43 protein-coding genes (1 of these 43 cut by a window edge) are annotated in these 57,671 nt (G+C 70.1%); 28 read left to right on the top strand and 15 right to left on the bottom strand.

Features of this window, described 5'->3' with window-relative positions; all coding sequences use genetic code 11:
* Positions 1-220 precede the first annotated feature (220 nt).
* From LZ198_RS15750 to LZ198_RS15720, 7 genes are all read left to right on the top strand, one after another.
* Positions 221-1,027 carry a hypothetical protein gene (locus tag LZ198_RS15750; protein ID WP_253972779.1) on the top strand — a complete coding sequence of 269 codons (807 nt, stop codon included), beginning with the start codon at positions 221-223 and terminating at the stop codon, positions 1,025-1,027.
* A 43-nt stretch (positions 1,028-1,070) separates the two neighbouring features.
* Positions 1,071-1,973, top strand: coding sequence for a hypothetical protein (locus tag LZ198_RS15745; RefSeq protein ID WP_253972778.1), 903 nt, complete (start codon positions 1,071-1,073; stop codon positions 1,971-1,973).
* Entirely contained in the window at positions 1,970-3,238 is a 1,269-nt protein-coding gene (locus tag LZ198_RS15740) for a Kelch repeat-containing protein (protein ID WP_253972777.1), read from the top strand. Before LZ198_RS15745 ends, LZ198_RS15740 begins: the two co-directional genes overlap by 4 nt.
* Positions 3,239-3,763: 525 nt before the next feature.
* Positions 3,764-7,156, top strand: coding sequence for a DUF4082 domain-containing protein (locus LZ198_RS15735; RefSeq protein ID WP_253972776.1), 3,393 nt, complete (start codon positions 3,764-3,766; stop codon positions 7,154-7,156).
* Between the two features lie 197 nt (positions 7,157-7,353).
* The gene (locus LZ198_RS15730; protein ID WP_253972775.1) at positions 7,354-8,028 is read left to right on the top strand and encodes an SRPBCC family protein; all 675 of its coding nucleotides are present in this window, start codon (positions 7,354-7,356) and stop codon (positions 8,026-8,028) included.
* A gap of 243 nt (positions 8,029-8,271) precedes the next feature.
* Positions 8,272-10,416: a catalase gene (locus LZ198_RS15725; protein WP_253972774.1), complete on the top strand. Its 2,145-nt coding sequence runs from the start codon at positions 8,272-8,274 to the stop codon at positions 10,414-10,416.
* A 159-nt stretch (positions 10,417-10,575) separates the two neighbouring features.
* Entirely contained in the window at positions 10,576-11,676 is a 1,101-nt protein-coding gene (locus tag LZ198_RS15720; protein WP_253972773.1) for an alkene reductase, read from the top strand.
* Between the two features lie 91 nt (positions 11,677-11,767).
* Here LZ198_RS15720 and LZ198_RS15715 read toward each other — a convergent pair whose 3' ends face one another.
* The 12 genes from LZ198_RS15715 to LZ198_RS15655 form a co-directional block, all read right to left on the bottom strand.
* Positions 11,768-12,853, bottom strand: coding sequence for a hypothetical protein (locus LZ198_RS15715; RefSeq protein ID WP_253972772.1), 1,086 nt, complete (start codon positions 12,851-12,853; stop codon positions 11,768-11,770).
* A 46-nt stretch (positions 12,854-12,899) separates the two neighbouring features.
* Positions 12,900-15,212 (bottom strand): penicillin-binding protein 1C, encoded by a 2,313-nt coding sequence (gene pbpC / locus LZ198_RS15710; protein ID WP_253972771.1) that lies wholly within the window; start codon positions 15,210-15,212, stop codon positions 12,900-12,902.
* Positions 15,209-21,118 (bottom strand): alpha-2-macroglobulin, encoded by a 5,910-nt coding sequence (locus tag LZ198_RS15705; protein ID WP_253972770.1) that lies wholly within the window; start codon positions 21,116-21,118, stop codon positions 15,209-15,211. The genes pbpC and LZ198_RS15705 overlap by 4 nt, the downstream gene beginning before the upstream one ends.
* Positions 21,119-21,347: 229 nt before the next feature.
* Positions 21,348-22,661, bottom strand: a complete 1,314-nt coding sequence (locus LZ198_RS15700) for a serine/threonine-protein kinase (protein WP_253972769.1) — start codon at positions 22,659-22,661, stop codon at positions 21,348-21,350.
* 48 nt (positions 22,662-22,709) lie between these two features.
* Positions 22,710-23,189: a GNAT family N-acetyltransferase gene (locus tag LZ198_RS15695; RefSeq protein ID WP_253972768.1), complete on the bottom strand. Its 480-nt coding sequence runs from the start codon at positions 23,187-23,189 to the stop codon at positions 22,710-22,712.
* Positions 23,186-24,136: a hypothetical protein gene (locus LZ198_RS15690; protein ID WP_253972767.1), complete on the bottom strand. Its 951-nt coding sequence runs from the start codon at positions 24,134-24,136 to the stop codon at positions 23,186-23,188. The genes LZ198_RS15695 and LZ198_RS15690 overlap by 4 nt, the downstream gene beginning before the upstream one ends.
* Positions 24,137-24,196: 60 nt before the next feature.
* Entirely contained in the window at positions 24,197-28,246 is a 4,050-nt protein-coding gene (locus tag LZ198_RS15685; protein ID WP_267145471.1) for an annexin, read from the bottom strand.
* A gap of 159 nt (positions 28,247-28,405) precedes the next feature.
* On the bottom strand, positions 28,406-29,227 hold the full coding sequence (locus LZ198_RS15675; RefSeq protein ID WP_253972766.1) for a hypothetical protein: 822 nt from the start codon (positions 29,225-29,227) through the stop codon (positions 28,406-28,408).
* Positions 29,228-29,380: 153 nt separating this feature from the next.
* Positions 29,381-30,238: an alpha/beta fold hydrolase gene (locus LZ198_RS15670; protein WP_253972765.1), complete on the bottom strand. Its 858-nt coding sequence runs from the start codon at positions 30,236-30,238 to the stop codon at positions 29,381-29,383.
* Positions 30,239-30,408: 170 nt separating this feature from the next.
* Positions 30,409-32,121 carry a sodium:solute symporter gene (locus tag LZ198_RS15665; RefSeq protein ID WP_253972764.1) on the bottom strand — a complete coding sequence of 571 codons (1,713 nt, stop codon included), beginning with the start codon at positions 32,119-32,121 and terminating at the stop codon, positions 30,409-30,411.
* Positions 32,118-32,306 (bottom strand): hypothetical protein, encoded by a 189-nt coding sequence (locus LZ198_RS15660; protein ID WP_253972763.1) that lies wholly within the window; start codon positions 32,304-32,306, stop codon positions 32,118-32,120. Before LZ198_RS15660 ends, LZ198_RS15665 begins: the two co-directional genes overlap by 4 nt.
* The gene (locus LZ198_RS15655; RefSeq protein ID WP_323382645.1) at positions 32,303-34,789 is read right to left on the bottom strand and encodes a PIG-L family deacetylase; all 2,487 of its coding nucleotides are present in this window, start codon (positions 34,787-34,789) and stop codon (positions 32,303-32,305) included. The genes LZ198_RS15660 and LZ198_RS15655 overlap by 4 nt, the downstream gene beginning before the upstream one ends.
* Positions 34,790-34,910: 121 nt before the next feature.
* Here LZ198_RS15655 and bshC point away from each other — a divergent pair, with 121 nt between their 5' ends.
* The 6 genes from bshC (at position 34,911) to LZ198_RS15625 (ending at position 41,288) form a co-directional block, all read left to right on the top strand.
* Entirely contained in the window at positions 34,911-36,599 is a 1,689-nt protein-coding gene (bshC, locus tag LZ198_RS15650; protein WP_253972790.1) for a bacillithiol biosynthesis cysteine-adding enzyme BshC, read from the top strand.
* The gene (gene bshB1, locus LZ198_RS15645; protein WP_253972761.1) at positions 36,596-37,402 is read left to right on the top strand and encodes a bacillithiol biosynthesis deacetylase BshB1; all 807 of its coding nucleotides are present in this window, start codon (positions 36,596-36,598) and stop codon (positions 37,400-37,402) included. Before bshC ends, bshB1 begins: the two co-directional genes overlap by 4 nt.
* On the top strand, positions 37,399-38,550 hold the full coding sequence (gene bshA, locus LZ198_RS15640; RefSeq protein ID WP_253972760.1) for an N-acetyl-alpha-D-glucosaminyl L-malate synthase BshA: 1,152 nt from the start codon (positions 37,399-37,401) through the stop codon (positions 38,548-38,550). The genes bshB1 and bshA overlap by 4 nt, the downstream gene beginning before the upstream one ends.
* Before the next feature lie 180 nt (positions 38,551-38,730).
* Positions 38,731-39,495, top strand: coding sequence for a hypothetical protein (locus LZ198_RS15635; protein WP_253972759.1), 765 nt, complete (start codon positions 38,731-38,733; stop codon positions 39,493-39,495).
* On the top strand, positions 39,492-40,298 hold the full coding sequence (locus tag LZ198_RS15630) for a hypothetical protein (protein ID WP_253972758.1): 807 nt from the start codon (positions 39,492-39,494) through the stop codon (positions 40,296-40,298). Before LZ198_RS15635 ends, LZ198_RS15630 begins: the two co-directional genes overlap by 4 nt.
* Before the next feature lie 108 nt (positions 40,299-40,406).
* On the top strand, positions 40,407-41,288 hold the full coding sequence (locus LZ198_RS15625; RefSeq protein WP_253972757.1) for a LysR family transcriptional regulator: 882 nt from the start codon (positions 40,407-40,409) through the stop codon (positions 41,286-41,288).
* Positions 41,289-41,353: 65 nt separating this feature from the next.
* Here the strand turns inward: LZ198_RS15625 and LZ198_RS15620 are convergent, their stop codons facing one another.
* The gene (locus tag LZ198_RS15620; protein WP_253972756.1) at positions 41,354-42,199 is read right to left on the bottom strand and encodes a DUF2911 domain-containing protein; all 846 of its coding nucleotides are present in this window, start codon (positions 42,197-42,199) and stop codon (positions 41,354-41,356) included.
* A gap of 195 nt (positions 42,200-42,394) precedes the next feature.
* Here LZ198_RS15620 and LZ198_RS15615 point away from each other — a divergent pair, with 195 nt between their 5' ends.
* From LZ198_RS15615 to LZ198_RS15605, 3 genes are all read left to right on the top strand, one after another.
* Positions 42,395-43,684, top strand: a complete 1,290-nt coding sequence (locus LZ198_RS15615; RefSeq protein WP_253972755.1) for an AAA family ATPase — start codon at positions 42,395-42,397, stop codon at positions 43,682-43,684.
* A gap of 138 nt (positions 43,685-43,822) precedes the next feature.
* Complete coding sequence (locus LZ198_RS15610) at positions 43,823-44,536, top strand: DUF1775 domain-containing protein (RefSeq protein ID WP_253972754.1); 714 nt, start codon at positions 43,823-43,825, stop codon at positions 44,534-44,536.
* Positions 44,537-44,550: 14 nt separating this feature from the next.
* Entirely contained in the window at positions 44,551-44,730 is a 180-nt protein-coding gene (locus tag LZ198_RS15605; protein ID WP_253972753.1) for a hypothetical protein, read from the top strand.
* A gap of 36 nt (positions 44,731-44,766) precedes the next feature.
* On the opposite strand, the gene LZ198_RS15600 is transcribed toward LZ198_RS15605, so the two are convergent.
* Both LZ198_RS15600 and LZ198_RS15595 read right to left on the bottom strand, forming a co-directional pair.
* On the bottom strand, positions 44,767-45,714 hold the full coding sequence (locus tag LZ198_RS15600; protein WP_253972752.1) for a hypothetical protein: 948 nt from the start codon (positions 45,712-45,714) through the stop codon (positions 44,767-44,769).
* A 181-nt stretch (positions 45,715-45,895) separates the two neighbouring features.
* A complete protein-coding gene (locus LZ198_RS15595) occupies positions 45,896-46,351 on the bottom strand; it encodes a hypothetical protein (RefSeq protein WP_253972751.1) in 456 nt (151 codons plus the stop codon).
* Between the two features lie 326 nt (positions 46,352-46,677).
* Between LZ198_RS15595 and LZ198_RS15590 the strand changes: the two genes are divergently transcribed.
* The 12 genes from LZ198_RS15590 to LZ198_RS15535 form a co-directional block, all read left to right on the top strand.
* Positions 46,678-47,562, top strand: coding sequence for an RNA polymerase factor sigma-32 (locus LZ198_RS15590; protein WP_253972750.1), 885 nt, complete (start codon positions 46,678-46,680; stop codon positions 47,560-47,562).
* A gap of 559 nt (positions 47,563-48,121) precedes the next feature.
* The gene (locus LZ198_RS15585) at positions 48,122-48,724 is read left to right on the top strand and encodes a DUF4255 domain-containing protein (RefSeq protein ID WP_253972749.1); all 603 of its coding nucleotides are present in this window, start codon (positions 48,122-48,124) and stop codon (positions 48,722-48,724) included.
* Positions 48,721-50,178: a hypothetical protein gene (locus tag LZ198_RS15580; protein ID WP_253972748.1), complete on the top strand. Its 1,458-nt coding sequence runs from the start codon at positions 48,721-48,723 to the stop codon at positions 50,176-50,178. Before LZ198_RS15585 ends, LZ198_RS15580 begins: the two co-directional genes overlap by 4 nt.
* A gap of 32 nt (positions 50,179-50,210) precedes the next feature.
* Positions 50,211-51,761, top strand: a complete 1,551-nt coding sequence (locus LZ198_RS15575) for a phage tail sheath family protein (protein ID WP_253972747.1) — start codon at positions 50,211-50,213, stop codon at positions 51,759-51,761.
* A 59-nt stretch (positions 51,762-51,820) separates the two neighbouring features.
* On the top strand, positions 51,821-52,273 hold the full coding sequence (locus tag LZ198_RS15570) for a phage tail protein (RefSeq protein WP_253972746.1): 453 nt from the start codon (positions 51,821-51,823) through the stop codon (positions 52,271-52,273).
* A 24-nt stretch (positions 52,274-52,297) separates the two neighbouring features.
* Positions 52,298-52,828, top strand: coding sequence for a phage tail protein (locus LZ198_RS15565; protein WP_253972745.1), 531 nt, complete (start codon positions 52,298-52,300; stop codon positions 52,826-52,828).
* A 12-nt stretch (positions 52,829-52,840) separates the two neighbouring features.
* Complete coding sequence (locus LZ198_RS15560; RefSeq protein ID WP_253972744.1) at positions 52,841-53,032, top strand: DUF5908 family protein; 192 nt, start codon at positions 52,841-52,843, stop codon at positions 53,030-53,032.
* A gap of 2 nt (positions 53,033-53,034) precedes the next feature.
* Positions 53,035-53,736, top strand: coding sequence for a CIS tube protein (locus LZ198_RS15555; RefSeq protein ID WP_253972743.1), 702 nt, complete (start codon positions 53,035-53,037; stop codon positions 53,734-53,736).
* Entirely contained in the window at positions 53,733-55,532 is a 1,800-nt protein-coding gene (gene vgrG / locus LZ198_RS15550; RefSeq protein ID WP_253972742.1) for a type VI secretion system tip protein VgrG, read from the top strand. The genes LZ198_RS15555 and vgrG overlap by 4 nt, the downstream gene beginning before the upstream one ends.
* A 25-nt stretch (positions 55,533-55,557) precedes the next feature.
* Positions 55,558-55,860 (top strand): PAAR domain-containing protein, encoded by a 303-nt coding sequence (locus LZ198_RS15545; RefSeq protein WP_253972741.1) that lies wholly within the window; start codon positions 55,558-55,560, stop codon positions 55,858-55,860.
* A gap of 5 nt (positions 55,861-55,865) precedes the next feature.
* Positions 55,866-56,291: a GPW/gp25 family protein gene (locus LZ198_RS15540; protein WP_253972740.1), complete on the top strand. Its 426-nt coding sequence runs from the start codon at positions 55,866-55,868 to the stop codon at positions 56,289-56,291.
* 3 nt (positions 56,292-56,294) lie between these two features.
* Positions 56,295-57,671 carry the 5' end (the start) of a baseplate J/gp47 family protein gene (locus LZ198_RS15535; protein WP_253972739.1) on the top strand. The gene runs 2,391 nt beyond the window's last position, so only the first 1,377 of its 3,768 coding nucleotides appear in the window; the start codon lies at positions 56,295-56,297; the stop codon falls past the right edge of the window.

Here is a 57,671-nt window from a genome sequence, read left to right as displayed (position 1 = left end):
CGGAGCCACCACCTCCCCCAGCCGTTCAACGCCTCTTCCAGACTTTTGTGGGACGCCGGCCGGCATCCTCCCTCTTTCTCCTCGATTGCAGGGGCAAACACGAATCGACTCGAGCCGGCCGTACCGCGCCTCGGAGCCGCGCTGTGTTGGCGCCTCCAATCACATGCATCGCGCCTGCCTCGTTCCTGACACGAGGCATTCTCGACAGGAGGAGATACTCATGGGCTCAGTGACAACGGTCGGTCGGTCTGGAGCGGCCAAAGTGGACCCCGCGGAGGCGCAACGCCGCGCAGAGGAGGCCCGACAGAAGGCGGAAGCGGCGCGGCTCGCGGCCGAGGCCAAGCGCAAGGCGGCGGAGGCGGCTCGGGACAACTTGACACAGACCAAGCGCGACGCCGATTCCGCGCGGAGACAGAAGGAAGCAGCGGAGAAGGCTGTCGCCGACGCGCGCAAGGCGGCGGAGAGACCCGGGCAGTCGCCTGCGGAGGCGAAGAAGTCGAAGGAGGCCCTTGGCGCCGCGGAGAAGAAGCTCAAGGAAGCCACCGAAGCCTCCAGGAGGGCTGCCCAGAGGCTCCAGGCGGCGGAGGAAACAGCAGCCCTCACCGCGAAGAGCGCCGAGGAGGCCATGCGCAAAGCGAACGCGCTGGCCCTCGAGGAATCCAAGAAGCCCCCCTACAGCCAGAAGGACATCGACAAGGTCAAGCCCACGAAGAATGAACTCGACTCCGCCTTCGAGGGCACGAGCCGGAAGGCGGAGTTGGAGAAGTTGCTGGGTTTGACGCCCCCGCCGCAGGAAGTCATCCAGACGGCGGGGAGCGGCGAAGCGCCAGGGGTCCCATTCACCGAGGGCGGTGTGAATGGCATGCAGGACCGCCCTCCAGCGCGCTTCGGTCAGCCATTCATGCCCTCGTCCGCTGATGCCTTGTTCCCTGAGCCGCAGGCGGCCAGCCCTGGAGCGGTGTCTCCCATCCCGGTCCCCGACAACTCGGTCCCCCCCCAGCCGGAGGGTGGTCCCTCGCTCTCGTGACATCGCAACGGCAGGCGAACCCAAGCGTCATTCGTGTGAGGACATGATGTCTTCTTCCAGCGACATCAAGGGCAATTCCATCGTGTCGGGCGTCCTATCTCGGAGTGGCGCCTGTGTCTGGAGCCTCCTCCTCGGACTCTGTATCCTCCCTGGAGGAGCCCGAGGCGCAGTCTCCCCCGACGTGCGACGTTACCTGGTGTCCATCCACCAACTCATCGAAGACCTCGCATACGAGCGAGCACTGGAGCAGGTTGCCCGAGGCAAGAAGGTGTCCAGGGGGCCCGAGGATGATGTGGCGATCTCGCTCTATGAGGGCATCCTCTTGGCCGAGCTGAGCGCTGAGAGGCTGGACGACTCCAATGCCGCCTTCAAAGCAGCCCTCTTTCTCGCTCCCGACGCCCAGCTCCCGTTGAGCGTCTCCCCAAAGTTGAAGCGGCGCTTCGAAGCCATGCGAGAGGAGGTTCTAGGCGAGCTGGCCCTGCGAGGGGAGGACCGGGGGCCGCTGAAAACGGATGCGCCGACGCTCCAGCGGGGTCCTGCATCACGAGGGCCGCTCCCCGACGAGGCCCCGAGACGCCCAGAGCCTTCGTCCTCTCCCCTCTCAGAGGAAATCCCCTCTCTCCCAACCACGAGAGAGCGAGCCATCATCCCTGCCATCGCGGGAGGCGCCCTCGTCGTCACAGCAGGCGTCTTCTGGAAATTGGCGGAGGGAAGGAAGTCACGGCTGATGCACAGGCCTCAGGAACTCCGAACGGAGGCTGACGCCAGAACCCTGGCGCAGAGCGCGCGCGGGATGCAGACGGTCTCCGTGGGACTGCTCGTCGGAGGACTGATGGGGCTGGGAGTCGCCACGGGAATGTATCTGCTGGGAGCACCTGATGCGCCGGCGCCCGTTCAAGTCGGGCTGGACGGAACGTCCGTGTCGATTTCGGGGAAGCTGCCATGAAGGTCCTTCATTTCTCGACGGCGCTTGGACTGCTCGTGATGGGCACGCATGTCGCAGCCTGCCTCGACGTCGATGACGCGGTACTCCAGTTCTGCATCAAGAGCCCGGGTGCCTGCCGGGACGGCGGAGCCGCTGGGGATGATGGAGCCGCTGACGACGACGGCGGGTCGGATGCTGGCACGGATGGGGGACCACCAGACAGTGGGCGCGAAACACCAGGGTGGAAACCCGTGCCTTCGATGCAGCTGCGCCGCACAGGGCATACGGCCACGGACCTGAAGAACGGCAAGGTGCTCGTCGTCGGAGGGTGCACCACACGTATCAACCAAGGATGCAACCCCACGAACACCGCGGAGCTCTACACCGTCTCGTCCAACAGCTGGAGTCTTGCCACGAGTCTCGAGACGCCACGCGCGGGGCATACGGCCACCCTGCTGAACGATGGAAGAGTCTTGGTGGTCGGTGGACTGGGACCCACGGACGAGGCACTGGCCACCGTTGAAGTCTACGACGTCGATGCCAACTCATGGACGGACGCGCGCGCCCTTCCCAATGGCGCGCGGGCCTGGCATGCCGCCATTCTGTTGACGTCGGGCAAGGTGCTGGTCGCAGGTGGTGGAACATCCGAATCCACGGGACTCGATACGACCGCGCTCTTCGACCCGAACGACGACACCTGGACGGACGTCGGCAACATGAGCTTCAAGCGAAACGTCCTGACCCTCACCATGCTCAACGGAGGCAAGGTGGTTGCAATCGGTGGCTACAGTGAGACGGGCGCGGAGCGAACCGCAGAGGTCTACGACTCGAGCCAGGTGAATGCCGGCTGGCAACGCATCGAAGCGCGGATGCGCAACGGCCGCAACGGCCATACAGCCACGCTTCTGCCTTCAGGGGAAATCTTGGTCGCCGGCTCATTGCTGGGGTCGCCGGGAACGGTCCTCCGCGACGTGGACCTCTTCGCCCCAGGGAACAGGTCTTGGTCCCCTCAGCAAGAGCTGAGAGAAGCCCGCTTCGCACACTCGGCCACCCTCTTGCCCTCGGGGGCAGTCCTTGTTGCCGGTGGAAACTCCCTCTCTACCGGAGAGCCGCGCGCATCTGTGGAGCTCTTCCGTCAGAACGGCACATGGGAGCTGATTTCCCCCATGTCCTGGGCGCGTGCCTCTCACACCGCCACGTGGCTCGATTCAGGAAGCGTGCTCATCATCGGAGGAACTGCGAGCAGCGGCGAAATACTCAACACCGTTGAGCGATTCGTCCCTTGATGCCTGGCCGCCCTCAATCCGGTCGCTGCCTCACGAGTGCGCCGACGGTGACATGCACGGTGCATCAAGGCGAGTGTGAGCATCGCTCATGCCATCCTGGCGCGACGTGCTTCAGGTAGACGCGGCGTTGGCCCCGGGAGGCATAGACCAGGAAGTTTGGTGCAATGGCAAATCCGCCCGAGCCAAGCGAGCCGAGTCGATGCGGCCCATGAAGTGCCAATCCACTTCCGACCTCATGCGTCACGTTTGCGTTTGCAACGCAATTCACGGAACATGCCGTCGCGCTCGGAGCGCCATGTCCCTGTGACAGGCGCCTCTCGACGCGCGAGGAAAGTTCGCGTGGCATGGCAACGACATCAGGCCCTCCGTGCCACGTCGTTGTCGGGGTCCGGTGCGGGCAGCAAGATTCCGCCGCCTTCGGTGCTCCCTCACCGAGGACGCCAGGCCTGGAGTCCTGTGCGGCTCGCGACAAGGGCCGCCGTCCTCCTCGCCGTTCGTCGTGCCACACCCCAAGGAGACGTCCGGATGACACCCCAGAAGCCACGACCCGCCTGGGTCCCCCCACCCCTGCGCGCTCACGCGGTGACGCTGCTCTTGGCCGCGCTGCTGCTCCTCCCCTCGAGCGAGGCATGGGCCCAGCCCACCTTCACCCTGTTCGCCCCCACCGCCACGCCCGCCGTCGCGTCCGTGACGAATGACTTCGCCGCCGTCGAGCTGGGCGTGAAGTTCCGCTCCGACGTCGACGGCGACATCCTCGGCATCCGCTTCTACAAGGGCGCCACCAACACCGGCACCCACGTGGGCAGCCTGTGGAGCGCCACCGGCCAGCGGCTGGGCTTCGCCACCTTCACCAGCGAGACGGCCAGCGGCTGGCAGCAGGTCCTCTTCACCACGCCCGTCCCCGTCACCGCCAACACGACCTACGTCGCCTCGTACCACGCGCCCGGCGGCGCCTACGCCTTCGACAACGGCGGCCTCGTCGCCGGCCAGGACACCCCGCCCCTGCACGCGCTCGCGGGCGCCTCGAATGGCGGCAACGGCGTCTTCACCTACGGCGCCGCGGGCTCCTTCCCCTCCACCGCCTTCGGCAACGCCAACTACTGGGTGGACGTCGTCTTCCGTCCGGCCGCGCCCGTCACGCTGTGGCCCTCCACCCAGACACCCACCGTCGCGTCCGTCACCAACGACCCCGCCGCCGTGGAGCTGGGCGTGAAGTTCAAGACCAACGTGAGCGGCAACGTGCTGGGCGTGCGCTTCTACAAGGGCGCCACCAACACCGGCACCCACGTGGGCAGCCTGTGGAGCGCCAATGGCAACCGCCTGGCCTTCGCCACCTTCACCAGCGAGACGGCCACCGGCTGGCAGGAGGTCCTCTTCTCGACGCCCGTCACCATCGCGGCCGACACGACCTACGTCGCCTCGTACCACGCGCCCGCAGGCGCCTACGCCTTCAACCAGGGCGGCCTCGCCACCGGCCAGGACACCCCGCCCCTGTTCGCCCTGCCCGGCGCCACCAGCGGCGGCAACGGCGTCTTCACCTACGGCGCGGCGGGCTCCTTCCCCGTCAACAGCTTCGAGAACTCCAACTACTGGGTGGACGTCGTCTTCCAGGCCACCGGCGCGCAGCCGCCCACGCAGCCGCCGGACAACCACTTCCGGCTCTTCGCCCCCACCGCCGTGCCGGCCAACGCCACCGCCAACGAGACCGCGCCCGTCGAGCTGGGCGTGAAGTTCCGCTCGGACGTGGACGGCCTCATCCGGGGCGTGCGCTTCTACAAGGGCAGCGGCAACACCGGCACGCATGTCGGCAACTTGTGGAGCGCCACCGGCCAGTCGCTCGCCTCCGCCACCTTCACCAACGAGACGGCCGTCGGCTGGCAGGAGGTGACGTTCGCCACGCCCGTGCCCATCACCGCGGGAGCCGCCTACGTGGCGTCGTACTTCGCGCCGGCGGGTGGCTACTCGTACAACACCAGCGGGCTCGCCACCGGCGTGGACGCGCCGCCGCTGCACGCCCTGCCCGGCTCCACCACCGCGGGGGGCAACGGCGTCTACGCCTACAACGCCACGCCCACCTTCCCGAGCGGCAGCTACCAGAACTCCAACTACTGGGTGGACGTCGTCTTCGAGTCCTACGGCCCGCCGCCCCGCCCGGGCGTCCAGGGCGCCGGCCCCGTGCTCGTGGCCACCGCCCCGGGCAACCCCTTCACCGACTACCTGCGTGAAATCCTCGAGGCCGAGGGCATCGCCGCCTTCGCCACCACCGACGCGGGCAACCTCGGCGTCACCGTGTCCCTGAATGACTACAAGGTCCTGGTGCTGGGGGAGCAGACGCTGGGCGCCGCTCAATTGACGCTCGTCACCAACTGGGTCAACGCGGGCGGCAGCCTCATCGCCCTGCGCCCCGCCGCCAACCTGGAGTCGCTGCTCGGCCTCAATCCCTCGCAGGGCACGCTGAGCAACGGCTACCTGCTGGTGAACGCCACCCAGGCGCCCGGCACCGGCATCACCGCGGAGACGATGCAGTACCACGGCCCCGCCGACAAGCGCACGCTGACCACCGGCACGCGCGCCGTCGCCACGCTCTACTCGGACGCCACCACCGCGACGACGTTCGCCGCCGTCAGCCAGCGCACCGTGGGCAGCGGCACCGCCACCGCCTTCATGTACGACCTGGCGAAGTCCGTCATCTACACGCGCCAGGGCAACCCCGCGTGGCAGGGACAGAACCGGGACGGCTCCTCCATCGGCCCGGGCGCGCGCGCCAGCGACATGTTCTACGGCAACGCGTCGTTCGACCCGCAGCCGGACTGGGTCAACCTGGGCAAGGTCCAGATTCCCCAGGCGGACGAGCAGCAGCGACTGCTCGCCAACGTGCTGCACCAGACCAGCACCATCCCGCTGCCGCGCCTGTGGTACTTCCCCCGCTCGCACAAGGCCGTCGTGGTGATGACGGGTGACGGTCACCCGGGCGGCGCCTCCACGCAGCGCTGGAACCAGTACCTCACGGACAGCCCCACGGGCTGCAACGTGGCGGACTGGGAGTGCATCCGCGGCACCATCTACGACTACGTCGGTGGCCTCACGGCCACCCAGGCGGGCAGCTACGTGACGCAGGGCTTCGAGTACGCGCTGCACGTCAACACCGGCTGCGCGGACTACACGGCGAACAACCTGGACCCGAACTTCTTCACGCCGCAGCTCGACGGCTTCGCGCTCAACTACCCGGCCATCCCCGCGCCCGTCACCAACCGCACGCACTGCATCGCGTTCAGCGACTGGTCCACCCAGCCCAAGGTGTCGCGCCTGCACGGCATCCGCCTGGACACCAACTACTACTACTGGCCCGACTACTGGGTGCAGGACCGCCCGGGCCTCTTCACCGGCTCCGGGCTGGCCATGCGCTTCGCGGACCTCGACGGCTCACCGCTCGACGTCTACCAGCTCGCCACGCAGATGACGGACGAGTCCGGCCAGTCCTATCCCCTCCACATCGACACGCTGCTGGCCAACGCGCTGGGCACCAAGGGCTACTACGGCGCCTTCAACGCCAACATGCACGTGGACTCGCAGCCCTCCGCCGGGTCCTCCGGCTCCGCCGCCATCGTCGCTTCCGCCAGGCGCGACGGCGTCCCGGTCATCACCGCGAAGCAGTTGCTCGAGTGGCTCGACGCGCGCGAGGCCACCCAGGTCTCCGCGCTGACCTTCACCGGGGGCACGGCGCTCACCTTCAACGTGACGAACCCCGCCCGCAACCTGACGCTCATGGTGCCCAGGCGCACCAGCACCGGCCGCACGCTGACCTCCGTCACGCGCGCGGGCGCCTCCGTGACGACCACCACCCGCACCATCAAGGGCGTGGACTTCGCCTTCATCGACGGCGCGCAGGCCGGGACGTACACGGCCACCTACAACTGAGTCACCCATCACCCCACGCTCCGGGGTGACGCGAGGGGCCCTTCCGGAAAAACCGGAACGGGCCCCTTGTCGTTGCACGCGCAATGATACCTCACAGGTGGGACTCCGGACGCAGGGCGCCTTGCGTCGGGTGGTGGGCGCGCTCTATATGCGCCGCGGGCCACGCTCCCCTGGCCCTTCCCAAGGAAACACACCCCATGCTCAAGAAGATTCTCGGTGGCCTCGCCGCCGCCATCCTCCTGCTCGTCGCCGTCATCGCCACGCGTCCCGCGGAGTACACCGTGCAGCGCACCGCGACGCTCCCCGTGGCGGCGGACATCGCCTTCACGCCGGTGAACGACTTCCACCGGTGGCCCGAGTGGTCCCCGTGGGCGAAGTTGGATCCGGACATGAAGACCACGTTCGGTGGCGCGGAGTCCGGCGCCGGCGCCACCTACGCGTGGGTGGGCAACGACAAGGTGGGCGAGGGGCGGATGACCATCCTGGAGAGCCAGCCCGCCGCGCTGGTGCGCTTCGAGCTGGAGTTCATCAAGCCGTGGGCCGGGAAGTCGGAGACGAGCGTCTCGTTCAAGCCCGTGGAGGGTGGCACCGAGGTCGTGTGGGCGATGCGCGGCCTCAACGACTTCATGGGCAAGGCCATGTGCCTGGTCATGGACATGGACCAGATGATCGGCAAGGACTTCGAGGCGGGGCTCGCCAACCTGAAGACGGTGGCCGAGGCCGACGCGAAGAAGCGCGCGGAGGCCGAGGCGGCGCGCGTGGCCGCGGAGAAGGCCGCGGCCGAGGCCGCCGCCGCGGAGGCCGCCGCCGCTGAGGCCGCCGCCGCCGCCGGCACCGAAGGGCAGCCCACCGTGGCGAAGCCCACGCCGTGATTCACCGCTGAGCAGGACACGCCTTGCCAGTCCGACGCCTCCGTGTCGCGGCCGTGCCGCGCGCGGGGGCGTCGTCGCGTCGACGTGGCAGTGTCGACCGGCGGTCCAACGCCGCTGCTTCCCTGGCGAGCAGTGAACGCTCGACGGTGGGTGCCCGCGGGCATTCGCCCCGGGTCCCGCGTGGAGGCGTACACCGCTCGCGCGCCGGGGGACCGGCGTGAATTCCTCCGCCAGGGAGCAGACATGCCGCTGCGCAAGACTCCGTCGCAGAAGAACCCTCCACCGCCCTCGAAGAACGAGCAGCTCGAGCGATATCGGGCGCGCTCCGAGGACACGACGCTGACCACGGACCAGGGCATCCCCATCGGGGACACGGACAACTCGCTCAAGGCCGGCGTCCGGGGGCCCACGCTGCTGGAGGACTTCCACTTCCGCGAGAAGATCATGCGCTTCGACCACGAGCGCATCCCGGAGCGGGCCGTACACGCGCGCGGCGCGGGGGCCCATGGCTACTTCCAGGTGTACGAGTCGCTGGAGCGCTACACGCGGGCGAAGTTCCTCACCGACCCGTCCTTGCGCACGCCCGTCTTCGTGCGCTTCTCCACCGTGGGCGGCTCGCGCGGCTCCGCGGACACCGTGCGCGACGTGCGCGGCTTCGCGACCAAGTTCTACACGGCCGAGGGCAACTTCGACCTGGTGGGCAACAACATGCCCGTCTTCTTCATCCAGGACGGCATCAAGTTCCCGGACTTCGTGCACTCGGTGAAGCCGGAGCCGCACAACGAGATTCCCCAGGCGTCGTCCGCGCACGACTCGCTGTGGGACTTCGTGTCGCTCGTCCCGGAGACGGCCCACATGGTGATGTGGTTGATGTCCGACCGCGCCATCCCGCTCACGTTCCGACACATGGAGGGCTTCGGCGTCCACACCTTCCGGCTGGTGAACGCCAAGGGCAAGGCGACGCTGGTGAAGTTCCACTGGAAGCCGGTGCTCGGCACCCACTCGATGGCGTGGGACGAGGCGCAGAAGGTGTCCGGCAAGGACCCGGACTTCCACCGCAGGGACCTGTGGGACACCATCTCGCGGGGGAACTTCCCGGAGTGGGAGCTGGGGCTGCAGCTCATCAACGAGGAGGACGAGCTGAAGTACGGCTTCGACCTGCTCGACGCCACGAAGCTGTTGCCGGAGGAGCTGGTGCCGGTGCGCAAGGTGGGCAAGCTGGTGCTGGACCGCAACCCGGACAACTTCTTCGCGGAGACGGAGCAGGTGGCGTTCTGCGTGGGCAACGTCGTGCCGGGCATCGACTTCACCAACGACCCGCTGATGCAGGCGCGGCTGTTCTCGTACCTGGACACGCAACTGACGCGGCTGGGCGGGCCCAACTTCGCGGAGCTGCCCATCAACAAGCCGGTGTGCCCGGTGAACAACCACCAGCAGGACGGGTTCGGGCGGCAGACGATTCCCACCAACCGGGCGAACTACCACCCCAACTCGCTGGGCGGCGGGTGCCCCGTGCTCGCGAATCCCCGGCAGGCGTTCGCACACTCCCCGGAGCGCGTGGAGGGCACGGTGATTCGCACGCGCAGCGAGTCGTTCGCCGACCACTTCACCCAGGCGGCGCTGTTCTTCCAGAGCATGTCCCCGCCGGAGCGGGAGCACCTCATCGCCGCGGTGGAGTTCGAGGTGAGCAAGGTGGAGCGCCCGGAGATTCGCGAGCGGGTGGTGCACCAGGTCCTGGCGAACATCGACCGGGAGCTGGCGGTGCGCGTGGCGCGCGCGGTGGGGGTGACGGCGCCGCGCGGAGGACGGACGACCCCGGCGGCGGTGGGCAACAAGACGGGGAAGATGGTGACGAAGTCCCCGGCGCTGAGCATGGTGAACACGCCGCACGAGTCCATCCACACGCGCAAGGTGGCGGTGCTGGTGGCGGACGGCTTCTCCTCGACGGACCTCGCCCAGGTGCGCAAGGCGGTGGAGAAGGAGGGGGGCCTCGTGGAGGTGCTGGGGCCCACGCTCAGTCCCATCACCAGCGCGGAGGGCGGCAAGGAGACGCCGGTGAAGACGATCCGCTCCACGTCATCGGTGCTCTACGACGCCGTCTTCGTCCCCGGCGGCGACAAGAGCGTCGCGGCGCTGAGGACGCTGCCGTTCGCGGTGGACTTCGTGCGCGAGGCGTACGTGCACTGCAAGCCGCTCGCGCTGGCCGGCGCGGCGACGGGGCTCCTGGACGCGGCGGGCGTGGGCGCGCCTCCGGCGACGCGGGTGCTGGACGAGACGATGGGGGTCATCCGCACCACCAAGAGCGAGGTGAAGGGCTTCGGGCAGGCGTTCGTGAAGGCCATCGCCGCGCACCGCCACTGGGAGCGGGAGTCTCCGCCCCCGGCGTGAGGTAGCGCCACGCCCCACGACGGCCGGCCCCGGCGCCTCGTGCCCCCGGGTCGGCCGGCCTCGCTGCCCGCCCGGCTGGGTGCACTTCCCATGGTGACGGAGGACGCGCGTCGTTAGGCTGGGCCGGAAGTCCTCTCCCCCTCGGCTCACGACGCGCACATGCCTACCCTCTTCGACCCCACCACCGCGGGTGACCTGCGACTCTCCAATCGCATCGTCATGGCGCCGCTGACGCGAAACCGCTCGCCCAACGCCATCCCCCCGGACATCGCCGCCACCTACTACGCCCAGCGCGCGACCGCCGGGCTCCTCATCAGCGAGGCCACCGCCATCAGCCATCAGGCCCAGGGCTATGCGGACGTGCCCGGCCTGTACGCCCCCGAGCAGCTCACCGCGTGGAAGAAGGTCACGGACGCCGTGCACCAGGCGGGTGGCCGCATCGTCACGCAACTGTGGCACGTGGGCCGTGTCTCCCACACGGAGCTGCAGCCGGGCAACGGAGCCCCCGTCGCGCCCTCCGCCATCACCGCCAACACGCGCACCGTGTTATTCCGCGACGGCGTCCCCACCTTCACACCGACCTCCCAGCCCCGGGCCCTGGAGCTGTCCGAGCTGCCCGGCATCGTCCAGGCCTATGCCCAGGCCGCGCGCAACGCCGTGGACGTCGCGGGCTTCGACGGCGTGGAGATTCATGGCGCCAACGGCTACCTGCTCGACCAGTTCATGAAGACGGGGTCCAACCAGCGCACGGACGCATACGGCGGCAGCATCGAGAACCGGGCCCGCCTGCTGCTGGAGGTCACCCGCGCGGTCATCGACGCCGTGGGCTCCGGGCGCACCGGCATCCGCCTGTCGCCCGTCACCACCGCCAACGACGCGTTCGACGCGAATCCGCAGCCCCTGTTCGAGTACGTCGTGCGCGAGCTGGCGAAGCTCGGCCTCGCCTACGTGCACATCATCGAGGGCGCCACCGGTGGGCCGCGCGAGCTGGCGGACCGGCCGTTCGACTACGCCGCGCTGAAGAAGGCCTACCGCGACGCCGGCGGCAAGGGCGCGTGGATGGTCAACAACGGCTACGACGGCGAGCTGGCGCGCAAGGCCGTCGAGGCCGGCGCGGACCTCGTCTCCTTCGGCCGCCCGTACATCGCCAACCCGGACCTCGTCCGACGGATTCACGAGAACGCGCCCCTGGCGGAGCTCGACAAGAAGACGCTCTACGGCGGCGGCGCGAAGGGCTACATCGACTACCCCACGCTCTGACGCCACGCTCCGTGCCGCGTGGTGCACCACGCGGCATGGACACCCCTGCGCGCGCTGGCCCGGCCGCGCCCCCTGGGGAGACGCCGGGCGCTCAGCCTGGCGTGCGGCCGACGAACATCCCCAGTAGGAAGGCCGCGCCCATCAGCAGCAGCGTCAGCAGCACGGGGACGCCCTTGGACTTCGCCTGCGCCGTCGAGGCCACCATGCGCGCTCCCGGCGATTCCTCCGGGACGATGAGGCGGACCTTGATGGTGGACTGGACGAGCACGGCCTCCACGTCCTGGAGGAACTTCTCGTACTCCTCCTGCGCGAGCACGAGCGGCTCCCCGTGGTGGGACTCGTAGCGCTTCGCCACCGCCTCGAAGTTGCGGAGCTGCGCCTCGCGCTTCGACACGTCCACCCAGCCGCACACCACCGACGGGCCCGAGCCCTTGCGAGGCACCAGGGAGATGGCCTGCCGCGCCAGCTTCCCGCCCGCCGTGCTCGGCCCCTCCGGCTCGTCGACGCGCAGGACGCGGTGCGGATTGCGCCCGTACATCTTCTTCGCCAGCGCCGTGCGCAGTTGCTCCGCCAGCAGCGCGGAGTGGTTCGCGAACATCGTCCGCAGCGCGGGCCCTTCCTCCTCCTGCTTCTGGACGACGCCCGCCTTGCTCCCCACCGGCTCCAACGGACTGAGCCGCACCACGCCCGAAGGGGCCGGCGGCGGAGGAGGACGCTTCTCGGCGGCGCCCCGCGCGAGCCACCCCGCCCCCTTCGCCTCCACCTTCGCGCCTCGGGGCGGCGGCGGCGGTGCCCCACGCAGCTCCGTGGCGAAGGACTCGGGGCGCTCGTCGGTGGAGCCTCCTCCCCGGATTTCGGTCGCGACCGGCGCCTGGGGACGCCCCGCGCCGCCAGCACGCGCGGGGGGACGCAGCTCCGTGGCGATGGCGGCCTGCCCTCCGCGCATCTCGGTGACGATGGCGGCCTGCCCCCCGGAGGGCCCCTGGTTCCCACGGATGTCGGTGACGATCTCCTCCTGGTCCTCGGAGGGGCCGATGCGGGTCTCCAGGACGGGCGCCATGCGCGTCTCCCGGGGTGGCGGGAAGGGGCCGTTGCGCGTCGACTCGTCGTCTTCCTCGGGGGCGACGCGCGTCTCCTCGCTCCGCCCGGGACCTCCGCGCCTCTGTCCGTTCGCCATGGCCGCTCCTCGTCCGGCGGAGGATAGCCAATCCCACGTCCCCAGGTCAGCGGACCAACCGCACCCGCAGGGTCCTCGCGTCCGAACGCCCCCGGTCGTCCACCGCGCGCACCACGTAGGACCCCGGTCGCGCCGCCCACTCCAGGCTCTCTCCCCGCGAGGAGGTTCCCACCCACCGCTCGTCCACGAACCAGAACACCCGCCGCACGTCCGCGTCCGTCACCGCCGACAGCGGCACCGTCTGCGCCGCCTCCGAGGACGCCCGCAGGTTGTAGTCCACGCCCTCCTCGGGCGTGGTGATGCGGGGAGCCAGCCCCGTGCTCGCGCTCAACTCCAAGCCACAGTCCGCCGCCTCCCGCGGCGGCGTCTTCCGGGGCACGCCCGCCTTCTGGAAGAGGCGCAGCAGGTCCGAAGGCCAGAACTCGTACACCTCCGCGCGCGTCGACGGCCCCGGCCCACAGGCCCGCAGCCCCGTGCGCGTCTCCACCCAGACCTCGCGGTGCACGTCACAGGCGCGGATGGGCGAGGTCCCCGGGATGAACCACGTGCGCACCGCGCGTGGACAGTGCGGCCCCGGGATGCCACCGGACACCGCGCACACCTGCACGTGGCTGACGCCCTCGGGGGGCGTGCGCCGCACGCGCCGCACCTCCGGGTCCTTCGCGCGCAGCGAGTCCACCAGCTCGAACATCAACGGGGCCGCGGCCGTCTGCCCCACGAAGGCCGGGTTCGGCTGCCCGTCGAAGTTCCCCACCCACACCGCCACCACATAGGGCCCCACCACGCCCACGCTCCAGGCGTCCCGGAACCCGGTGGACGTCCCCGTCTTCCAGGCCACGGGCACCGTGTCGCGCGCCAGCTCCCCCCGGAACGACTGCGCGGGGCGGGGCGACTTCTCCAGGGCGTCGAGCACCAGGAAGCTCGCCTCCGCGCTCAAGAGCCGCGAGCCCTCGTCCCGGGGAGCCTCCGCGCCCAGCCGCAAGGCGTGGAGCACGCCGCCGTTGGCGAGCATGGCGTACAACTCCACCAGCTCCACCATCGTCACCTCGGCGGAGCCGAGCGCGAGGGAGAGGCCGTAGTGCGACTCTTCCCGCAGCCGCGTGACGCCCGCCTGACGGAGGAAGCCGTACAGGCCCGGCGCGCGGAGCTGCCCCGCGAGCGCGACGGCCGGGACGTTGCGACTCCTCACCAGCGCGGCCTCGGCCGACAGCGGCCCCACGAACTCGCCGTCGAAGTTCTCCGGGTCGTACCCCCGGAACCCCATGGGCGAGTCCTTCACCATCGTGCGCGGGTGCACCAGCCCCTGGTCGAACGCCAGGCCATAGATGAACGGCTTGAGCGCCGACCCGGGGGAGCGCTTCGCGCGCGTGCCGTCCACCTGCCCGTCGATGCTCGCGTCGAAGAAGTCCGCGGAGCCCACCGCCGCGCGGACTTCGAGGGTCCGCCAGTCCACCACCAGCGCCGCCGCGTTGCGCAGGCCCACGTCGCGCCGCCGCTCCACGTACTGGCGCACGTGCCGCTCCAGCAGCCGCTGCGTCCCCAGGTCCAGCGTGCTCGTCACGCCCGCGCCCGTCGGCCCGCGGCGCAGCACCCCCTCCACGAAGTGCGGCGCGAGGAAGGGCAACTCCTCCGGCCGCCGGACCGGCAGCGGCTGGGCGAGCAGCGCGCGCCGCTCCGCGTCCTCCGGATGCGACACCCGCCACCGGTCGAACAGGCGCAGCCTCGCGGCCGTCAACACCCCCGAGTCCCGCCCCGGGTCCCTGCGCGCGGGGCTCTGCGGGATGACGGCCAGGGTGAGCACCTCCCCGAGCGTCAGCCGCTCCACGCCCCGCCCGAAGTAGACGAGGCTGGCGGCCCCCACGCCCTCCACGTTGCGCCCATACGGCGCGAGGTTGAGGTACGCCTCCAGCAGCGCGTCCTTCGAGTAGGTGCACTCGAGCTGGAGGGCCCGCGCCATCTGCCACAGCTTCCCGCCCAGCGTGCGCGACGGGATTGCGTAGCGGATGCGCGCCAACTGCATGGTGAGCGTGGAGCCGCCCATGCGCCGCCCGCCCGTCACGTACGTACTCCAGATGGCGCGCCCCACCGCCACGGGGTTGATGCCGAAGTGTGTACGGAAGTGCTGGTCCTCGTGCAGCAGCGTGGCGTCCACCAATGCGGTGGGGATGCGCTCCAGGGGAACCCACAACCGGTACTTCTCGTCGGGAGACAGGGTGAGGCGCAGCAACCGTCCCTGCCGGTCGAACACCGCCTGTGAGAAGCCCAGCTCCTCGCGCAGCGGCGGACGGGGCACCGCGGCGTACAGCACCGCGAGCCCCACCACCGCCGCGAGCACCCCACCCCAACGACGACGCGTCACGGCGGGCTCACCGTCACCTGGGAGGCCACCGAGCGCGCGCGGATGCGACGGTCGTACATGCCCTCCGCGAACGCCGGTGGCATCACGTACTTCCCGACGTGGGTCGCCTTGACGCGGTAGATGAACTCGGTGACGCCCGCGCTGGCGCGCCCGTAGAGCACCACCCGGTCCTCCCGCACGTCCACGTACTCCGGCAGGAAGGAGGAGCGGTCACTTCCCACGGGAGGCAGCCAGCCCCCCGCGACCGGGACGGGCTCCGGGTAGGAGTCGTTCGCGGCGACCTGCTCCTCCGGCGCTTCTCCATCCCCGTCATACCCTTCATCGCGCGGCCCATCTTCGGCCTCGGCCTCGGGCTCGGGTTCGGGCATCTCGTCCGACCGCTCCTGCGAAGACGGTTCGGGGCGCTCCATCACCACCTCGAAGCCCCCGGGCAGCAGGTCGGTGATGGCGACGGCGGACGAGGCCCCCTCGAGCTGGCGGAGCTTCAGGTGCACCTCCACCTCCTCTCCCAGTTGGACCTCCGTCACCCCCTTGCCGTCCAGGCCCACCAGCTCACGCTGCACCTCCAGGCGCTGGAGGATGGGCGTGCGCGGCAGCTCCAGGTCGTAGCCCGCCTGCGTCACCTGGAAGAACAAGGGCCACTGGGACTCGCTCTCGAGCCGCAGCGCCGTGGCCCCGTCGGAGAAGCTCGCGCGGGCGACGAGGGACTGGGGCAAGGCGAGCGGGCGCAGCGTCTCCGCCACCTTCTCCTGGAGCTTCGCCGCGCCGGTCGTGGCCTTGCCTCCGCCCTTCAGTGCGCGCACATAGGCGTCGAACCCGAGGATGGCGTAGGAGGACGACAGCGAGTTGAACGCCTCCGCATGGATGGGCCTGGCCAGCCCGACCAGGGTATCCGCGGGGAAGTCCACCAGCCGCTCCGGGAAGTGACGCGACAGCAGGTAGAGCACCTGGGTGTCGTAGACGAGCCCGTCGTACAGCGACGCGTAGTCCTCCGCCTGGGGCTCGCCCAGGCGAACCTTCGCCAGCGCGAGCGCGGCCTCCTTCTCCTGCTTCAACAGCTTGTACGTCGCGGCCAGGTAGGCCGCCGTCAGGTCCTTGGGCCACGTCTCCTTGGCGTACCGGTCCAGCCACGTGCGCAGCGCGCTCACCGACGCGCCGGAGACCTTGCCGTTGCGGGTGAGCACGTATTGTCCATAGGCCGCCGCCCGCGCCTGGGCGAGGTTGCCGGGCGAGTAGCTCACCAGCCGGCTCAGCCAGGTGAGGCCGCGGTTCAGCAGCTCGGGCGGCACCGCGAAGCCGCGCTCCTTCGCCTCCGTCAGGAAGTGCAGCGCGTAGATGCTCGGCCACACGGGCGCGTAGGCGTTGGCCGCCCACAGGCCGAAGGCCCCCTCGTCGTTCTGCCGCTCCCGCAGGATTCGCAGCGCCACCGCGAAGCTCTCCTCGGGCGTCAGCGCCGTCTTCCCCAACAGCTCCATGCGGTCCTTCAACACCACGGCCGGGAAGGCCCGGCTGACGAGCTGCTCGGTGCAACCGTAGGGGTACTTCTCCAGGTACGTCGCGAGCCCCGGCGCCAGCCCCAGGGGCAGCGGTGACACGCTCACCTCCAGCAGGCGGTAGGCGCCGTGCATCTTCCGGCTCACCGCCAGGTCCACCGCGTCGTCCGTCACGTGCCCGCCGGTGAGGGTCGTCAGGTACGGCACCGCGGGCCGGACGCTCAGGCTCACCGTCTGGCGCAGGTGCTCCTTGCCCAGCGACGCGGTGAAGGTGAGCGAGCCCGCGCCGAGCACCGCCTTCGCGCGCACCCGGAAGGTGGTGCTCGCCTCGCGCCCCTCGTCGATCTTCAGCGGCTCGAGCGCCTTGCCCACCACCTCGAGGTGCTCGGACGGCTTCAGCTCCAGCGACACCTGGGCGCCCTTGCCGGAGCCGTCCACGCTGTTGGCCACCGCGACCCCCACGGAGAACTCGTCGCCCGGCGCGACGAAGGTGGGCACGCTGGGGGTGATGACGAACGGCCCCCGGACGACGGCGCGCCTCGTGGCCGCGCCCACCGACTCCCGCCCCACGGCGACCGCCATCACCCGCAGCTCGCCGTTGAAGCTGTCCGGCACGTCGTAGACGAGCTCCCGCTCCGACGCGTCGATGTCCACCACGCCGGACCAAAACGCCACCGGCTTGTCCCGCTTGCGCTTGAAGGGGTTGAGGTTCTTGCCGATGGCGTCCATCCCCTCGTCGTCTCCGCCCATGGACGAGACGGCCTTGGAGACGGAGAACTCCGGCAGCAACAGGTCCAGGATCTGGCCGGTGCGGACCTCCAGCGCGCGCTTCTTGAAGAAGTGCGACAGCGGGTCCGGTGTCGCGTAGCTGGCCACCTGGAGGATGCCCTCGTCCACCGCGAACACCACCGCCTTCCCCGCGCGGTTGCCCTTGTACCGGATGCGGTACGGCTCACCGGGGCGCGCGCGCTCGGCGCTGGTCAACGTCACCTGGAGGACGCGGCTGTCCTTGCTCACCGAGAACGGCACCACGCCGTAGCTCAGCGGACTCATGAAGATCTCCTGTGAGTCCATGGCGCGCACGAACGTCACGTTGACGTAGCCGTTGCCCTCGATGCCGGGCGGCAGCCGGAGGGTCTGCACGCTGCTGGTGGCGTCCGTCTTGAACCACTTCCACGCGTAGACGCGCTCGCGCTCGATGGTGATGAGGCCCGCGCCGGTATAGGGCGCCTTGATGCTCAGCTCGATGTCGTCGCCCGGGGCGTAGTCCTGTCGCGCGAGCTTCACCTCCAGCTCCGCGTTCTTCTCCAGCGCGCGCGTGAGGTTGGCCCGGCCCGCGACCGTGTACTCCACCCGCGACAGTTGCGTGCCCTCGCCATCCTTCAACACGACGACGAAGTCACCCGGCTGCTCCGTGGAGAGCGCATACGCGAGCCCGGTCTCGAGGATGTCCACGTCGTGGGTGCGCAGCACCGTGTCGCGGCGGGCGGACTGGTACCGGTAGGTGCCATTCGACTGCCGCGTGAGCACCGAGACCCAGCGCCGCTCGACCAGCTCCGCCTTGAGGCCCCGCACCGCGACCCGCTTCAGCGACGGGTCCACGGCGATGAAGTGCACCGAGCGCTCCGAACCCCGACTCAGGTAGCCCAGCCCTCCGTCCGGCTTGAAGCCGACGAGGTGGGCCAGCGGCGACACCAGGATGGAAGCCCCCGACGACACGCCTCGCCCTCCTTCCGCCTCGTAGCCCTCCGCGAGCAACGACACGCGCCAGGTGGCCTTCTCGAACTTCGCCAGGCCCAACTCCAGCTCCGCCTCACCGTCCTCGTCGGTGATGGCGCCCTCGAGCCGCTCGGTCAGGGTGCGCGTGGCGCCGAACGGGTCGTGGAACGTGTAGCCCGGGTGCTGACGGAAGCCCGGGTACATGGGGCTGAGGGTCAGCTCCGCGGACACCCGCCGCTGCGCCGCCGCGATGCCGAAGAGGTTCTTGAGCGTCACCCGGCCCTTCAGCTTCTCCGGCGACACCCAGCCCTCCGTGCGCTCGGCGCTGAAGGCGGTGGTGATGCGCATGCGGTCGGGGAGGAACTCCTCCACCCGCACCTGGGTGGAGCCCAGCAGGCTGCCGCGCCGTCCGTCCCTCACCACGTACAGGTTGATGCCGTAGCTCCCGGTGGGAGACGTCTCCTGCGTCGTGAACTGGAGCGCCTCCAGGCCGGAGGAGGACAGCGACAGCTTCTGCTTGTGCACCTCCAGGCCCCGCGGGTCCAGGATGGACGCCTCCAGCGGGACGCCGCTGGGGGGCTGACTCCAGTCCGCGGCCTTGATGACCATGGCCACGTGGAAGGTGTCCCCGGGGCGGTAGAGCCCCCGGTCGGAGAAGAGGAAGGCCGTCAGCCGCTCCGGGCTGGAGCCGCTCGTCACGCCGCCCACGTCGAAGCGGGAGAAGTTGAGCTGCCGGTCCGAGCGGTTCACCGGGATGAAGGCGAAGTCCTCGCCCTTCCGCGCCAGGTAGACCGTCGGCTCCTGCTCGCGCACGAAGTCCGTCATGCGCGGGAAGGCCACGTGTCCCTCCGCGTCCGTGGTGCCGCTGAGCACCGGCAGGCCGTTCTTGCCCAGCACGCTCACGCTCACCCCGTCGGCGGGGGCGCCCGCACCGAGCGTCTGCACGAAGACGTCGTGCGAGCCGTCCGCGTTGTCCTTCACCACCAGCCCCAGGTCCGTCACCAGCAGCAGCCGGGAGTCCTCCTTCTCCGTCGGCCGCTGGCGGTCGGGGTCCCAGCTCTGGACCTTGAAGAAGAACAGGCCCCGGCGCGCCGTGGGCGCATTGGCGGGCGTGAGGTAGTTCGTCAGGTCGAACGCGGCGTATTGCGCCTTGCCGCGTCCCGCGCCCTCCAGACGACGGACCTCCGAGAAGCCCTCGGAGATGTTCTCCTCGTCGAACCGGTAGTTGTTGAAGCTGGGGTGCGCGAAGCGGCCGGACGTCTGGCTCACCAGGTGGTTGACCTGCTCCGGCAGCACGCGGCCCAGTTGGAAGCGCAGGGCCGACACGTCCCGGGACAGCACGGTGACCTTCTTCTCTCCCGCGAGGCTCAACAGCGCGCCCTCGTGGAGGATGCTCACCTCCTCCGGGAACTCCGGCACACGCACGGTGGCGTCGTATTGCTTCGCCAGCACGTAGCCTCCCGCCGAGCGCGTGCCCTGCGACAGGCGGAAATAGAGGTAGCGCCCCACGTCGGCATGGACGCGGAAGCTGTGCAGCGTGGCGTGCTCGCGGTCGGTGGAGATGGGCTCCAACTTCAGCCGCGTGGAGCCGGCGAGCACCTCGTCACCGATGAGTTGGACGTCGTCCCACGCGTGGTTCGGAATCGCGTCCTCTCCCTCTGACGAGGCCTTGTTCCGGGGCAGCACCCAGACACTGAGGTGCTTTCGCAGCTCCTCCTCGGTGACGCCGGTGGAGAGCGTGACGATGAGCACCTGCTCGGGCTCGTACCGCTCGTTGCGCACGAGGGAGATGTCCACCTCGCCCACCTGGAAGTACTTGTACATGCCGGGGATGGTGACCGTCGGGCGCTCCCCGACCTCCAGGCCCGGGCCGCCACGCGCCGCCCGCACGCCAGGCGACAGCGTCAGCGTCATGGTCTCGTCGTCCTCGGGGATGGGGATGAGGCCGGACTGGAGGTAGGCCTCGCCCTTCAGCTTGTCGTAGGTGAGCTCGAAGGGATGGGCCTCGTCCTTCGGGCCGAGCAGGACGGAGTCCTTGCCGTTGCGCGACAACTTCAGGTTGCGCGTCAAGGTGGCCGGGTCCACCGGATGCGAGAAGCGCATCGTGGCCACCACGCGCTTCTCCTTGGGGTTGCGCGGGTCCTCGTAGAAGGAGAACGCCGTGACGCGGGCGGAGAAGGGCGCTGAGCGGAACTTCGTCTCGTAGGAGGCCAGCAGGATGTGCTCGGGGACCAGCGAGCGCTCCAGGGTGACCTGGTACTCCTGCCCCACGGCCCAGTCCTCCGTCGGGGTGAAGACCAGGGTCCGGTCGTTCTCCCAGCGCCAGGCGCCGGCGATGCGCGGCGTCAGGCTGACGCCCGTCGTCACTGGCTTGCCGATGGCCTCCAGGGGCGCCACGGAGCCGCTGAAGCGCACGTGGACCGAATCGAAGCGCGGCGTCTCCTCGATGGGCGTGGCCTGGGGAGAGGTGGCGGTGAACTCGTACCGCACCGGCTTGGGGCGGGCCTGATACCACCGGTAGGTCGCGTCCGCGCCCACCGCCAGCGCCATGAAGACCACCAACCCGAGCGCGACCCGCTTGGGATGACGGCGGAGCGCTCCCCACGCGCCGCGAAGGCCGTGGAGCAACAGGCGGCCCAGCGCGGCGGCCCAGGGTGGGGGCGTCCAGCGGAGCTCGCCGAGGACACGATGCATGAGCCGCGGCTTCGGCGGGGTGGGTTCGGATTCGTTTGTGGACATGGAATGTCGTGCTCTGCGAGGGCTTGCCCGACGAAGAGCAAGCACGGGGCCACGGCACGCCGATGTAACCACGGTGCTTCAGTGAAGCGGAAACCGGGGACTGTGTCCTCGCGCCCGCGGGCCTCGTGCGTGGACAACCACGGAGGCCTCCCACGAGGCGTGGCCCTCCGGCCGCTCGCCACGACTACCGGGGTGAGGACGACTCCCCCGGCCAGGGGGTCTGGAAGTGGGGGCGCCCTGTCCCACTGCCAGGTGATGCGGGGTGGGTGCGCGGCGCCGCCCGCTCCGGGAGGTTGTTCCACGCGGGGGAGTCCTCGACCCTCGCGCCGCTCCCCCAGAGCGTGCCCAGCAGGCGCAACATCCCCATGAGGGCCGCGGCGGCAGACACCGCCAGCAGGGTCCGCCGCAAGCGCTTGCGGTGGGCGGAGACAGGCGGCGCTTCCGCCCGGTCGACCGACTCGGCGGGTCCCGCGGTGACGCCCTCCTCCCGCGCTGAAGGCCCCCGCGAGGCTTCTGCCGGCACGGGCGCCACCACGACGCCTTGTGCGCCCACCGTCGCGGGCGGTTCGGCCCCGGCGGCCATGCCCCGGGGCTCCGGGCTCGACGCGGCCCGGAGGGCCCGCAACGCGAGGAGCGCGTCCTTCGCGGAGGGGAAGCGGTCGGCGCGCCGGGGCGCCAGCAGCCTGCGCAGGAAGGCCCTCGCGCCGTCCGACACGGCCGGCAGGTGCGCCTCGAAGGACAGCGTGAGCCCATCCCCCATCAGCTCCGCGGGCTCGCGGCCCGTGAGCGCGTGCACGAGCGTGGCGCCCAACGCATACAGGTCGCTGGACGGCTCCACCGTGCCTCCGAGCTGCTCGGGCGGCATGTAGCCGAACGTCCCCACCAGCGTGGAGCCATGGGTCACGTCACGCGCGAGGTGACGGGCGGCGCCGAAGTCCACCAACGCCGCGCGTCCATCCGGCCGGAGGATGAGGTTGGCGGGCTTGACGTCCCGGTGCACCAGCGCGGGCGTGCGCCGGTGCAGCGCGTCCAGCGTCTGGAGCACCTGCTCCGCCAGCGTCCACGCCTCGTCCTCGGCCAGGCGACGCCGGGAGAGGCGCTGGAGCAGGGACTCCCCTTCCAGCAACTCCTGGGCGAGGTACAGGCGGGTCCCCACCCCGCGCCCCTCCTGGAAGCTGGCGACGAAGCGCGGGATGTCCGGGTGCTCCAGCGCGCGCAGCACGGCGGCCTCGCGCTCGAAGGCGTCGAGCTGCTCCGTCCCGGGCACCATGGCGAAGAGCAGTTCCTTGAGCGCCACCCGCCGGCCTTCACCATCCACCGCCAGGTAGACGCGCCCGTGGGGCGACTGGGAGAGGAGCCGCTGGACGCGGTAGCCGCCCGGAGACACCGCCGCGCCGCAATGACCACAGCGGGTCCCCTCCAGCACCGCGTCACAGAGGACACAGGCCTCGCCCTCCGCGTCCTCCCGCGACCTCGTCGGCGATTGGATGCGCTCCACCACACACCTCCCTGGAGCGCCGGATGCGAAGGGCGGGCCAGCGCCGCGTCACGCCTTGCGCTTGTAGATGTCCGGGTCCGTCTTCTCCATGTAGCGCTCCGGAAACCTCGGCGGCGTGAAGCCATACTGGGCATAGAGCCCATGGGCATCCAGCGTCACGAGGTTGAAGCGCCGCAGGCCCTGGAGGTCCGGGTGCGCCATGATGGCCGTCATGAGCTGCTTGCCCAGGCCCTTGCCTTGCCAGGCGTCATCCACATACACGTCGCAGAGGTAGGCGAACGTCGCGCGGTCCGTGATGACACGCGCATAGGCCACCTGCGCCCCGTCCCGCGCATACACGCCGAAGGCCAGGGAGTTGCGCATCGCCTTCTCGACGAGGTCGCGTGGAATCCCGGCGCTCCAGTACGCGCGGGACAGGAAGCCATGCACCACGTCCACGTCGATGCGGGACACGTCGTCGGAGATGAGGATGCCGTCCTCGCCATGGACCTCGTAGGGCGAGGACCGGGTGTCACCGCGGTCGTTCATCTCGAGGCCGAGGCCTCGCGCGACTCCAACGCCTTCACCCAGTCCGGCTTCACCGGCGTCGGGCGGTAGTCCGCGTCGAGGCGGACCTCCTGCCCCTGCTCGATGGCCCAGCACTCCAGCTCGCGCAGCCACAGCTCGTGCAGGTGCTCGCGGGCCTTGTTCGCTTCCACGAAGACATAGGCCACGCGATTCACCGGCTGCCCCGGCCCCAACGAGCCCGTCAGGCGCAGCGCGCACGCGTCGAGCATCTCCGCCTGGGAGACCTCCCGCCCGTGGACGATGAACTTGAGGGCCTGCGTCTTCGCGTCGTAGAGCCCCGTCAGCTCGTGCATCCGCTGGTGCCGCGAGCGGATGACGCCGCCCTCCAGCCCGTAGCCCATGCGGTCGTGACCGGGCTTCGCCTGGGCGAACGCCGTGGCGGAGTCCGCGTCCAGGTCGTGGAACTGCACCAGGGAGACGTCGTCCGGGCCCTTCAGCAACCGCCAGGGCCCGAACTCCAGCCAGCGGCGGGACACCAGCCGCGAGTGGCCGGCGGCGCCCTTGAACGCGCAGCCCCAGCCGTGCGGGAAGTGCAGGTCGTCCAGCACGGGCGCGGCATAGGCGCGCGCGCCCACCTTCCAATCCGGGTGGAGGCTGCCGAACGAGGCGAGCGCGAAGGGCAGCGGCGCCAGCTCCGTCAGCAACCGCCGGACGTCCTTGTCGTGATGCCCGCGCACCATGGCGACGGGGGGCTCGACGAGGAGCTGATTCCAACCCTTGCCGTCCCACGTGGCCTTGGCCCACGACTTGTCGCCGAGCATGGCGGCTTGCAGCCAATCCGCGCGGGGGGGCTTCTCCGCGTAGTCCACCGACAACGCGCCGGGGACCGACTGGGGGAGCCACCGCGCGGCGAGGGCTCGAACGAGGGCAGGCATGTCGGACCCGGACAGCCCGATTCCCATCTCCATGTCCGTCACCCTCCTCGTCGCACCAGCCAGTGCTCAAAGCGCCCCATCACTATCCAGTGCTCACGGAGTCTTGTCGAGCCCGAGGTACTTCTCGAGGTCGGCCTTGCTCCCCGACAGCTTCTCGATGAACTCCGCGCGCGCCTTGACGTCATCGGGGCCGATGACGACCGACGTGCCATCCGGCCGGTAGACCTCGACCTCGAAGAAGGCCTGCTTCCTGGGGTCGGCGAGCTGCTCGCGGATGAAGTCCTTGTTGGCGACGACGCCCTTGGGGTCCAGCATGGTGAGGTTGACGCGGTCCACCTTCTGCGGCGTCGCGGGCCCCACGCCAGGGACCGAGGGCGTCACCTTGTCGGCCGGCAGGTAGCGGTCGTACAGCTTGATGTCGTCGAGGATCTGGAGCTTCTCGCTCTCGCCGAACCCGGTCGCGACGTTCTTGAGCTCGCGGACCGTCGCGCCGTGGCCCTCCACGACGTCGATGCGCCGGTCCTTGTTGAGCGTCACGCCCAGCGCCTGCGCCTCCTGCTGGCTCAGCCGCACCTCGCGACGTCCCGCGCGGCTCGCGAGGAACGTCTGCTCGTACCAGCGGTTGGCGATGGCGCCCTTGTCCGAGTTCGACAGCCGCGAGGTGACGCGCAGCATCTCCTGCTGGCTGGCGGCGAGGCGCGCCTCGGCCTCGGTGAACGGCGTGCCGTCCGGCTTCTTCAGCTTGCGCGCCGCCGCGAGCGCCTGCTGGCCCTCGGAGGTGTCCAGGCGGACGAGCTTGTCGACGAGCTTCTCCGTGAACCCCACCTTGGCTTCGTGCCGGATGGTGTCCGCGCTGCGGCCTCCGGGCGACGCGGGCAGCGCGTCGATGAACTCCTGGTCGCGGGTGAGCACCCCCTCCCGCTTCATCACGTCCAGCCACTGGCCCAGGGGCTTGTTGGCGTCGGTGCCGCCCAGTTCACGGAACGCGTCCGCGCGGGTGGCGTTGGGGGAGATCTTCTTCGGCGGCTCGTAGTCCGGCACCGGCTCGAACTTGCCGGCGACGCCGTCCTTGGGCGGCACGTACTGCATGCGCGTGCCCGGACCGTCGTTGCGAAGGAACAGCTCGCCGTACTCGTTCTGCACCCAGTGGTGGTTCGCCGGCAGGTCCTTGGGGTCCGTGGGGTAGCCGCGCGCCTCGGCCTCGAGGCGGCCCTTGCTCGACTGCTCCGCCGCGACGTAGCCACGCGCGGAGTCCAGCGAGTCGACCTGGCCCGCGTGCACGTCGAGCTGCGAGCGCAGGCCGGCGATCTCCTTCTCGATGGCCTCGCGCTGCGCGACGGACGCCACGTCCGTCTCCCCGAGCTGCCCCAGCCGCGTGTCGATGCGCTGCTGGACGGACTCCAGCTCCTGGATGAGCGACTTGAGCTTCTTCACCTCGAGCTGGGACTCGAAGCCCTGCGTCCCGTAACCGGGCCGCTGGGTGAGCTCCTGCATGACGGCGTCGCGCAGCTGGCGCGCCTGGCCCAGCGGGCCCTCGTACTTCTGGAGGGTGCGGGCCGTCTCCATGTGGGCGGCGATGTCCGCGGCCGTCGCCTCCGGCCCCGCCTCGATGCGCACGCGCCCTTCGCCGTAGCGCACGTGGACGGTGCGGCCCTCGAGCTGCGGGTTGACGGAGACGGGGATCTCCTTGGGCCGCGCCAGATGCGACACGCCCGCCATCGCCCCGTCCATCACCACGCCGCCGCCCGCGCCGAACACCGAGCCCACGGTGCCATCCACCAGCGCGCGCTGGCCCACCTGCGCGAGCCCCGGCAGGACGCCGTTCTTCCACGTCTCGCTCTGCATCGACTGGTCGGCCGCGCCGCCCAGCGCCCCGCCGACGCCGCCCTCCCACGCGCCCTGGATGGCGGTGGTGCGCACCCGCTGCGCCAGCGTCTGCTTCACCACCTGCTCGGAGACCTCCGCCGCGGCGGTGGTGCTCGCGCCGCCCAGGACCTTGGGCAGGGGGATGACGGCGGTGCCGCCCTCGATGGCGCCCACCACCGCCTGCTGGGCCACCCCATCCAGGCCCAGCGCGTCACCCTTGAAGTAAGCCTGCGTCGCCACGCGCGTGGTGGCGCCCAGCGCCGCGTAGCCCGCGATGGCCAGCGGCGTCGCCGCGCCACCCGTGGCCACCACCGCCGCCGTCGTCACCACCGCCACCGCGGCCGTGGCCGCCATGTCCGCGGTGCTGTCCTTCGTCTCCTGCAGGTCCTTCACGTCGTCGGTGGAGTAGCCCAGGCGCCGGTTGGCGGCGTCCGTGTCGCCCGTCGCGATGGCCGTCTCCGCCGCGCTCAGGTTGCGCTCCAGCCGCTCGGAGTCCGACTCCCCCTTGGTGAGGTGCTGGATGGTGTCGATGAAGCCCAGGCCGTTGCTCTGCTCGAACCGCTGCTGCGCCCGCAGCCGGTCCGCCTGCTGCCGGGCCGCGTCCGGAGCCTTCGGGTCGATGGCGCCCAGGTCGTACATCTGGTCGACGATCTCGAACTTGTCGCGGCCGCCCAGCTCCGACGTCAGGTCCGAGCGCAGGTCGCGCTTGTAGAGGTCGCGGTACGCGGCGGTGATGTCGTCGATCTGCGCCTTCGACTTGTTGCCCAGCACCTCGCGCAGGGCCGCCTCGTCCGTGCCGATGCCATCCATGGCGCGGTGCAGCTGCTCCGCGGCGGCCTCCGCCTGGCCCCGCTTGTCGTCGGCGGCGGGCGGGTTGAGGTAGCGCAGGCCCACCTGCGTGTCCGCGCCACCCCAACCGCGGACCTCGGACTCCAGCGACCGGCCCGTCTGCTTCTGGAACTCCGCCTTCAGCGCGGGCAGGTCCTCCGGCTTCGTGTTCTTCAGCACGTCGAGGACGGCGCTCTTGTCCGTGCCGAACCAACCCCGCGTGGCGCTGTCGATCTTCGCGGCGTTCGAGGCCGCGGGGTTGCCCTCCAGGATGCCCCGGGCGCGCGCGTAGTCCTCCTTCGACAGCTTGCCGCGCAGCTCCGTCTGGAGAGAGGCGTCCGCGAGCAGGAGCTTCTTCTGCTCGGCCGGCAGGCCCTCGAGGGTGTCGAACACCTTCTTGCTGTCCGCGCCGAAGAAGCCCTGGAGCGCGTCATGCACCTTGGAGCGCGCGGCGTCCGCCTCCAGCCTCGTCACGTCCCCGGGCGACGTGGCGCGGGTGGTGGCCAGCAGGTTGGCCAACTGCGAGCGCTGGGCGGCATCGAGGCTGGACCCCAGCGCCTTCTGCATGAACTCCTCGGGCGTGGCGGCCTGGATGCCCGGGTGGTCCTTGCCGTACATCTGCTGGAAGGAGCGGGCGATGGCCTGACGCTCGGCGGGGGGCGCCTGGCGCAGGGTGTTGAGCATCGCGTCCTTGTCACCGAACCAGCCGGTCTGCTGCTGGATGGCGGCCGCGCCCGCGTTGCCCTTGTTGCCGGCGAGGATCCCGTTGACGCGGGTGAGGTCGTCGCCGCCCAGCTCGTCGCGCAGCGTGGCGTCCAGGTCGAGCTTGTAGTGCTCCTTGAAGGACTGGCGGATGAGGGCGATGTCCGCGGGCGACTTCTTGTCCAGCGTCTTGAAGATGGCGTCCTCGTCCGTGCCCCACCCGGTGAGGCCGCCCTTCATCGCGCGGTACAGCTCCGTGGCGTCCTTGGCGGCCTGCTCCTTCGTGTAGCCCGGCGTCACGCCCGGAGCCTGGGCCGGAGGCCCCATCACGGGCCGAGGCTGCGCGGCCGTCTGGGCGGGCACGAACGAGCTGGCGGTGGACGCACGCTGCGCCGCGGCGCGGGCGGACGTCGCGGCCTGCTGGGCGGCGGCGGTCGCCTTCGCCACGGCCTGCTCGGCGCGCGTCAGCTCGCTCTTGGGCACGTTCTGCTTGCGGGCCTCGGCCAGGGCGTCCTGGGCCTTCTTCATCGCGTCCTGGGCCTGCCGCGACGCGGCCTCCGCCTGGGCACGCGCCTGCGCGGCCTGGGCCGCCTGCGCTCGCGCGGCCTCCGCCGCCGCCCGCGCCGCCGCCTCCGCGGCCTTCTGGGCCTCACGCGCCGCGCGCTCCGCCTCCGCGGCCGCGCTGCCCTGACCACTGCCCTGCGATTCACCCGTGGCCCGAGTAGATCCACCCTCGCTGACTCGCATGCCCCCAGCTCCGCGTCGGTCCGCCGTGGCGGATATTGGCCTACACGAGTCCCCCCAAAGCGGACCCGGAAATCGCTTTCAAGAGATTATCGAACAATCCCTGTCACGGGTTGTCTGGCCCGCCGCGTTCGAACCAGACGACCTACTTCCGGAATCACATCACGCCGGCTTCTCCTCCAGGAGGACCTTCACCTCCGTGACGAGGCGCAGCCGACGTGGCGGGTCCTCCTGCTCCGCGGAGAGGTCCGCCTGGACGCGCATCTCCATCTCGCTCCGTGCGGGCCAGAGTCTGTCCATCCGGAACAGGCTCTCCCCCTTCGTCTGGGAACGCACCATCATCCGCTCCGAGCCCTCCGGGCGCGTCTGGTATTCGGCCGGCACGGGCTGGTTCTTCGAGGTCTGCTGGATGAGGAAGCGCGTGCCGACGTGGACCTCGTCCATCGACGTCAGCTCGAAGCTGGAGGTGCCTTGCGCGGGCACGGGCCCCACGCCGTAGAGCGGCAGCTCCCAGCGCGCCCCCAGTCCAACGGCCTCCTGGGGGAAGGGATTGCCCACGAACTGGAGCGCCTTGGCCAGCGCCAGCAACTCCTTGCGGCGCTCGGGTGACAGGCTCGGAGGCAGGTTCAGGTCCAGGGTGTTGCCGCGCCGTCCCGCCTGCCCCTTCCCGGTGAGCCCCGGGAGGAACGCGAGGCTCTTGCGCACCTCGTCCACGTGCGGGCCGGCGACGCCCTGGGGGACGAGCAGGTCCACCGCGTCGAGCGTGAAGTCATAGCGGACGTCTCCCTCGAGCGAGAGGGATTGCACGTGGATGACGAAGGTCATGCGCGTGGAGGGCATGCGCGGCGCGGGATGCGAGGCGCCTCCCGTCTCCACCGTGACGGAGGAGGCATGCGTGGCGATGACGACCTGCGTGGACCCGGGCTGGGGACGGAGGACCACCTGCCGCCGCGGCTCGCGGCCCTGCATGACGACGAGGCTCATGGCCCCAATCCTAGACAAGAGCCCGGGTCGACGACGAGGGCCGTCCGGTCGAAAGCAGCCAGCGCCCGTCAGGGATGCCACGCGATGCACGAAGAAGGCCGCGCGGACCCGAAGTGCCCGCGCGGCCCCCTGACGCACCTGTACCGGGGGACCTCAGCCGCCCCGGACGAACGAGAGCAGGTCCTCGTTGATGGCATCCTTGATGGTGGAGCACATGCCGTGCGGCTGCCCCGGGTAGACCTTCAGCTTGGCGCCCTTCACGAGCGAGGCGGTGAGCTTCCCCGCGGCCTCGAACGGGACGATCTGGTCCGCGTCGCCGTGCATCACCAGGGTGGGCACGTCGAACTTCGCCAGGTCCGCGCGGAAGTCCGTCTCGGAGAACGCCTTGACGGTGTCGTACTCCGCCTTGATGGAGCCCATCAGCCCCTGGAGCACGAAGCTCTCGCGCAGCCCCTCGGACACCTTCGCGCCCGGCTTGTTGAAGCCATAGAACGCCATGGAGAGGTTCTTGTAGAAGGTCGCCCGGTCGTTGCGCACTCCCGCGCGGATGTCGTCGAAGACCTTCATGGGCAGACCATTGGGGTGCCAGTCGGTCTTGAGCATGATGGGAGGCACCGCGCCGATGAGCACCGCCTTCGCGACGCGCGCCGTGCCATGGCGACCGATGTAGCGCGCCACCTCGCCACCGCCGGTCGAGTGCCCGACGTGGATGGCCTTCTTCAGGTCCAGCGCCTCCGTCAGCTCCGCGAGGTCATCCGCGAAGTGGTCCATGTCGTGGCCGTCCCAGACCTGGGTCGAACGGCCGTTGCCGCGACGGTCATGGGCGATGGTGCGAAAGCCCCGCTCGGACAGGAACAGCATCTGGTCCTCGAAGGCGTCGCCGGTCAGCGGCCAGCCATGCGAGAAGACGATCGGCTGTCCGTCCTTCGGCCCCCAGTCCTTGAAGTAGATCTTGGTGCCGTCCTTGGTCGCCAGATAGCTGCCATGGATCTTCCCATTCGAAGTCGCCATTGCCGTCCTCGCTGTGTGGGGGTGTCTGCAACACAGCGAAGATGGGGGCACGGTCCAGCACCGACCAGTATCCACGGACTCGTGTGCCCCATCCCCGGGTCGAGCCTGCCGACCCTGCGGACGACTGACGGCGCGGACCCTCCCGCCCAGGCGATGCCCGCCCCTGCCGCTCAGGCTCCGGGGGCCGCGGCCGGCGCCACCTCGCGCGGCATCACCGCCTGGAGCACCAGCCCGAGCACGACGACGAAGACGCAGCCGAGCACGTTGTACCAGAGGAAGCCGATGTCGGTGAGCATGAACAGGGCAATCACGGTGAGCTGGGAGATGACGGCCGCGGTGAAGACGGCGTGCCCCTTCACGTGCTTCAAGAAGAAGGCGACCAGGAAGATGCCCAGCACGGTGCCATAGAAGATGGAGCCGAGGATGTTCACCGCCTGGATGAGGTTGTCGAGCAGCGACGCGAAGGTCGCGAACCCCACGGCCACCAGGCCCCAGAACACCGTGAACAGCTTCGACGCGACGAGCACGTTCTGGTCCGACGCGTCCGGCTTGAACACGCGCCGGTAGAAGTCCACCGTCGTCGTGGCCCCCAGCGCGTTCAGCTCGCTGGCGATGGAGCTCATCGCCGCCGAGAGGATGACCGCGATGAGCAGGCCGAAGAGGCCGCTGGGCAGCCACCGCTTCACGAAGCTGATGAAGATGTAGTCCGAGTCCTTGGTCTCCACGCCCGGCAGCGCGCGCGACACCACGGCCTTGGCGTCCTTGCGGACCGCGCTCGCCTCCTTCGCGGCCGTGCCCAGCGCCACCTTCGCGGCGGCCTCCCCGGCCGCGTCCCCGGCGTCACGCGCGGCGAGGTAGCGCTCCACCTCCGCGCGCTTGTGCGTCTGGACGGACTCCCACTTCGACTCCAGCGCCGCATACTCCGCCGCCTGCTCCGTGGCGCGCACGCGGTCGGACAGCGTCTGGTTGAACAGCAGCGGCGGCGTGCTGAACTGGTAGAAGACGAAGACGAGGATTCCGACGAAGAGGATGAGGAACTGCATCGGAATCTTGAGGACGCCGTTGAACAGCAGGCCCAGCCGGCTCTCGGAGATGGAGCGCCCCGTCAGGTAGCGGCCCACCTGCGACTGGTCCGTGCCGAAGTACGACAGCGACAGGAAGAGACCGCCGGTGATTCCGGACCAGAAGTTGTAACGGTCCTGAACGTTGAAGTCGAAGCTCACCACGTTCATCCGGCCGAAGGCGCCCGCGACGTCCACGGCCTTGCCGAAGGACACGTGCTCGGGCAGCCGCCAGATGATGACGAGCGCGGCCACCACCATGCCGCCCATCATCACCACCATCTGCTGCTTCTGCGTCTGGCTGACCGCCGTCGAGCCGCCCGTCACCGTGTAGAGGATGACCAGCGCTCCCATGGCCACCACGGTGGGCTCCAGCGGCCAGCCCAGGATGGTGGAGAGGATGATGGCGGGGGCGTAGATGGTGATGCCCGCCGCGAGCCCGCGCTGGACGAGGAACAGGAACGCGCCCAACAGGCGCGTCTTCAGGTCGAAGCGCGTCTCCAGGTACTGGTACGCCGTGATGACGTTCAGCCGGTAGTAGATGGGGACGAAGACCGCGCTGATGATGACCATCGCGATGGGCAGTCCGAAATAGAACTGCACGAAGCGCATGCCGTCTTCGTAGGCCTGCCCCGGCACGGAGAGGAAGGTGATGGCGCTGGCCTGGGTGGCCATCACCGCCAGGCCGATGGTGGGCCACTTCAGCTCGCGCGCGCCGCGCAGGTAGTCCTCGGACGTCTTCGCGCCGCGCGACTTCCAGAGTCCCCACACCACGATGAACGCCGTCGTCCCGACGAGCACCAACCAGTCGAGCAGTGTCACGCGTAGGCCTCGGTGAGCGCCCAGCAGAGCGCGACGAACAGGACGAAGGTGCCGAGCACCAGGAGGTAGATGTTGCGCCACGAGCCCAGGAGGGGCGGCGCGTCGTCCAGGTCCTGCCGGGGCGGGACGGGGGCGACGGGCGCGGGAGCGGACGCTTGCGAGGAGGGGGTGGGGGCGGTGCTCATTGCGCGAGGAGGTTCGCCAACAGGCGGTAGGCGCCGGGGACACCGGCGGGGAGCTGACGGAAGAAGGCGATGCCGGTGTAGACGAACGCGCCCTTGCCATGGCGCGCGACGAGCAGGCCGCCGGTGAGCGGCGCCTCGCCCGCGTCGCTCATCGAGAAGACGGGGCGGTAGTGGTCATCCCACTTCGACGCGAAGTAGAGGCCCCGCTCCTGCACCCAGCCGTCGAAGTCGGCGGGCGTCAGGGCGTTGGGCGCGCGCAGCAGCGGCTCGTCCGGCTTGACGGGCGTCATCACCGCCGTCTCGTCCGTCACGCGCTCCCGGCCGATCTCCAGCGGGTACGGACCGACGAACGCGGCCAGCGGCCCCACGCGGCTGTTGGTGTTGTACTGCACCACCAGCCGTCCACCCTGCTTCACGTAGTCGAGCAGGCGCTCGCGGTGGACGGCCAGCCGCGGGTTGGCGTTGAAGGCGCGCACGCCCACGAGGATGGCCTCGAAGCGCTCCAGCTTCTCGCCCGCGAGCCGCTCCTCCGGGAGCACCGTCACCTCGTAGCCCACCGCGGCCAGGCTCTCCGCCACGCGGTCCCCGGGCCCCGGGATGTAGCCGATGCGCTTCACCTTCGTCGTCAGCGCGAACGGCACCAGCGTCGCCTCGGACGCCTGCCGCACCGCCAGCGGCGGGATGTGCGGATGGGACACGGCGCGCACGCGCCAGGACTCCGCGCGCCCCCCGCTCTCCACCACCACGCGCAGGCGCCCCTTCTGGGTCGCCCCCCGGGGCGGCGTCACCTGGAACCGGACGGTGCGCTCGTCGCCGCGCGCGGGCAGTTGGAAGGCCACCTCCGCTGGCTCCGAGCGCCAGCCCTCCGGCAGCTCCAGCCGCGCCTTGCCGCGAGCGTCCGCCTTCCCGGCCGCGAGCACCACGTCCACGGCCTGGGGAGCGCCATTGGGGAACATCACCCGGTCGCGCTCGAGCGTCGCGGTGACGGCGGGCACCACCTCGAACGCGCGGTACAGCTCGCCACGCACCGGGTCCGTCCACACGTAGACCACGGGCCGCGTCACCGTGAAGCGCCTGCCCCCCACCTCATAGGTGAAGCCCACCGACAGCGCGGGCGGGCCCTCCGGAAGACCGGTGAGGGCGCGGTCCTTCTCCTGCAGCACGAAGAGCCCGCCGCTTGCGGGCTGGTGCAGCCAGTACGGCGTGGAGATGGCCGCGTCGTCCGGCAACGTCACCTTGCGCCCCAGCTTGAAGGGCGCGTGCTCCGCCAGCGCCGTGTCGGCGGAGACCGTCTCGCCGCCCGGGAGCGTCACGCCCACGAGCTTCACCGCGGCGGGGGAGCGGTTGAGCGCGAACAGGTTCAGCTCCACGGGCGCGCCGGGCACCGCCGAGGGCTCGCCGGCCCGCGCCTCCAGGAACAGGCCCGCGCACGCGGCCACCAGCGTCTCCGTCTCCCGCAGCTTGAGGGCCTTCCACGGGTGCTCGTCCGGCAGGGCGGACAACGCGGCATGGACACGCAGCAGCGCGGGTACCGAGCGATGCGGCGCGCGCGCGTCGAAGCCCTTCACCGCCTCCTCCACGGCGACGGCCACGGCGTCCCCTCCCTTCCAGCGGCGCCACGTGAGGTCCAGCCCCTCGAAGACGTCCTTCGTCGGGCGAGTCCCGGCGAGCGGCGTGAAGTACTCCAGCAGCGGTCCGCGCTCGGCGGGGACGCCGAAGCCCTGGCTCTTGTGCTGGCTGCGGCTCTCCGCGGAGACCTCGCCCCAGGAGCGCCCCAGCAGCGGGTCGAAGCCACCGACGTCCACCTTCAGATACGCGGACATGTCCGCGTCCGGCTTGAGGTTCCACGTGGAGACGTTGTGCAGCAGCCGGTCCGCCTTCCAGGGCCGCACCAGGTCGAGCTGCTCGGGGAAGCGCTGGGGGTCGGCCGCGGCGGTGAAGGCCTCGGCGGCGAGCAGCGCGGACGCGGTGTGGTGACCGTGGTTGGGCGGCTTCGTGTCGAAGCGCGTGACGATGACGTCCGGCTGGAAGCGGCGGATGGCGAGCACCACGTCGGCGAGCACCGCGTCGTGTCCCCAGATGCGCAGCGCCTCGTCGGCGGACTTCGTGTAGCCGAAGTCGCGCGCGCGGGTGAACCACTGCTCGGCGCCGTCCACGCGTCGCGCGGCCAGCAGCTCGTGGGTGCGGATGAGGCCGAGCAGCTCGTCCTGCTCGGTGCCGATGAGGTTCTGTCCGCCATCACCGCGCGTCAGCGACAGGTAGCCAGCGCGCAGGCCCTTCTCCCCGACGAGCCACGCGAGGAAGCGCGTGTTCTCGTCGTCGGGGTGCGCCGCCACATAGAGGACGCTGCCCGTCACGCCGAGCCGCCGCAGCCCCGCGGCGATTTCGCCCGCATGGGGTTGTCGAGGGGCTTGCGCGAAGGCCGAGGTCCCGAAGCCAAGACTCATGACGAGCGTCATGCCAAAGGAGAGCAGGTTCCGCATCCTCGGCGACCTATACCAGCACCTCCGCGCACGCGCGCGGGACAAGCTCATCGATGACGCGGTCGGCCACATGGCCGCTCTCGGCGGGAGCGGAATCGACAGCCTGCACATCCGACCGGGAATGCGTGCGCCACCTCGGCGTTCTGGGTGCCCGACCCGCATCGACCTGTTATCACCCCGACCCGTGACGCCCTCGTTCCCCTCGGCGTGGCTCAAGGCAGACCCACGCGCGCTCGCCTTCCTGCCCGACCGATTCCGCCACCGCACCGCACGCGCCGAGGCCGTCGCCCAGGCGGCGACGCGCACCGTGTCCCCGGCCCTGCTCGCGGTGTTGCGGGAACGTCACGCGCGCCTCGCGCCCAGCCCCGCGCGCGAACGGAACCTGGAGCTGCTCGGCCGCCCTGGCACCGTCGCCGTGGTGACGGGGCAGCAGGTGGGGTTGTTCCTCGGGCCGCTCTTCACCCTCTACAAGGCCGCGTCCGCCATCGTCGCCGCGCGGACGCTCCAGGAGGAGACGGGCCGGCCCTGCGTGCCCGTCTTCTGGCTCCAGACCGAGGACCACGACCTGCCGGAGGTGGACCACTGCTTCGTCGCGAGCGCCGCGGGCGCGCCGCGCCGCGTGTCCCTGACCCACGCCGACGCGGCCACCTCCCGGGTCCCCGTGGCGCACCGGCGCCTGGGCGACGGGGTCCTCACGGCGCTGGAGTGCCTGCGCGCGGAGCTGGGGCGCGAGCCTCGGGCGGACGAGCACCTGTCGCTGCTGGAGCGCGCCTACCGCCCGGAGGCGACCCTCGCGGAGGCCTTCACGGAGGTGCTCGCGAGCATCTTCGCGGACGAGGGGCTCGTGTTCATCGACCCGAGGGACCCGCGGCTCGCCCCGCTGGCCGCGCCCATCCACCGCCTCGCGCTCCGCGACGCGGCGGCGGTGTCCTCCGCGCTCGCGCGACAGGTGGAGGCGCTGACCCAGGCGGGCTTCTCCGAACAGGTCCACATCCGCCCGGGCTCACCGCTCGGCTTCTTCTCCCCGGACGGCGTCGACGGGCCGCGCTACCGGCTGGACCCGGCGGGCCCGGACACGTGGAGCCTCGTGGGACATCCGCGCGGGGCCACCGTGACGACGCGCGAGCTGTCCGACTGGCTGGAGAAGGAGCCGCTGCGCTTCACCACCTCCGCGCTGCTGCGTCCGCTGCTCCAGGACACCTGGCTGCCCACCGCGGCGTATGTCGGTGGGCCCGGGGAGGTTTCGTACTTCGCGCAGCTCGCGCCGCTGTATGCCCACGCGAAGCGGCCCATGCCGCTCGTCGTGCCGCGCGCGCGCTTCCGCATCCTGGACGACCGCGCGCGCCGGCTCCTCCACAAGCTGGGCCTGACGCCAGACGAGGCGGGCGGGGAGCGCGAGGCGCTGCTCACGCGCCTGTCGACGCGTGACGCGGCGCAGACGTACGAGCCCGCGGCATCGGTGGAGGCCCGGCTGTTCGGCGCGTTCGCGGCGGTGCTCGATCCGCTCGGCGAGCCGATGCTGAAGCTGGACCCCCTGCTCCTGGACGCGCTCAAGCGCACGCGCGGCACCGTGCGCGCCGCGGTGTCCCGGCTCGCCGCGCGCTACGGCCGGGCGCTGGCGCTGCGGGACCAGGTCACCACGGAGCGGCTGGACCGGCTGCGGGCCCTGCTCGTCCCGGACGGCGCGCCGCAGGAGCGCATCCTCGGGATGGCCTACCATGCCTGTCGCTTCGGGACGCGGGACCTCGCCCGGAGCGTGCTCGACGCGTGTGTCCCCTTCTCCGGGGAGCTCCAGGACCTGACGCCATGAGCCCGAGCGGCGCGACCTTCGGACTGGAAGTGCTGGCCTTCGGGCCCCACCCGGACGACGTGGAGCTGTTCTGCGGCGGCCTCCTGGCGCGCATGGCGGAGCTGGGCCACCGCACCGGCATCATCGACCTGTCGCGCGGGGAGAAGAGCTCGCGCGGCACGGTGGAGTCGCGCGCGGCGGAGACCGAGGCCGCCTCGCGGGAGCTGGGGCTGGGCGTGCGGGAGAACCTGGGCCTGCCTGACGGCTGGCTCAATCCATGGGCCGGCTTCGAGGCGCCGGAGGCCGAGCGCGTGCGGGCCTCCGCCGTGGCCCGCGTGGTGGAGGTGCTGCGCCGCCTGCGGCCGGAGCTGGTCGTCGTGCCCTGGGAGGAGGAGCGGCACCCGGACCACGAGGCCGCCAGCGCCCTGGTGACACGCGCCCTGTTCTTCGCGGGCGTGCGCCGCTTCGAGACGGAGCCCGCGGGGGCCCCGTTCACGCCCCGGCAGGTCCTCTACTATCCGCTGCGCCACCTGGCCGAGCCGAGCTTCGTCGTCGACGTCTCCTCCGTCCACGCGCGGAAGATGGCGGCGGTGCGCTGCTACGCGAGCCAGGTGGAGCCGAGGCCGGACGCCCCGCCCACGCTGGTGGGCTCCGCGCTGTCCCTCTCCTCGCTGGAGGCGAGGGACCGGTTCTACGGGGCCCAGGCGGGCGTCGCCCACGGCGAGCCGTACGTCGTGCGGGAGACGCTGGGGTTGGTCGACCCGGTGGAGCACTTCCGGCGGAATAGCTTCGAGAAGCCCCTGTTCTTCCCTCAACGACGATGAGCGCTCCCCTCCACCTCGCCATCACCTGCTTCCCCACCTTCGGAGGCAGCGGCATGGTCGCCACCGGCATCGGCCTGGCGATGGCGGAGCGGGGACACCGCGTGCACTTCATCGCGCGGGAGCTGCCCTTCCAGCGCGCCAGCATGCCGCGGGGCGTGACGTTCCACGAGGTGACGGAGAGCGACTACCCGGCGCTCCAGCGCACGGGCACGTACCCCATCGCGCTGGCGTCGAAGATGATCGAGGTCGCCACCGCCGAGCGGTTGGACGTCCTGCACGTCCACTACGCGGTGCCCCACGCCACGGCGGCGTGGATGGCGCGCGAGGTGCTCGGGGAGAAGGGGCCGCGCGTCGTCACCACGTTGCACGGGACGGACACGACGCTGGTGGGCATCCACCCCAGCTACCTGCCGATGACGCGCTTCTCCATCCTGCGCAGCGACGCGGTGACGACGCCGTCGGCGTTCCTGCGCGACGCGACGTGGAGCGGCTTCTCGCTGCCCCGCAGCGTGCCCATCGACGTCATCCCCAACTTCGTGGACACGGAGCGCTACGCGCCGGGGCGCGAGCGTTCGGCCCTGGCGGCGCTCTTCCCGGACCTGGGCGAGCACGAGCCCGTCCTCGTCCACGTCTCCAACTTCCGCCCCGTCAAGCGCGTCATGGACGTGGTGGGCGTCTTCGCGGAGGTCCACCGCCAACTGCCGTGCCGGTTGGTGCTGGTGGGCGACGGGCCGGAGCGCGCGCCCGCGGAGCGCCTGCTGCGCGAGCTGGGGCTGTCCGCGCGGGTGGCCTTCCCCGGCAGGCAGGACGACTTCGTCGCGCTGCTGTCCGCCTCGGACGTGTTCCTCCTGCCCAGCGAGCAGGAGAGCTTCGGGCTCGCGGCGCTGGAGGCGCTCAGTTGCGGCGTGCCCGTGGTGGCCAGCGACATCGGCGGAATCCCCGAGGTCGTCCGGCACGGCGAGACGGGGCTGCTGGCGCCGCTCGGCGACGTGCGCGCCATGGCGGGGCACGTCCTGTCGCTCGTGCGGGACACGGCGCGCTGGCGGGCCTTCTCCCAGCGGGCCCGGGCGGACGTGATGGAGCGCTTCCGCATGGCGCCGGCCATCGACCGCTACGAGGCCCTCTACCGGCGACTGGCCTCCCGGTAGCGCCGCCTAGGTAGGAATTCGTGGCCCAGCGCCACGACCGGTCCTTCAATCCAACTTCATCTACCAGCTTCTCGTTCCCTATCCGCGACGTAGGCCCCTGAAGTAGGCTTCCGCGACGATCGTCGGGACGAGCCAGCAGTCCATCTCCTCCCCGGTCAATGTGGCGATGGGGGGAGGTCGATGGAGAGGGCGAAGGAGGTCGGTGTACCCACCTTGTTCGGTGAGCGCATCCCCACGTTGAGCGATGTCATCGATGGAGATCTCATCGACGTACGCAACTCCAGCGAGGCCAGGTTCGCCCTCAGTCCGGACAAACGGCGGTGGGTTCGCAAACGGGAGCTCGTCACTGGTTATGAAGCACTCGTCTCGGAGGCCCTTGGATTCCTGCTGGCCCGAGAGCTGAGCGTTCCAGTCCCACAGGGAGCAATCACCGGAGAAGGGACAGGGCGCTCCTGGCTCAGTCTCTTCGTCCCAGGCTGTACGCATTGGGACGCAAGCCGGATCCATCTCGTGTCCAACCTCCACGATGTCGGCCGGATGTTCGCGTTGGATGCGATCATCTTCAATCCCGACCGTCACTCGCAGAACATCCTGCTCCAGGTCGATCCCCACACCACGGACGACTTGCGGCTCTGGTGCATCGACGTGGGAGACAGCCTGTTGGGCTACCCCCACGACCTGTTCGCAGCAGGCACCGAACCACCCACTCCGAGAAACATCGCCCGCGGCTTGCCTCTCGCGGAAGCGAGCAGTGAAGCAAGCGCCGCGGCGGAAGCAGCCACGTTGCTGTCCAAGGGACTCGTTCGCCAGATGGTCGACGAGGTGTGTAGATTGGTCGGCGGCGTCAAGGAGGAGGCACTGCTCTTGGAGGCACTCTGGAGGCGGCTGCAGAACGCACCCGCCATCACCCATGATTACCTCAAGAGACTCGAGGCATTCGTATGAGCGCCCACTACCGACTCGTGCAGTTCCTTCCCGACCCATTCTCTGGAGCCAGGGTGCCCATCGCAGCACTCGTCCGGGATGCGGACCGACGCGTGCAGGTCGCCCGCGCACCTCACGTACCAGGACCGCACTGCGTGGGTGGCAAGGCACTTTGGGTCGCGATGCAGATGGCGATTGAAGAGCTGGATCGAGCGACCCGTTTCGACATGCTCCCACCCACGGTCGGGCCCCATGTCCGCCTCGACCACGAGGTCCGGATTCCAGAGTCCATTTCGAATCCTGCGCACTGGGTCCAATCCACCGTCCTGCCGCAGCGTCCCCCGAACGCCGAGGATCAACTCGAACGTGCACCTCGCACCAGGAGCCGGGACAAGCAAGGCGACGGATTCTTCCGCAACTTTCGTGTCCAGGAGTACGTGAGAAAGGGCTTCGATGGCAGTGAACTCGGGCTGAACCCGCTCAGCACGCCGCAGATCACGCACTGGGTGCCGGGCGACCGCGACCTCCTGTTGATGGAACCCGTCGTGTTCCGCGAGAACCTCCACGCCGAACTCCGTGAAATCAGCACGACGTTTCTCGCGTGGCAGAGCCTCTTCGCGGAGCGCATCCACGCTCGAGTCCCGCACCTCATCGCATACGTGCTCCCCAGCGCTCACGCGGACGTGACGGCCAGGACACGTGCCATCCTCGAAGCATCCCGAGCGGAGGTCGTCGATGTCTCGGTCCCCGTGGAGCGGATGCGTTTCATCGACACGATACGCCAGGTGGGTCGCTCCGGAGGGATGCTGGGAAGTCTCCTCTGAGACGTGAGCTGGCACCACGATGGCGCTGGCCCCTCGAAGCCCTGGCCCATTCCCTCGCGCTCTCCACATCCGGGATGCGGCTACACTGCGGGGTGACGAGGGCAGAGCATGGACCTGGAAGAGCTGCGCGCCTTTCTCGACGTCGTGGAGACGGGGTCTTTCCTCGCCGCGGCGGACACCCTGGGCGTGTCGCGCACGACGCTGCGCCGGCGGGTGGAGGCCCTGGAGGCCCGCGCGGGCGTCCCCCTCCTCAAGAGCACCAGCACCGGCATCGTGCTCACGGAGGCCGGTTCGGTGCTCGCGCGGCGCGGGCGCGTCATGATGCAGGAGACCAACGCGCTCCTGAGCTCCATCCGCGAGGTGGGCCGCGAGCCCTCCGGCGTGCTGCGCCTGGTCCTCCCGGTGGGCCTGCCGCCCCACCTGCTCGCGCCCCTCTTCACCCTCCTGCGCGCCAGCTACCCCCAGCTGCGCGTGCACGCCCGCTTCAGCGACGACCCGCTGGCCGAGTCCCTCGAGGACGTGGACATGGCCCTCCAGTTCGGTGAGAGCCTGCCCAAGGGCCCCTGGCTCACCTACGTGCTGATGCGCGTGAAGGAGCGGCTCTACGCCAGCCCGGAGTACCTCCGCCAACGGGGCACCCCCACCTCCGTGGAGGCGCTGCGCGACCACGAGCTCCTGACGTGGGAGGCACCGGGCGAGGACCCGCGGAGCTGGCCCCGGACGGGCGGCTCGCGCTTCACCGTGGAGCCCACGCTCGTGGCCACGGACATCCACCTGGTGCGCACCTGCTGCCTCGCGGGCGCGGGCATCGCGCTGATTCCCAGCGTCGACCTGCCCGACCCCGACGTCCCCGAGCCCCTCGTCCCCGTGCTGCCGGACGACGTGGGCCGCGAGCGCCCGGTGAGCATCAGCATCCCCGAGGCCCTGTCCGAGATACCCAAGATTCGCGAGGTGCTCGGCCACATCCGCCGCTTCCTGGCCCCGCTGTGAGCCAGGGCGGCGACACCGGGCGGCGACACGCGCGAGCGGGCCACCCGGTGCACGTCCCACGACGACTACTTCGTCTTCCAGTCCGCCAGGGCCTTGGAGACCTGGTTGCGGAAGAAGAAGCCCGGGTCCTTGTCACCCAGGTCCCACGCGGCCTGCGCGGCCTTGCGGGCCTCCGCGTAGTTGCCGGAGCGCGCGAGGATGTCCGCGCGGATCCACTGGTTGAACCAGGTGGACTGGATGGCCACGGACGCGTCCGCGTACTTCAGCGCCGTGGGGTAGTCCTTCAGCGTGTCCGCGACGTAGCGCGCCGCGTTCGCGTTCACCCGCCAGGAGCCCTCGACGGCCTTGTCGATGTTGGCCTTGGCCAGCGCGGCGGTGTCCACCTTGATGGGCACGGACACCTTCAGCTTCTCCCACTCCAGGTCCAGCGAGGTGGCGTCATCCGTGGTGTTGCTGAACACGAACGCCAGGCGCTCGCGCGAGGGGATGGCGGAGGTCGTCGCGGCGACGGTGGCCACGTCGTTGGCCGGCGTGTACGGCGCCGGCGTGGCCCACAGGCCCAGCTCCTTGTTCAGCATCACCTTCCAGCCCTTCGCGGACGGGAGCGTGACGATGGAGTAGGTGCCGGCGGGCACGGGCTTGCCGCCGAACGTCACGTCGTGGCTGAAGGTGATCTTGGTGGCCCCGTTCGCGCCGGAGCGCCACGGCTTGTCCCAGGGCACCAGGTCGCCCCAGACCTTCCGGCCCTTCACGCCGGGGCTGGAATAGTCGATGGAGATTTCAGTGACGCCCACCTCCTGCATGACCTTGGCGGAGGGGCTCGCGGCGGGCAGCTCGAGCTGGGCCGAGGCGGGCGCGGCCACCAGGGCCACGAGCGCCGACAACAGACATCCGAGGGCAGTGTTCTTCATCGTCCTCACTTCTTCCTTTCAACCGAGTATCGAAGGGGGTGGGAAAAGGCGGGCGGAGTGTATAGACGCGACAGGGCCCCACCAAACGCTTCGCGATGACGCCCGCATGACGCGGGAGGCAAACAGGACACTCCAGCGACGCGGGTATTCCCGTCCGCGACGCGGGAGGCCAGGCTGGCGAGCGAGGACCGCGACATGAAGCTCACCCGCCTCACCGTCCACCACTACCGCGACATCGTCCCCGGCACCGAGCTGACCCCGGGCCCGTCCCTCAACCTCGTCCTGGGGGAGAACGGCACCGGGAGGACCACGCTGTTGGAGCTGTGCTCGCGCGTCCTCGCGTCGGACTTCTCCGGCCTCATCCAGGAGCCGTTCGCCCTGGAGTACACGCTCGACTTCCCGGGCATGAAGCTGCGCGTCTACGCACGCAACGATTCGGACACGGAGCCCGGGCCGGAGGCGGCCGAGCGGCAGGGCGCGGCGCTGCTCCCGCTGCGCCCCTCCGGCCCCGCCCCGCTCTTGCGGCCCCGCATCGAGCTGGAGCTGCGGTGGAGCGCTCCCGCGACGCACCTGGTGATGCGCGCGGACGACGAGGGGCTCGACTGCAAGGTGGACGGCGAGCGCGTCTGGTCCCGCGCCATGCACTGGTCGCTCCTGGACCGCTCGGTGTGGACGCTGCTGTTCATGACGGCGCAGTACATCGACGCGGGCGTGAAGGAGCGCCTGAAGGACCTGCTGCGCCGGACCTTCCTGCTGGCGCCCCAGCGCTTCGACGAGTCGCTGGGCATGTTCGAGCGCATCGGCGCCATCCGCTACGCCATGGAGGCGCACGACGGCGACGTCTTCCCGCTGGGGTTGATGGCCCTGCCCTCCTGGATGCCCGCCTGGCTGCGCGAGCGCGTGGAGCAGGAGACGCCGTCGGGCGCGCTGGAGCTGCGCCACGACGCGCTGGAGACGAGCTTCCTCGCGCGCTTCGTGCGGCTCGCGGGCTTCGAGGCCGGGCGCTTCCGCGTGGAGGTGCTGGAGAAGCAGTCCTTCGAGAACGGCGGGCGAGTGGGCTTCGGCGGCTTCGGCTTCCACTTCACCCGGCGCGACGGGCGGACGCTGACGCACGAGGCGCTGGGCTTCGGCCACAAGCGGCTGCTGTCCCTGCTGTACTACCTGGACGTCAACGGCGACTTCGCCCTCCTCGACGAGCCCGCCAACGGCCTGCATCCCCGGCTGGTGGAGGCGTGCCTGGGCGAGCTGGGCGCGCGGCAGGTGTTCCTCGCCAGCCACCACCCGCTCCCGCTCGAGCACCCGGCGTTCGACTCCGAGGAGGCGCTGCGCGCCGCGCTCGTCCTCTGCCGGCTGGAGAACCACGCGGGGCGCGAGCGCATCCGCTGGAGCCACCCCACCCGGGAGACGACGCGGGCCCTCTTCGCGGCGCACCGCCAGGGCACCCGCCCCCTGGGCGCGCTCCTGCGCGAGCACGGGCTGTGGTGACGCGAGCGCGCGGAACCGGACACGTCAAGGGCCCCTGGAGACACCCCTCCACGTGACGCTGCGGCATTTGGCCGCATCGATGGCGCGTGAGGCCTCTGGTACGTGGCGGTGGACACGGAATTCCAGGAGGTCCACGCCATGAAGCTGTCCATCCCCACGCTGCTCGCGCTCGCGGGCGCGCTCGCCGCCACGTCCGCGCAGGCCCACGTCGCCGCCTCCGGCCCCGCCTATGCGAACACCACCGCCGAAATCCAGCTCACGGTGGGCCACGGCTGCTCCGGCTCGGACACGTACCGGCTGAAGGTCACCCTCCCGGAGGGCCTCGGCGGCGTGCGCCCGCTGGACTCCGTCTTCGGCAAGGCCACCCTGGAGAAGGACGCCAACGGCACGGTGACGGCCATCGTCTGGACGCGCGCCGCCACCAGCGAGGTGCTGCCCGCCGACACGCACTTCCACCGCGTGGCGCTGCGCGCCCGCCTGCCGGACAAGCCCTTCACCACGCTGTTCTTCCCCACCACCCAGACGTGCCTGGACGCCACGGGCAAGGAGCTGACGGTGGAGTGGGTGGGCACCTCGTCCGGCCACGACCACGGCTCCGACTCCGGCACCACGACGGAGCCCGAGCCCGCGCCATCCGTGTTCCTGCTGCCGGCGCGCTCGCCGGGCTGGAACAAGTACACGGTGAACGAGCACGTCCACGACCTGAGCGTCTTCAACGACGCGCTCATCGTCTGGGCCGGCGACAAGGCCTACAGCGCCAACCCCGTGACGAAGGGCCTCATCGAGACGGAGAAGGACACGGGCGTGCTGACGGAGATCCACCCGGGCACGGAAATCTGGGTCAAGTACTGAGCCCCGAGGGAACCATGCTCCGCTACGTCATCGCGCTCGCAGGGGCGCTGTCGCTGTGTGCCTGCTCGGACGACGCACCCAAGGTGGCCCCCCAGGACGCGGGCACCCCCACCTCGCTGGAACGACCGGGCGCGCTGGAGCGCCCGCCCAGGACGGGAGGGCTCCCCGCGGACCTGAAGCCCCCGGGCCGCTGAACACGCGCGGCCACAGGGGCGACGACGGACCCCGCGCTAGAACTTGCCGGCGCGGGCGTCCTCGAAGGACACGCGGTGCTTCAGGTACAGCGAGTCCAGCATGTGGTTGGCGACGGGGTTGAGCCCGCCGTCGGTGAAGCGGTGCACCACCGCGCCCTTGCCCGCGTCCTTCGCGAAGGCGAGCGGGTCGAAGCTGCCGCCCAGGCCCGTCAGCGTGGGGACGACGTCCGCGTTGTTGACGTAGTGCACGTACTTGGGGCCGTCCGGGTAGCGCGTGGACGCCGCGCCGAACGTCTCCACGCTCAGCTTGCCCATCAGCTTCTCCACCTGCGCGGAGGACATGCCGTCCTCCACGCGCAGGCGGCGCTGCACGTCGAACAGCGCGCGGGCGGTGATGAGGCCACCCTGGCTGTAGCCCATCAGGTGCACCTCGCGGCCCGCCTTCAGCTCGCCGTAGACGGTGTCCGCCAGCGTGTCCACCGCGGGGTTCTTGCCCTTGTCCAGCTTGTCCGTCAGGCACTGGGCCAGGTCCGCCACCGCGCCCTGCGTCGCGTTGTGGATGCCCACCACGCGCGCGCCGGACTTGTCCGCCACCGCCTGCATCTCGTGCTGCTGCGTGGCCAGCGGCGTGAGGATGCCGTTGACGTAGAGGACGGTCTTCGACGGGTTGGGGTTGTTGGCGGGCGTGACGCCCGGGATGTCCTTCAGCGCGGTGCCGGGCGGGAAGGTCTGCCCCTTGGCGCCCACGAACTTGCCGTCGTTCACCCGGTCCGGCTTCGTGTCGCCGCCGAAGAGCTTCTTGAGCTCCGCCACGTGGGTGGACTGGAAGATGTCCTTGCCCATCTCCAGGAGGCGGGCGCCCTCGGACACCCCGTTCTTCACCGCGTCCACCACCCCGCTCACCGGGTTCTTCAGCGAGGCAGTCGAGGCGGCGCGCGTCGTGGTGGGGGCAACAGCGTTGCGGCTACGGTCGATGGTGCTCATGCGGAAGGGCTCCCGCCCATGGGGGTGCTGGGCGTTTGACTCCATTTTCTCACCAGACGGGCCGAAGTTGCGTCCCGGGTGAGCCGATGTACGCGTTTCCTTTCACCCTCGGTGGCGGCGCCTCCCGGGGAGGGGGCGGAACCGCCTGGAATGACAGGAGAAGCGGGCCCCTCGCGCCGCCTCAATGGGGCGAGGGCGGCGGGGGCGGCAACGGCCCCCCGTCCTCGGCGGCGACCTTGCGCTCCACCCGCCGCCGCACGAGCCGCCGCGTCGCGGTCTCCTCGTCCTCCGTCTTCTGCCGCCGCCGCACCAGCCCCTGGCTCTCGTCCACGAACCAGAAGAGGACGCGGAAGAAGGCCGCGACGACGGTGACCAGCAGCGACGACAGGAACCAGCGCAGCACGAGCCCGGGCCAGCCGCCCACCACCACGTCGACGCCGTACGTCCCCGTCAACGGCACCAGCAGGAAGGCCACGTAGTGGGAGACGCAGTAGGGGCACGACACCAGGTAGCCCCACCACGTGTCCCGCCCACCCAGCCGCTCGCGGAAGGGGGCGAAGATGCGCTCGCGAGCAATCGTCTGCGACGCCCCCATCACCACCGCCGACACCGCGAGGAGTCGGAACACGTCCACCATGATTCGTCTCCCTGGCCCCGAGGTGCAGGTCCACCAAGGTGGGGACGATGCGGGCGAGCGGAGGAGGTGGGCACACAGCCAGGGGCTCGTCCGGCGGCCCGCGCCCGGGCGGCCCCGGCGCGTTCGCGGGCCGACATCCGGAAGAGTCTTCGGAGGCCCCCCTGTAAAAAGGAAAGGGCTGCACCCATAAGCACCCCCTCCCGCTGATGCAAATGCGCGTATTCACTTGGGAACGCATTCGAGGGTCCATGGCATGCGCATTGCGAAGGAGCCTGCCCGTGCCGCGACGACGCGGCGCTCAACGTCCCCCTTCCCCGAGAGACGCCATGCAGGACTCCTCCCACACCTCTTCCCCGGACTCCCTCTCCACGTACCTCTCGGAGATCAACCAGTACCCGCTGCTGACGCAGCCGGAGGAGCAGGAGCTGTCGCGGCGCTTCCGCAAGGGCGACCTGATGGCGGGCCACCAGTTGGTGACGTCCAACCTGCGCTTCGTGGTGAAGGTGGCCTACGAGTACCGCTCCTACGGCCTGAAGATGTCCGACCTCATCCAGGAGGCGAACATCGGCCTGATGAAGGCGGTGCAGAAGTTCGACCCGGACAAGGGCATCCGGCTCATCTCCTACGCGGTCTGGTGGATCCGCGCGTACATCCAGAACTGCATCCTGCGCAACTGGAGCCTGGTGAAGCTGGGCACGACGCAGGCGCAGCGCCGCCTCTTCTTCAGCCTGGCCCGGACGCGCCGCGAATTGGAGCGCATGGGCGCCGGTGACGCGAGCATCGTCAACGCGGAGGAGATCGCCCGGAAGCTGAACGTGAAGGCCTCCGAGGTGCGCGAGATGGAGCAGCGCATGGGCGGCCGCGACCTGTCGCTCGACGCCCCCGTGGGCGAGGACGGCGACGCCACCCACCTGGACTTCGTCGAGTCCTCCTCCGCCTCCCACGAGGACGAGGTCGCGGACCGGCAGCAGGCGGGCCTCACCCGCGACCTGGTGCAGAAGGCCCTGCGCCGGCTGGACCCGCGCGAGCGCTTCATCATCGAGCACCGGGTGATGGGTGATTCGGAGATGACGCTCAGCGAGCTGGGCGACCACTTCGGCTTCTCCCGCGAGCGCGCCCGCCAGTTGGAGATCCGCGCCAAGGACAAGCTCAAGGCGGAGCTGACGCTCCTGATGTCCGACGCGGGCCTGGACGCCGCCGCGCTCGCCTGAGCCGGCAGTCACCTCCCCGCAGCCCCCGAAGCCGCCGAGTCACTCGGCGGCTTCTTTCGTTCCAGCGCCTGGAAATCGCGCCCGAGGCCGAGAATCCGGCCCGCGCGGTGTCGGCGCCTCGCGTACCCACCTCCGCCGTCCACCCGACCTCCGGGGCCCGCCTCCACGCGTGACCTCCGTCCGGACCTGGCGGGTCCTCCCGGGCGCGCCCGTTCGCGGCGGCCCGCGCCCGTCAAGGGAGAGGACCCGCCGCGTCCGACGCCGCTCCGACCGCGGGCCCCTCCCCTCAGTATCCCCGGGCCCGAGGCAAAGACAGACGTCGAAAGTTTCAACAGACACCCTCCCCGGCAAGTCATACAAACCCACCCCGGTTGACACACCGCGAGTCCCTGTTACTGTTTTGATCATCCCGCGAGATACACGACTCGTCAGGGATTGACTGCGGCAGGGGCGAAGGATCCTCGGGATTCTCGCTCGCGAATACTCCCGGCGGCCCTCCGGGTCTCACCCCACGAAGAACGAGTCACGCGTCCGCGGGACGCGCATGAGAGGCTTTGCCTTGGGAAAGCTTGGGTCCACCCTCGAGCTCATCCGTCAACGTCTGGATGAGTTCATCCGCAACGCGGAGCCGGCGCCACGCAACGAGCCGTGGGTCGTGCTGTCCAACCTCGAGGACAACCAGGGCAACGCCGCGGCGACGGCGAGCAACGCGGTGGTGATGTTCCTGGCCAACCTGCAGCACGAGACCATCATCAGCACCTACAACCGCAACGTCCCCGTGTCGCAGGACACGTACGGCATCGTCGCCCCGCCGCTGTACATCGACCTCTACGTCCTGTTCTACGCCAACTTCACGGACCAGGCGTACCCGGTGGCGCTGGAGACCATCTCCCTCGTCATCAGCTACTTCCAGCAGACGCCGTGGTTCACGCAGCAGACCCTGCCGGGCCTGCACGCCGACATCGACAAGCTCACGTTCGAGTTCACCAACCTCGACCTGCTCGGCCTCAACCACCTGATGGGCCTGGCCGGCGTGAAGTACCTGCCGTCCGTTCTCTACAAGGTCCGGATGATTCCCTATCGCGGCCCGGCGCAGCAGGCGCAGGTCCCGGCCGCCAAGGGCGTGGAGACGCCCGGCGAGCCCCAGGAGCAGCGGCCATGAAGCTGCCGCACCGCGCCCACCAGCACCTGCTCCACGGCCCCTCGCAGTTGCGGCGCGAGGACCTGCCTCGCCCCGTGACGCCCCCCGAGCCCGTCACGGAGGCGCGCGAGGCGGAGACCCGTCCCCGGCGCTACGCCTACGAGCGGTTGATGACGGTGGACCTGCGCCACACGTACTTCAACGCCTCCGAGGGACGCTGCCGGGCGCTGGTGGGGGCCCCCACCGCCGCCACGCGGGGCTGGATGCGGGACCAGGGCCTGCTCTTCCTCCAGGAGGAGGGGCGCTTCTCCGTCCTGTACGACTTCAACCGCCGGGACCAGCTGCTCTCCGCGCTCGCGCGCCGGCATCGCGAGGGGGAGTGGTCCTGGCTGTCGTTCGTGCTCGTCGCCGAAACGCCCTACTTCGTCAACCTCACCGACCTGCCCAGCGACTTCCAGCCGCTCCAGACCAACCTCTACTTCGACAACACCCAGGCGCACTTCCTGGACGCGCCGCCGGAGTCGTCGGACCAGGGGCTGCACTGCGAGGGCGCCCTCACGCCCCCCGCGCTGCTCAACCCCGGCTCGCACGTGACGGCCGCCAGCGGCCTGCGCGTGGTGCAGGCCCAGCTCCAGGTCGTGCTCGTCAGCGAGGACGTCGACCGCGTCGTCGTCGACAACCTGGCCGGCGCCCCGGTGCTCTGCAAGCCCTGCAGCATCCCCGTCGGACTCCTGCGGAAGCAGGCGCCCTATCTCGTCACCTGCGAGCAGGTCCAGGCGCGCCGCGCGCACGCACGGCCCCCGGACCTCGAGCAGCGGCTGGGCCGGGTGGCCTACCTGGACCTCGTCTCGCTGCCCGAGGGGCGCTACGTCATCCGCCAGGAGGACCGGGCCGGCCGCACGCTGCACACGGACACCGTCGTCTACACCCAGCCCTATCCGACGCCGCTGTGCTTCGTGAACCTGCTGCTGGACAAGCCGGAGGCGTCCGCCTCCGGGCTGTATCCCGTGTGCGACCTGGAGCAGGGCGTGGACCTGGCGCGCATCGTCCCGCTCGAGCTCGAGCTGCGCTTCGAGCGGCGCCAGACGCGCTGGATCTACTACGCCATCCCACCACCGGGCGTCCGCTACGAGGCGCTCGACCTCGTGGACACCGCGACGTCCGGAGGCGTCACCTTCTCCGGTCCCTCTCCGGCGCACGTGGCCGGCGCGGGCGCGGCCTACCGCTTCATCGCCGACGCGGAGCTCCCGCTGGAGGAGGTCTCCACGTTCCGCTTCGAGCTGCGCGGCGCCCAACGCGTCGGGAGCCCGGAGCGCACGCTCATGGCCCGCGTCCCCGTGGCCAGCCCCGCGCTGGTGCTCCCGCGCGAGGGCTCGCCCCCCGGGCGCGCCATCGACACGCGCCCCACGGGCCACCCCCCGTCCCCGAAAGCGTCCGAGCGACACGACTACTCGGACATCTACCTCAACCTCTGAACCCCGCAGCCCACCCGGAAGAGAGAAGCCCGATGCCCATCAAAGCCGCTCGAAAGACCCCCGGCGTCTACGTCACGGAGTTGGACGCCTTCCCACCCTCGGTCGTCGGAATCCAGACGGCCGTGCCCGCCTTCATCGGCTACACCCAGACGGCCACGCTCAGCGGCAAGCCCATCCCCAACACGCCGGTGCGCATCGGCTCGCTGGCGGACTACGAGCAGATCTTCGGTGGCGCGCCGGACCCCACGTTCAACCTCACCGAGGTCACGGACACCACGAAGCAGAAGTCCGGTGGCTACGACTTCAAGGTGCTCGACGCGGCGACCTCCACCTGGAAGTACTACGACCTGGTCCCCACGGCGGGCACCAAGTACATCCTCTTCAACAGCCTGCGCCTGTTCTATGCCAACGGCGGCGGCACCGCGTACGTCGTCTCCGTGGGTGGCTACAGCGACCCGCTGGAGGCCCCCAAGCTGGTGGACGGCCTGAACATCATCGCCGAGCAGGTGGGGCCCACCATGCTCGTCGTGCCGGACGCGGTGAACCTGGCCACGTCCGCGGACTACGGCACCGTCGCCACCGCCATGCTCAACCAGTGCGGCAAGCTCCAGGACCGCGTCGCGCTGCTCGACGTGTACGGCGGCGCCACCGTCACCCAGACCACGCTGGAGACGGTGGAGTCGGAGTTCCGCGGGCTGGTGGGCAGCAAGTTCCTCAACTACGGCATGGCCTACTTCCCCTTCCTGCACACCAACGTGCAGGAGGCGGGCGACTTCGACTACACCAACATCAAGACGGACCAGCAGCTCCAGGACATCCTCAAGCTGGAGAGCGCCAACCTCTACGCCAACAACTCCGCGCGCAAGACGGCGGTGGACGCGGACATCGCCAAGATCGGCACGCTCACCGACCCGGCGGAGATCCAGGCGCTCAACCAGAACCTGACCGCCGCGCTGCCGCTGTTGGCGGACATGCTGCGCATCATCTCCCGCAAGGACGACGTGCTGCCCGCCACGGGCGCGTTGGCCGGCGTCTATACGTGGAACGACGCCAACCGGGGCGTGTGGAACGCGCCGGCCAACGTCAGCCTCGCCGGCGTCACCAGCACCACCTTCAAGCTCAACAACGAGCAGCAGGAGAACCTCAACGTCCCGGTGGACGGCAAGGCCATCAACGCCCTGCGCGAGTTCGTGGGCCGGGGCACCGTGGTGTGGGGCGCGCGCACGCTCGACGGCAACAGCAACGACTGGCGCTACATCCAGGTGCGCCGCACGCTCGTCTACGCGGAGCAGTCCATCAAGAGCGCGCTGGACCGCTTCGTGTTCGCCGCCAACGACGGCAACACCTGGGCGTCGGTGGTCTCCATGGTGTCCAGCTTCCTGCAGGGGCTGTGGTCGCAGGGCGGCCTGCTGGGCGCCACCGCGTCGGACGCGTTCAGCGTGGAGTGCGGCCTGGGCAGCACCATGACGGCCCAGGACGTGCTGGAGGGCTACATGGTCGTGCAGGTCACCCTGCAGATGATCCGCCCGGCAGAATTCATCGAGCTGACCTTCAAGCAGAAGATGGAAGGCGCCAGCGCGTAGCCCGCCCGCTCCCATCCCCTTCAATCCCACACATCCAACCCTGAAAGAGAGACACCGTCATGCCAGGAGAAGTCCAGAACGACATCTGGCCGTTGCCGAAATTCTATTTCTCCGTCCAGTTGGGGGACGACACGTCCGTCAGCTTCCAGGAGGTCGACGGACTCGAGACCGAGACGCAGGTCATCGAGTACCGCCACGGAAACAGCCCCAGCTTCTATCCCATCAAGATGCCCGGCCTGGGGAAGGTGGGCAACGTGCGGCTGCGCAAGGGCATCTTCGTCAACGATGCGCGCTTCTGGGATTGGTACAACGAAATCAAGATGAACACCATCAACCGGCGGACGGTCATCATCAGTCTGCTGGATGAGCAGGGCGCGCCGAAGATGACGTGGACGCTGAACAACGCGTGGCCCACGAAGCTGTCCGGCACGGACCTGAAGTCCGAGGGCAACGAGGTCGCGGTGGAGACGCTCGAGGTCGCCTTCGAGACGCTGGTCGTCGCCGCGCCGTAGCCCCCCGAGCCCCGAGCCCGCGCCATGTCCGAACCGTACTATCCACCTCCGGCGTTCTACTTCAGCGTGTCCCTGCTCGGCTCCGCCACCCTGCTGGCGGCGGCGAGCGACCTGGACGCCTCCTTCCAGGAGGTCTCCGGCATCGAGGCGCACTGGGAGACGGAGGACGTCGCCGAGGGGGGAGAGAACCGCTTCACCCACAAGCTGCCCAAGCCCGCCAAGTACTCCAACCTGGTGCTCAAGCGGGGCGTGGTGACGCGGGACTCGTTCCTGGCGGAGTGGTTCGGCCAGAGCGTGGGCTCGGGGCTCTCGCTGCCGTTGTTGCCGCAGAACATCCTCGTGTTGCTGCTCAACGAGGAGGGGTTGCCGCTCGTCGCCTGGGGCTTCGTCAACGCGTGGCCCTTGCGCTGGGAGGTGTCGCCCATGCGCTCGCAGGAGAACGGCATCCTCACTGAGTCGCTGGAGCTGTCCTACAACTACTTCGAGCGGGTGAACCTGGGCAGTCCGGCCTCCGTGGCCGTGAAGCTGGCCCAGCTCACCGCCCGGTTGACCTGAGGCGCGCGTCCCATGCCCCTGGAGGTGAACGAAATCGGCATCCAGCTCCGCGTGCGCGACGGCGTGGACGCGGCCGGGCCCGAGACGCCGAGCACGCCCGTGGGTGACTGCGGCTGCTCCGACGAGAAGAAGGAGCGGCAGGCGCTGGTCGAGGAGTGCCTGCGCCGCGTCCTCCAGGTCCTCAGGGCCCGACAGGAGCGCTAGCGATGGGGTTCTCCGGCAGCCTCGAGAAGATGATGGTCATCGCCTACCAGAAGTCGGACTTCACGTCCGAGGTGGGCCGCTACGTCGTGTACATCAATCCGGCGTCGTACTCGCACACGTTCTGCGTGAAGTACAACGACGTGCAGGCACAGGGCAGCAGCGGCGGCTCGTCGGAGTTCAACCGCATCCCCCCCGACACCGTGGAGCTGGAGCTGGTGTTCGACGGCACCGGCGTGGTGCCCAGCCCCCTGCCCGGGCTGATGCCCTTCACCGAGGACGGCATCGCCGAGCAGGTGGCGAAGTTCAAGAACCTGGTCTTCACCTACAACGGCAACATCCACAGCCCCAACTACCTGAAGCTGTCCTGGGGCACCTTCCTGTTCAAGTGCAAGCTGTCGAAGCTGAGCATGAGCTACACGCTCTTCAAGCCCGACGGCACGCCGCTGCGCGCCCGGGCCAAGGGCACCTTCCTCGGCTACAACGACGAGGTGGAGCTGGCGCTCAAGGCGCGCATGAACTCCCCGGACCTGACGCACGTGCGCACGGTGCAGGCGGGCGACACGCTGCCGCTCATGTGCTACCGCATCTACGGCACCAGCACCCCGTACGTCGACGTGGCGCGCGTGAACGGGCTGAGTGACTTCCGCCAGCTCACCGTGGGCACGCAGTTGTTGTTCCCCCCGCTGCGGGAGGCGCTGGAATGAGCACGCCCTCGCCGCTGACGAACGAGGGGGCACGGTCCACCTTCGTCATCACGTCCAACGGGACACGCATCCCGGCCACGTACCAGGTCATCTCCGTGGACACGTGGCTCTCGGTCAACAAGCTGCCGCGGGCGCGGCTCGTCCTCTTCGACGGCGAGGCCGCCACGGGCACGTTCCCCATCAGCGCCACGGACACCTTCCTGCCCGGCGCCGAGGTGAGCATCGCCGCCGGCTACGACGGGAAGAACACGGTCATCTTCGAGGGCGTGGTGTGCCGGCAGGGGTTGGAGATCGACACCGCGTCGGGTTCGAGGCTGGTGGTGGAGCTGACGGACGCGGCGCTGAAGATGACGCTGGAGCGCAAGAGCGGCTTCTTCGAGAAGGTGAAGGACAGCGCGCTCATCGAGAAGCTGCTGTCGCGCAACGGGCTGTCGGGCACGGTGGACGCCACCTCCGTCGTCCACCCGGAGGTGGTCCAGTACTACGCCACCGACTGGGACCTGATGGTGACGCGCGCGCAGCTCAACGGGCTGCTCGTCATGGCGGACGGGGGCGCGGTGGTGGTGACGAAGCCGGACACCACGAAGGCCCCGGTGCTGGCGGTGAAGTATGGCGAGTCCATCCTGGACCTCCAGACGGAGCTGGACGCCACCACGCAGTACGACGCCTCCGCCATCAAGGGCATCAGTTGGGACGCGGCGACGCAGAAGCTGCTCGAGTCGGGGCCCGGCGCCGTGTCCGTGAAGGAGCAGGGCAACGTGACGTCCGCGCGGCTCTCGCAGGTGTTCGGGGCGAAGAAGGTCGCGCTCCAGACGGGCGCGGAGCTCCAGCCCGGGGACCTCCAGGCGTGGGCGTCCGCGGAGCTGCTCAAGTCGAAGCTGTCGAAGATTCGCGGGACGGTGCGGTTCCATGGCAGCGCGCTGGCGCGCGTGGGCGCCATGCTGGAGCTGGGCGGGTTGGGGCCCCGCTTCAACGGCGCGGCCTTCATGAGCGGCGTGCACCACCACATCGAGGACGGGGTGTGGCTGACGTCCGTGGACTTCGGCCTGTCCGCGCGCTGGTACACCGCCGACACGCAGGACATCGCCGCGCCGGACGCCTCCGGACAGCTCCCGCCCATCAAGGGCCTGCAGACGGGCATCGTGAAGCAGGTGGCCAGGGACCCCGAGGGTGAGCTGCGCGTGCTGGTGGGGCTGCCCCTGCTCCAGGAGCCGAGCCAGGGCGTGTGGGCGCGGCTGGGCACCTTCTACGCGTCCAGCGGCGTGGGCGCGCTGTTCTACCCGGAGGTGGACGACGAGGTGGTGGTGGGCTTCATGAACGAGGACCCGCGCTTCCCCGTCATCCTCGGCGCCGTGTACGGCAAGCAGCACGCGACGCCGTCCCCGCCCGACGAGAAGAACACGCGCAAGGCGGTGGTCACCCGCAGCAAGCTGGAGCTGTCCTTCGACGACGAGAAGAAGGTCGTCTCCATCAAGACACCGGGCGGCCACCTGCTCGAGCTGGACGACACGTCCGGCGCCATCACCCTCAAGGACAGCACCGGCAACAGCCTGGTGCTGGGCAAGAGCGGCGTCACCCTGGACAGCGCCAGCAACCTGAAGGTGAGCGCCAAGGGCAACGTGTCGGTGGCGGCGGGCGGGAACCTGTCGTTGGAGGCCACCGGCAACGTGACGGTGAAGGGCGTGCAGGTGGCCCACACCGCGTCGATGAAGTTCTCCGCCAGCGGGAGCGCCCAGGCCGAGCTGACCTCCAGCGGCATGCTCACCGTGCGCGGTTCGATGGTGAAGATCAACTGAGTGTCGTCCCAAGGAAAGGACGCCCATGCCTCCCGCCGCACGCCTCACCGACTTCCACCAGTGCCCGCTGTCCACGCCCGCGGTGCCCTCGCCCATTCCGCACGTGGGGGGACCCATCGCGGGGCCGGGCGCGCCCACCGTGCTCATCGGCGGGTTGCCGGCCGCGAAGGTCGGCGACCTCGCCGTCTGCGTGGGGCCGCCCGACGCCATCGCCAAGGGCTCCACCACCGTCCAGATCATGGGGATGCCCGCGGCCCGGATGGGAGACAAGACGGTCCACGGCGGCACCATCGTCCTGGGCTTCCCCACCGTGCAGATTGGAGGTTGAGGCGCATGGCCACGCAGACGCCTTCCTTCCTCGGCACCGGCTGGAGCTTCCCGCCCACCTTCTCTCGCAGCCTGGGCGGCGTGCTCATGGTCAGCGACGACGCGGACATCCGCGAGAGCCTGTGGGTGCTGCTGTCCACCTCGCTCGGTGAGCGGGTCATGCTGCCCACCTACGGGTGCGAGCTGCGGCAGATGGTCTTCCGCGGCATCAACACCACGCTGACGCGGCAGATCCAGGACTACGTCCAGCAGGCCATCCTCTACTGGGAGCCTCGCATCACCGTGGAGTCGGTGACGGTGCAGCACACCGCGTCGGTGGAGGGACAGCTCACCATCGACGTGGCGTACGTCATCACGCGGACGAACACGCGCAGCAACCTCGTCTATCCCTTCTATCTCCAGGAGGGGAGCATCCCGGTGCAGGGACCCTGAGCCATGGCGCCTCGCGACACGAAGGTCGCCATCAACGACGCTCCCAGTCAGTACGACCGTTGGCTGCGCGCCCTGGAGGAGGGCTACGCGCCCGTGGACGGGCGCACGCGCTCGGAGCTGCTCGACTTCGCGCCCCGCTTCGGCGCCCTCGTCTACTTCTACGACCTGAAGGACACGCGCGACGGGGACTGGGTGGAGTTCTTCCTCGCCGACCCCGTCATGGTGCTCGCCTCCATCGACGCGATGTCCGCGGACGGCGTGGAGGAGCGCTTCCTGCGCGCCGCGCGGGACATGGACGCGGCGCGCTCGGCCGACGCCGCCTTCCGCGCGCTGTCGGACGGCGTCGACGTCGTCGTCGGACTCGCCCGGCGCTTCGACCTGTGGCTGCGCGGCGCGGGCCTGGGCGGTCAGGGCGAGGCGGGGCGGCTGCTCGGGAACCTGCTGGCGGAGGCCATCGAGGGGCCGCTGTCCATCGCGCTGCGCGCCGTGGGGAGCCTCGCCCTGGGCGCGGGCTCGCCCCAGGCCCTGGGCCGCCCCGTGCCGTTGGACCTCGCGGGCATGCTGCCCCTCTGGGGCGTGCAGCAGCTGGTGCCCGAAGCGAGCGCCTACCGGGGGACGACGAAGGAGGCACGAGCCCGCGCGGCGTTCGGTCAGCTCGACGCGCGGATGGAGGTGTTCCTCGACATGCTCTCCCGCGCGCAGGGCCTGGCGCGCGCGGAGCTGCCCACCGTGCTCGCGACCGGCGACCACCCGCCGCACCTGGCCCTCTACATGGCCTTCGTGCAGTTGTTCCGCACGGCGCAGGACACGGTGAACACGGTGTCGGGGCGCTACGCGGACTTCTACCACCGGCAGGTGCTGCGCCTGAGTCCCGGGGGCGCCCTGCCGGACAGCACGTACCTGACGTTCGAGCTGGCGGAGGACGAGGCGTTCACGGCGTCGAGCGTGCCTCGCGACACGCTCTTCCCCGCGGGCAAGCGGCCGGATGGCGAGGACATCCTCTTCGGCGCGGACAACGCCGTGGGCGTCACACGCGCGTCGGTGCAGCAACGGCTCGCGCTGCGGGTACTCCAGGGCCCCTTGTTCGACCCAACGGGTGCACAGCCCGTCGACGACGTGCCGGTGGTGACGCGGGAGGTGCTCGCATCGGAGATGCCGCTGGAGCCCATCGAGACGGACGCGGCGGGCGAACAGCCACCGGATGCCCGGCGCCCGGGCTGGGCCACCTTCGGCGCGCGCGACGTGGGAGAGACGTCCACCACCCGCACGGTCCCCGCTCGCCTGGGGTTCGCCGTCGCCTCCCGCTACCTGCTGCTGACGGGGGGCACGCGCGCGGTGACGTTGAGCGTGCAACTGTCGCCGGAGTCGTCGCAGAGGCTG

Source organism: Myxococcus dinghuensis (genome assembly GCF_024198235.1).
GTDB lineage: Bacteria > Myxococcota > Myxococcia > Myxococcales > Myxococcaceae > Myxococcus > Myxococcus dinghuensis.
The sequence above is the reverse complement of the archived record's forward strand: the minus strand, read 5'-3'. Positions and strand labels throughout refer to the sequence as shown.

Bases quoted from the DNA above. Each gene is read 5' to 3' on its own strand.
- LZ198_RS15750 (WP_253972779.1), top strand. From the start codon at position 221: ATGGGCTCAGTGACAACGGTCGGTCGGTCTGGAGCGGCCAAAGTGGAC.
- LZ198_RS15745 (WP_253972778.1), top strand. From the start codon at position 1,071: ATGATGTCTTCTTCCAGCGACATCAAGGGCAATTCCATCGTGTCGGGC.
- LZ198_RS15740 (WP_253972777.1), top strand. From the start codon at position 1,970: ATGAAGGTCCTTCATTTCTCGACGGCGCTTGGACTGCTCGTGATGGGC.
- LZ198_RS15735 (WP_253972776.1), top strand. From the start codon at position 3,764: ATGACACCCCAGAAGCCACGACCCGCCTGGGTCCCCCCACCCCTGCGC.
- LZ198_RS15730 (WP_253972775.1), top strand. From the start codon at position 7,354: ATGCTCAAGAAGATTCTCGGTGGCCTCGCCGCCGCCATCCTCCTGCTC.
- LZ198_RS15725 (WP_253972774.1), top strand. From the start codon at position 8,272: ATGCCGCTGCGCAAGACTCCGTCGCAGAAGAACCCTCCACCGCCCTCG.
- LZ198_RS15720 (WP_253972773.1), top strand. From the start codon at position 10,576: ATGCCTACCCTCTTCGACCCCACCACCGCGGGTGACCTGCGACTCTCC.
- LZ198_RS15715 (WP_253972772.1), bottom strand. From the start codon at position 12,853: ATGGCGAACGGACAGAGGCGCGGAGGTCCCGGGCGGAGCGAGGAGACG.
- LZ198_RS15705 (WP_253972770.1), bottom strand. From the start codon at position 21,118: ATGCATCGTGTCCTCGGCGAGCTCCGCTGGACGCCCCCACCCTGGGCC.
- LZ198_RS15695 (WP_253972768.1), bottom strand. From the start codon at position 23,189: ATGAACGACCGCGGTGACACCCGGTCCTCGCCCTACGAGGTCCATGGC.
- LZ198_RS15690 (WP_253972767.1), bottom strand. From the start codon at position 24,136: ATGGAGATGGGAATCGGGCTGTCCGGGTCCGACATGCCTGCCCTCGTT.
- LZ198_RS15685 (WP_267145471.1), bottom strand. From the start codon at position 28,246: ATGCGAGTCAGCGAGGGTGGATCTACTCGGGCCACGGGTGAATCGCAG.
- LZ198_RS15675 (WP_253972766.1), bottom strand. From the start codon at position 29,227: ATGAGCCTCGTCGTCATGCAGGGCCGCGAGCCGCGGCGGCAGGTGGTC.
- LZ198_RS15670 (WP_253972765.1), bottom strand. From the start codon at position 30,238: ATGGCGACTTCGAATGGGAAGATCCATGGCAGCTATCTGGCGACCAAG.
- LZ198_RS15660 (WP_253972763.1), bottom strand. From the start codon at position 32,306: ATGAGCACCGCCCCCACCCCCTCCTCGCAAGCGTCCGCTCCCGCGCCC.
- LZ198_RS15655 (WP_323382645.1), bottom strand. From the start codon at position 34,789: ATGCGGAACCTGCTCTCCTTTGGCATGACGCTCGTCATGAGTCTTGGC.
- bshC (WP_253972790.1), top strand. From the start codon at position 34,911: ATGCGTGCGCCACCTCGGCGTTCTGGGTGCCCGACCCGCATCGACCTG.
- bshB1 (WP_253972761.1), top strand. From the start codon at position 36,596: ATGAGCCCGAGCGGCGCGACCTTCGGACTGGAAGTGCTGGCCTTCGGG.
- bshA (WP_253972760.1), top strand. From the start codon at position 37,399: ATGAGCGCTCCCCTCCACCTCGCCATCACCTGCTTCCCCACCTTCGGA.
- LZ198_RS15635 (WP_253972759.1), top strand. From the start codon at position 38,731: ATGGAGAGGGCGAAGGAGGTCGGTGTACCCACCTTGTTCGGTGAGCGC.
- LZ198_RS15630 (WP_253972758.1), top strand. From the start codon at position 39,492: ATGAGCGCCCACTACCGACTCGTGCAGTTCCTTCCCGACCCATTCTCT.
- LZ198_RS15625 (WP_253972757.1), top strand. From the start codon at position 40,407: ATGGACCTGGAAGAGCTGCGCGCCTTTCTCGACGTCGTGGAGACGGGG.
- LZ198_RS15620 (WP_253972756.1), bottom strand. From the start codon at position 42,199: ATGAAGAACACTGCCCTCGGATGTCTGTTGTCGGCGCTCGTGGCCCTG.
- LZ198_RS15615 (WP_253972755.1), top strand. From the start codon at position 42,395: ATGAAGCTCACCCGCCTCACCGTCCACCACTACCGCGACATCGTCCCC.
- LZ198_RS15610 (WP_253972754.1), top strand. From the start codon at position 43,823: ATGAAGCTGTCCATCCCCACGCTGCTCGCGCTCGCGGGCGCGCTCGCC.
- LZ198_RS15605 (WP_253972753.1), top strand. From the start codon at position 44,551: ATGCTCCGCTACGTCATCGCGCTCGCAGGGGCGCTGTCGCTGTGTGCC.
- LZ198_RS15600 (WP_253972752.1), bottom strand. From the start codon at position 45,714: ATGAGCACCATCGACCGTAGCCGCAACGCTGTTGCCCCCACCACGACG.
- LZ198_RS15595 (WP_253972751.1), bottom strand. From the start codon at position 46,351: ATGGTGGACGTGTTCCGACTCCTCGCGGTGTCGGCGGTGGTGATGGGG.
- LZ198_RS15590 (WP_253972750.1), top strand. From the start codon at position 46,678: ATGCAGGACTCCTCCCACACCTCTTCCCCGGACTCCCTCTCCACGTAC.
- LZ198_RS15580 (WP_253972748.1), top strand. From the start codon at position 48,721: ATGAAGCTGCCGCACCGCGCCCACCAGCACCTGCTCCACGGCCCCTCG.
- LZ198_RS15575 (WP_253972747.1), top strand. From the start codon at position 50,211: ATGCCCATCAAAGCCGCTCGAAAGACCCCCGGCGTCTACGTCACGGAG.
- LZ198_RS15570 (WP_253972746.1), top strand. From the start codon at position 51,821: ATGCCAGGAGAAGTCCAGAACGACATCTGGCCGTTGCCGAAATTCTAT.
- LZ198_RS15565 (WP_253972745.1), top strand. From the start codon at position 52,298: ATGTCCGAACCGTACTATCCACCTCCGGCGTTCTACTTCAGCGTGTCC.
- LZ198_RS15560 (WP_253972744.1), top strand. From the start codon at position 52,841: ATGCCCCTGGAGGTGAACGAAATCGGCATCCAGCTCCGCGTGCGCGAC.
- LZ198_RS15555 (WP_253972743.1), top strand. From the start codon at position 53,035: ATGGGGTTCTCCGGCAGCCTCGAGAAGATGATGGTCATCGCCTACCAG.
- vgrG (WP_253972742.1), top strand. From the start codon at position 53,733: ATGAGCACGCCCTCGCCGCTGACGAACGAGGGGGCACGGTCCACCTTC.
- LZ198_RS15545 (WP_253972741.1), top strand. From the start codon at position 55,558: ATGCCTCCCGCCGCACGCCTCACCGACTTCCACCAGTGCCCGCTGTCC.
- LZ198_RS15540 (WP_253972740.1), top strand. From the start codon at position 55,866: ATGGCCACGCAGACGCCTTCCTTCCTCGGCACCGGCTGGAGCTTCCCG.